The sequence below is a fragment of the Thioclava sp. DLFJ5-1 genome (assembly GCF_002020115.1).
GTDB lineage: Bacteria > Pseudomonadota > Alphaproteobacteria > Rhodobacterales > Rhodobacteraceae > Thioclava > Thioclava sediminum.
Window position 1 is genome coordinate 337,046 of the sequence record NZ_MPZU01000002.1, and the last position, 56,421, is coordinate 393,466.

Here is a 56,421-nt window from a genome sequence, read left to right on the forward strand (position 1 = left end):
GACCGGACCGGGCCGAAGCGCTCCACCGTGTGATTGCGCACGAAGCGGTCGAGCTTGCGCAGCTCCTCGTCGGTGAAGCCGGAATAGGCTTTGCCCACGGGCACGAGCCGCTCGCCGTCCCAGACGCCGAAGGTGAAATCGGAATAGAAACCCGAGCGTTTGCCATGCCCGCGTTGGGCGTAAAGGATCACCGCGTCGATGATGCGCGGGTCGCGTTTCCACTTGAACCACGGCCCCTTGGGGCGGCCCGCGAGGTAAGCGGTGTCGCGGCGTTTGAGCATCACGCCTTCGATCACCACTTCGGGCGGCTCTTCGCGAAGGGCGGCAAGGTCGTCCCACGTCTCGAAGGGCAGCAGCTCCGAGACGTCGAAGCGCTCCGGGTTCAACTCTGAGACGAAGGTCTCCAGCCGCGTGCGGCGGGTGTTGAAGGGCAGGGCGCGCAGGTCTTCCTCGCCCTCGATCAGGATATCGTAGAGCCGCAGCGCTGCCGGATGCGAGGCCAGCATCGCCTTGCCCGGAGACTTCCGCCCCAGCCGCTTTTGCAGATCGCCAAAGGGTGCGACCTGATCGCCGCGCCGCACGATCAACTCGCCATCCAGCGCGCCCTCGAAGCCCATATGCGCGACGACATCGGGGAAGGCGCCGGAGATATCCTCGCCGGTGCGCGAATAGAGCCGCCGCTCGCCGCCCTCCGCCACGGCCTGCACCCGGATGCCGTCCCATTTCCATTCGGCGGCGAAGTCACCCGGGGGCAGATCGGTGAGCGCGTCGAGATCGGTCGGCGTCGAGAGCATCACCGGCCGGAACGGCGCGAAGCCCGCGCGCTCTGGCTTCTCGCCGCCTTCGATCCAATCGAAAAGCGGCTGATAGGGCGGCGAAAGCCCGTGCCAGATTTCCTCGATCTCCTCCAGCTCGGGCGAGCCGACCGAGGCCAACGCCACCCGCGCGAGCCGCGCCGAGACGCCCACGCGCAGCCCCCCGGTCGCGAGCTTCAAGAGTGCATAGCGTTCCGAGGGTTCCAGCCGGTCCAGCCAACCCGCGATCAGCGGCCCCACGCGGGTTTTCGGCGTGTCCTGCAGGGTCTCGACGATTTCCACCAGATCGACGTCCTGGGCCGTGTTCTGCTGCGGCCAGATCAGCGCGATCGTCTCGGCCAGATCGCCGACATAATCGTAGCTGAGAGCGAACAGCTCGGGATCGACCCGCTCGCCCACCATGGCGCGCAACACGGCAGGCTGCGCGCGGCCCAGTTCCAGCTCTCCGGTCAGCGCCGCCAGCGCATAGCCGCGCTCGGGGTCGGGCGCGTGGCGCAGGTAGTCGGCCAGAACGTCGAGCTTGGCATTGCGCCCCGGCGTGAAGGCGAGCCGTTCGAGAAGGACCGCGAAAGCCTTCATTCCGGCTCCTCCTCGTAGCCCACGAGATGGAGCGGACGGGCCACGCGCCCCTCCAGTTCGGCCCAGCGCATCAGCGCCTCCTCGCGGCCATGTGTGATCCATAGCTCGGACGGATCGACCTCGCGCACGGTGCGCGTCAGGTCGACCCAGTCGATATGGTCCGAGATCACCAGTGGCAACTCGACGCCGCGCTGGCGGGCACGAGCGCGGATCTGCATCCAACCGGAGGCGAAGGAGATCACCGGATCGGCAAAGCGCTGCACCCAAGGCGAGGAAAAGGCCGAGGGCGGCGCGATCACCAGCGCCTCGCGCAAGTCCCGCGCCTCGGCCTTGTCCATCGTGGCGGGGCGCAGATCGCCCAAGGGGATGCCCTGCTCGATGTGATAGTCGCAAAGCTTTTGCAGCGCGCCGTGGATGTAGATCGGCGCGTCATAGCCCGCCTCGCGCGCGAGCATGATCACCCGCTGTGCCTTGCCCAGCGCATAGGCGCCCACCAGATGCGGCCGCTCCGGCGCGACCCGCATCGAGGCCATCAGCTTGGCCATCTCGTCGGCCGGGTCGGGATGTTTGAACACTGGCAGCGCGAAGGTCGCCTCGGTAATGAACGTGTCGCAGGGCACCGGCTCGAAAGGAGCGCAGGAAGGGTTCGCGACGCGGGCGTAATCGCCCGAGGCCACGATCCGCTGGCCGCGATGCGTGATCGCGATCTGCGCTGAGCCGAGAACATGGCCAGCCGGGTGAAAGCTGACATCCACACCACCCACCGAAAGCGGTCCCTCATAGGCCTGTCGCTGCCCGGCGAAATCCTCGCCATAGCGGATCGCCATGATCTCCAGCGTCTGGCGCGTGGCCAGCACATGCCCGTGGCCTGCGCGCGCGTGATCGGCGTGGCCATGCGTGATCAGCGCGCGCGCCACGGGGCGACTCGGGTCGATGTAGAAATCGCCGCTAGGGCAGTAGAGCCCCTCGGGGCGCGGGATCAGAAGCGGCTCGGCCATCGGTCCTTCACTTACGCTAACGCTTGAAATGCATACGCGGGCGCGCGATCTCGGCCCAAATTTTCGGCATTTGCCCTGAGCCAAGCTTTTCGCGCTGCGATTGTTCCAAATCAAACGCTCTGCGCCGCACCCATGCTACGCTCTCGCCATCCAGTCACAAGGGAGGCTGACATGGCACAGAAGAAATCCGCACCCGGTATGAACATGGCTGGCTGTATGCCAGTGCCGGATATGGGGTCGGTAAGCTCGGTGATGGCACCGCAGCTCAAGATGATGGAATCGATGATTGCGCAGAATATCGAGTTGCTCGAGTTTCTGAAGACCCGCTTCGAGCGCGATCAGGAGATGGTCACCCAGTTGGCGGAAACGCCCGATCCGATGCGCGCGATGAGCCTCTGGGGCGAATTCTGGCAGCGCACGGCCAGCGATTACACCGCCGAGATGACGAAGCTCGCGACCTCGATGACGGGGATTGCGGAGCGCGCGGTGCGCTCGGCCACCGAAGAGGGCGAAGCGCTCGCCAAGGCGGTCGGAAAAAAGTGACGACTCGGGTCGGCAAGCACGGGGTGAGCCTCGGAGACGTGCCGGTCTGAGTGATCCGAAGATGCGATTGGCGCGGCAAGCTTTAGTAGCTCGCCGCGCGCAGTGCTGTTTGCGGGCCTGTTCGGCGCTTACTTCTTGTAGATCCAGCCACCGCCGAAGATGCGGCTGTCTTCGGGCGCGTAGAATACGCAGGCCTGTCCGGGGCTGACGCCTTCCTCCGGCACGACCAGTTCGACTTCCGCCTCGGTCTCCGAGATGGGGCGGATGATCGCTTCGCGCGGCGGGCGGGTCGAGCGGACCTTGACCTTCAGATGCCATTCCCTGCGCGAGGTGAAGGGCTCGTCGCCCAGCCAGTTGATCTCGCGCACCGGGATGGTGCGGGTGGAGAGCGCCTCTTTCGGGCCGACGACCACGTGGCGCGTGTCCGGATCGAGTTTTACCACATAGAGCGGGTCTTCGAGGCCGCCGATGCCAAGCCCGCGCCGCTGACCGATCGTGTAATGGATCACCCCGCGATGCTGGCCGAGGACATTGCCCTCCATATCCACGATATCGCCGGGATCGGCCGCGCCGGGGCGCAGCTTCTCGATGACGCTCGCGTAATTCCCGTTCGGCACGAAGCAGATATCCTGACTGTCGGGCTTGTCGGCCACCGCCAGCCCGTATTTCGCTGCCAGCTCCCGCGTCGCATCCTTCGAGGGCAGGTGGCCCAGCGGGAAACGCAGGTAATCGAGCTGCTCGGGCGTGGTCGAGAACAGAAAGTAGCTCTGATCGCGGTTCGCATCGGCTGCGCAATGCAATTCGGGCCCGGTCGCACCGTCCTTGCGCTGGATGTAATGGCCCGTCGCCATGCAATCGGCGTCGAGGTCCTTCGCCGTCTCCAGCAGGTCTTTGAACTTCACGCGCTCGTTGCAGCGGATGCAGGGCACCGGCGTCGCGCCGCCAAGATAGGCGTCGGCGAATTCGTCGATCACCGCCTCGCGGAAGGTGTTCTCGTAATCGAGCACGTAATGCGGAAAGCCCATTTCCTCGGCCACGCGGCGCGCATCGTGGATGTCCTGCCCGGCGCAGCACGCGCCTTTCTTGGCCAGCGCCGCGCCATGGTCGTAAAGCTGCAGCGTCACGCCCACCACGTCATAGCCTTCCTCGGCCAGCTTGGCGGCCACGACCGAGCTATCGACGCCGCCCGACATGGCGACGACGACGCGGGTGTCCGCGGGCGGTTTGGCGAAACCGAGCGAATTGAGCGGCAGATCCTTGGGCATGATGAAGCGTCCTTTAACGAGACGTGCAGCAATATAGGAAAATGCGACCCACTCTCAACCCCGCGTTTCACGCAGTGTTAAGGGCCCGCGCGCCAGTGTGGCCGGCGTGAAGAGCTTGAAGGGGTGAGCCCATGTATCTCAAGAAAGTCGATGGTCCGCGCGCGGTGACCCTCGCCGACGGCACGATCCTGACGCGCGCGGATCTGCCCTCTCCGAAAACCCGACGATGGGTGGCGAGCCGGAAAGCGGTGATCGTGCAGGCGGTCGCGCACGGGTTGATCGCCCGCGACGAAGTTCTGGAGCGTTACGCGCTCTCTGACGAGGAATTGGATCTCTGGATCGAGGGTGTCGAAAGGCACGGGATTCAAGGCCTTAAAGTCACCGCAATCCAGAAGTTGAAGCAACTTTAGATTGCGGTGTAACGGAATCGTGACAAGGTAACCCGGTGTTAACCATTTGGTGTAAGTCTCGACCCCGATCGAGGGATTAATGCGGAGAACCCAGGATGCGGATTTTATTGGTGGAAGACGACCCGACGACGTCGCGCAGTATCGAATTGATGCTGACGCACGCGAATCTCAACGTCTACTGCACCGATCTGGGGGAGGAGGGAATCGATCTCGCGAAGCTCTACGATTACGATCTGATCCTGCTCGACCTCAATCTTCCCGACATGAACGGGCACGAGGTGCTACGGCAATTGCGTCTGGCCAGGATCGACACGCCGATCCTGATTCTCACCGGCGCGGACGACACCGAGAACAAGATCAAGGGATTCGGCTTCGGCGCCGATGACTACATGACGAAGCCGTTTCATCGCGAGGAGCTGGTGGCGCGCATTCACGCGATCATCCGCCGGTCCAAAGGTCATGCCCAATCGATCATCCGCACCGGCAAGATTTCGGTCAATCTCGATGCGAAGACGGTCGAGGTCGACGGCAAGCCGGTGCATCTGACCGGCAAGGAATACCAAATGCTCGAACTGCTCAGCCTCCGGAAGGGTACGACCCTGACGAAGGAGATGTTTCTCAACCACCTCTATGGCGGCATGGATGAACCCGAATTGAAGATCATCGACGTCTTCATCTGCAAACTGCGCAAGAAGCTCGCCGATGCCACCGAGGGCGAAAATTACATCGAAACCGTCTGGGGCCGCGGCTATGTGCTGCGCGATCCCGACCCGTCCGAGTTGGAACGTCGCATCGCTATGGGTGCCTGAGTTCCCTCAAGCCGATGATCTCCGTCGTCACGGCTCTTTACGCCCCCTCGGCGCTTGCCTAAACCAAGGTCAGCACGAGGGGGTCTTTTTATGTCCGAGCCAAGCCGCACCGAGATCGACGCGCTGAGCGAGGCCGAGGCCCGCGCCGAGCTGCCCGAGCTGATCGCGAAGATCGCGGCGGCCAATACTGCCTATCACACCCATGACGCGCCCGAGATTTCGGATGCGGAGTATGACGCGCTCAAGCAGCGGCTCGCGGCGATCGAGGCGAAATTCCCCGCGCTGAAATCGGAGCAATCGCCCAGCGAACAGGTGGGCGGGCAGTTGGCCGAAGGCTTCGGCAAGATCACGCATGCGATCCGCATGATGAGCCTCGCCAACGCGTTCTCCGATGAGGACGTGACCGAATTCGACGAAAGCATCCGCAGCTTCCTCGGCCTGAAATCCGACGCGCCGCTGAACTACACAGCCGAGCCGAAGATCGACGGTCTCTCGCTGTCGATCCGCTACGAACACGGCAAGCTGATCCATGCCGCGACGCGCGGCGACGGCGCGGTTGGCGAAAACGTCACCGAAAATGCCCGCACCATCGACGATATTCCCACGTCGATCGCGGACGCGCCCGACGTGCTGGAAGTCCGCGGCGAGGTCTATATGAGCCATGCCGATTTCGAGGCGCTCAACACCCGCAACGAGGCCGCGGGCGAAAAGCGTTTCGCCAATCCGCGCAACGCCGCCGCCGGCTCGCTGCGCCAGCTCGACCCGAAAGTCACCGCGTCGCGCCCGCTGAAATTCTTCGCCTATGCCTGGGGCGAGCTGTCCGCGCCGCTGGCCGACACCCAGATAGACGCCATCGCGCGGCTGCAATCGCTCGGCTTCCAGACCAATCCGCTGACGGAACTCTGTGATGGTCCGGCCGATATGCTTAGCCAATACCGCGAGATCGAGGCCAAGCGCGCCACGCTCGGCTACGATATCGACGGCGTCGTCTACAAGGTGAACGACCTCGCGCTGCAGCGGCGTCTGGGCTTCCGCTCGACCACGCCGCGTTGGGCGATCGCGCATAAATTCCCTGCCGAGCTTGCCTGGACGCAGCTCGAAGGGATCGACATTCAGGTCGGTCGCACCGGGGCGCTCTCGCCGGTCGCGCGGCTGACGCCGGTGACGGTGGGCGGCGTCGTCGTCTCGAACGCGACGCTGCATAACGAGGATTACATCGCCGGGCGCGATTCCAAGGGCGCCGAGATCCGCGGCGGCAAGGATATCCGCGTCGGCGACTGGGTGCAGGTCTATCGCGCGGGGGACGTGATCCCGAAGATCGCCGATGTGGACCTTGCGCGCCGTCCCGACGATGCGGTGCCCTACGACTTTCCGACCCATTGCCCGCGCTGCGGATCCGAGGCGATCCGCGAAGAAGGCGACGCGGTGCGCCGCTGCACGGGCGGTCTGATCTGCCCCGCGCAAGCTGTGGAAAAACTGAAACATTTCGTCTCCCGCGCGGCTTTCGACATCGAAGGTCTGGGTGCGAAACAGGTCGAGCAATTCTACGAGGACGGCTGGATCAAGGAGCCCGCCGACATCTTCACGCTGGAAGAGCGCTACGGTCAGGGCCTCCAGCAGCTCAAGAACCGCGAGGGCTGGGGAGAGAAATCTGCACGCAATCTCTTTGCCGCCATCGCCGAGAAACGCAGGATTCCGCTGCAACGCCTGATCTTCGCGCTCGGCATTCGCCATGTCGGCGAGACCAGCGCGGGGATGCTCGCCACGCATTACGGAACCTGGGAGGCGTTCGAGGCCGCGATGACGCAGGCAGACTGCGGGCAGGGCCCGGAATGGGACGATCTGATCTCGATCGACGGGGTGGGCGAGACGCTCGCGACCTCGGTCGTGACGACCTTCCAGCAGGAGGCCGAGCGCGCCTCGATCGACCGTCTCACCGCGCATCTGAGTGTCGAGGAGGCCGAAAAGCCGAAATCCGACAGCCCCGTCTCCGGCCTCACCGTCGTTTTCACCGGCACGCTGGAGAAGATGACCCGGGCCGAGGCGAAGGCGCGGGCCGAGGCGCTTGGCGCCAAGGTCTCGGGCTCGGTCAGCGCGAAGACCGACCTGCTCGTGGCAGGCCCCGGCGCGGGCTCGAAAGCAAAGAAAGCGGCCGAATTGAACATCCGCGTCATCGACGAGGATGAATGGATCGCGCTCGCGGGGGGCGCATGAGCACGCGGCCCGCAGAGCTTTTCGAGCTTTTTGCCGAGCTCGACAGCCTTGCGGGCGTCGGCCCGAAAACGGCCAAACATTTCGAAGGGTTGGGGATCACCCGCCCGCGCGATGTGCTGTTCACCTTGCCCTATTCGGTGGTCGACCGCCGCCCCGTCGCGACCGTGCAAGGCGTGCCCGCGGGGACAACCGTCACCGTCGAGGTGACCATCGGCGCCCATAGTCCCGCGCGCAAACAAGGCGCGCCGGATCGGGTTTTGTGCCATGACGCGCAGGGCGATATCACGCTGGTCTTCTTCCGGGCGCGCGGCGATTGGCTCGCGAAACAGATGCCCAACGGGGCGCGGCGGATCATTTCGGGCAAGCTCGAGATTTATGACGGGCAGGCGCAGATCGTGCATCCCGATTACATCCTGCCGTCCGAAAACGCGGACGAGATGCCCCGGTTCGAGCCGGTCTATCCGCTCACCGCGGGCGTCACGCAAAAGCTGATGGCGAAGGCGGCGGAGGGGGCCCTGGCGCGCGCGCCCGATCTGCCGGAATGGATCGACGATGCGCTCAAGCGGCGCGAGGGCTGGCCCGACTGGCAGGATGCGGTGAAAACGGCGCATCACCCTGAAAAGATTGACGATCTTTCGGCCACCGCGCCGGCGCGCGCGCGTCTCGCCTATGACGAGCTTTTCGCCCACCAGATGACGCTCGCGCTCGCGCGGCGCCAGTCGCGGCGCAAGAAGGGCCGGGTGACGCGTGGCACAGGCAAGCTTTCGGCGCAGGTGCTGGCCAGCCTGCCTTACAAGCCGACCGGGGCACAGACCCGCGCGATTGCAGAGATCGCGGGCGATCTGGGCTCCGAGCGGCGGATGAACCGGCTGCTGCAGGGCGATGTCGGCGCGGGCAAGACGCTGGTCGCCTTCATGGCGCTGTTGACGGCGGTTGAGGCTGGCGGGCAGGGCGTGATGATGGCGCCCACGGAGATCCTCGCGCGCCAGCATCTCGAAGGTCTGGCGCCGCTGGCCGAGGCGGCGGGCGTCCGGCTGGAGATTCTGACCGGGCGCGACAAAGGGGCGGAACGGGCGCGCAAGCTCGCCGATCTGGCCTCGGGCGCGATCGGCATCCTCGTCGGCACCCATGCGGTTTTTCAGAAAGACGTGGAATTTCAGGATTTGCGGCTTTCCGTGATCGACGAACAGCATCGCTTCGGCGTCGCGCAGCGGATGGAGCTGGGCGCCAAGGGGCAGGCGGTCGACGTGCTGGTGATGACCGCGACGCCGATCCCGCGCTCGCTCGCGCTGGCGCAATATGGCGACATGGATGTGAGCCTTCTCGACGAGAAGCCGCCGGGCCGGACGCCGGTGAAGACCGCGCTCGTCGCGATGGAGCGGATGGGCGAGGTGGTCGAACATCTGCGCAAGGCGGTGGCCGAGGGGCGGCAGGCCTATTGGGTCTGCCCGCTGGTCGAAGAGAGCGAGCGCGTCGATCTGAGCTCTGCGACCGACCGTTTTCTGGCGTTGCGCGCGGCGCTTGGCGACGATATCGTGGGGCTGGTTCACGGCCAGATGCCGTCGGCCGAAAAAGACGCCGCGATGGCGGCCTTCGTGAAGGGGCAGACCCGCGTTCTGGTCGCGACGACGGTGATCGAGGTGGGCGTGAACGTGCCCAACGCGTCGATCATGGTGATCGAGCGGGCCGAGAGCTTCGGTCTTGCGCAGCTCCATCAGCTGCGCGGGCGGGTCGGGCGCGGGGCTGCGGCCTCGACCTGCCTGATGATCTACCAGACGCCCTTGAGCGAGACGGCCGAACGCCGCCTGTCGATCCTGCGCGAAAGCGAGGACGGGTTCCGCATCGCCGAAGAAGACCTCGCCATGCGCGGGGCGGGCGATGTGATCGGCACGGCGCAATCGGGCCTGCCGCGCTTTCGCGTGGCTGACCTCGAACGGCAGGCCGGACTGATGGCGGTGGCGCAGTCGGATGCGCGCAAGCTCCTGTCCGACGATCCCGAGTTAAGTGGCCCGCGCGGACAGGCGGCGCGGGTGCTGCTGTGGCTGATGGAACAGGACCGCGCGATCCGTCTGATCGGCATCGGCTGAGCCCCGTTCGACCCACGTTCTCCCCCAGTGTTCTCAAATGTTCCTAAAAAGTTCTTTACACGCGACGTCAATTGTGAGAACAAAGAGGCAACATAGGGAATGGAGGTGCCAGATGGCCAAGGAAATCAAGGAACTTCTCGACCGCAATCACAGCACACTGCTGGCCGACACCGTGGGGGGCATCGCGCTTTGCGCAAGCTTCATCATGGCGCTTTGGCTGCCGGGGCTCCTCTAAGCCCGACCTGTCTCATCGTTACTGCCTCGCGCTTTTTGGCTGCCGCACCTGTCCCAAACCTGCGGCTTCGCCTGTCCCCCAGGCCCGCCTGTCCGTAAAGCGCAACTTCAGCCGCCGCTCTTTCGAGTGGCGGCTTTTTTTATCGCGAGGGAGAGAGGTTAGCGGCTCAGCACTGCTCGAGCGCTTCGAGCGTCGCCTCGGGGGCGAGCAGGATCGAGCCATGCCGGTTGGGATAGTCGCGCGCGGCTTGCAGCACCTCGTACTCGCCGAAAGGCGCATCGGGGACGGGGCCACCCTTGAGCATCTCGGCGAGCTGATCGCGCAGCTTTGCGACCTCGTCACGCGTGCGGCCCACGGCCTGCGCCCCGAAGATCGCAGCCGAAGCCTGACCCAGCGCGCAGGCATGCACGTTCTGGCTATAGCCGGTCACGCGGCCGTCCGCGCAGGTCAGCGAGACCTCGACCGTGGAGCCGCACAGCGGCGCGCGCTTGCGCACGGTCACATCAGGCGCGGGGAGCGGATCGGTGCCCGGCATATCGGCGGCGAGCGCCAGAATACGCTGCGAATAGAGCTTGATCAGATCGGTGTCGCTCATCTCTTTCCCCTTCGGCCCGTCCGGCGTAGATAGGACCTGAGCCACAGGAAGGAAAGAGCCGATGCCATTCGATCCCGCCAGCTTGACCTATGACGCCAACGGTTTGATCCCCGCCATCGCGCAGGATGCGCTCTCGGGCGATATCCTGATGATGGCATGGATGAACGCGGAAAGCGTCGCGAAGACACTTGAAACAGGACGCGTAACCTATTGGTCGCGCTCGCGGAAATCGTTCTGGGTGAAGGGCGAGACCTCGGGCCATGTGCAGCGCCTGCGCGAGATGCGGGTCGATTGCGACCGCGACGCACTTTTGGTGCTGGTCGAGCAGGAAGGCCCGGCCTGCCACACCAATCGGCGCTCGTGCTTCTATACCGCGATCCGCGATGGCGAAGAGGTCGAGATCCTCACGCCGATGGAAGATTGAGAGCGGCCCTTCGGGGAGGATATTTCCGTCAAGAGGAAGCGGGCAGCCCGACCATGCGGCGAATGTCGTCCGGGGTGGCCCCGTCCTCGCGGTACTTCGCGATGGCGCGGGCGTCGTCGCGCTTGGCGAGGCGTTTACCATTCTCGTCGCGAATTAGGTCGTGATGGCAATAGGTTGGCTTCGGAAGTTCAAGTAGGGCTTGAAGCAGCACATGGATCTGCGTGGCGTCGAACAGGTCCGCGCCGCGCGTGACATGGGTGATGCCTTCCGCAGCATCGTCGAGCACCACGGCGAGGTGGTAGGAGGTGCCCATCTCGCGCCGCGCGAGCACGACATCGCCCACCTTGTCGATCAAATCGGCGCGGGAGACCTCATGCGTACCTTTGTGCAGCGCGCAGATTTCCTCGAAACGGATATCGCGGGCGGCGCGGGTCATGTTCAGGCGTAGCGCGCTGTCCGGCAGCGGAGCCCCGGGGCGGCGCGCGCCGCGTTCGCGGCAGGTGCCGGGATAGATCAGCCCGTCGGGCCCGTATTGCACGCCTTCCTGCGGTGCGGAGGCCGCCGCCTCGATATCGCGCCGCGTGCAGGTGCAGGCAAAGAGAAGGTCGCTTTCCCAAAGCGTTTCAAGGGTTTCGCGGTAGATGTTCAAGCGGTCAGACTGGCGCAGAATCGGCCCGTCCCAGGTCAGCCCAAGCCAGCGCAGATCGTCATAGATTTGCTCTTCCCAGTGCGGTCGCGCGCGGCTTTGGTCGATGTCTTCGATCCGCAGCAGGAACTGGCCGCCGGCCTTGCGCGCCATGTCATGCGCGAAGATCGCACTATAGGCGTGGCCCAGATGCAGCGGGCCCGTCGGCGAGGGGGCGAAGCGTGTGATCATCGACGCGCGCACCCCGCCAAATCAGCCGCCCGCGCGGCGATCCGCATGCGCCTGATAGATCAGGATCCAGGCGAGTGCGATGAACATCGGATGCGTCAGCCCGCCCGAGAAGATGATCGCCGGAATCCAGATCACGAAGACGAGGATCGCAAGGAAGATGCGTCCGATCAGCACGATAGAAAGCGGCGGCAGAAACAGGGCCAGTACGTAATTCATACAGTCTCTCCTTGCTGCGCCAGCCAGTCGCCGAAGACCGTCTTGGCGCGATCGGTATAGGCCTTGTAGCGGTCTTTGCGGCCACGCCGCCCGCCCTTGGCGTCGATCGGCGGGAAGAGCCCGAAATTGACGTTCATCGGTTGGAACGTCTTCGCCTCGGCCCCGCCGGTGATGTGGGTGATCAACGCCCCCATCGCGGTTTCGGGTCCCGGCGGCGGCAGTTCGCGGCCTTGAAGTTCGGCAGCAGCCATACGACCGGCCAGAAGCCCCATCGCGGCGCTCTCTACATAGCCTTCGACGCCGGTGATCTGACCGGCGAAGCGCAGGTTCGGGTGCGATTTCAGACGCATCTGCGCATCGAGCAGCGTCGGCGAGTTGATGAAGGTGTTGCGGTGGATGCCCCCCAGCCGCGCGAACTTGGCATCCTGAAGCCCCGGAATCATCCGGAAAACAGCGGCTTGCGCGCCATACTTCATCTTCGTTTGGAAGCCCACGATATTGTAGAGCGTGCCGAGCGCATTGTCGCGGCGCAGCTGCACCACCGCCCAGGCCTTGGTTTGCGGATCGTGTTCATTGGTCAGACCGACCGGCTTCATCGGCCCGTGGCGCAGGGTCTCGCGGCCGCGTTCGGCCATCACCTCGATCGGCAGGCAGCCGTCGAAATAGCCCGCGGTTTCGCCCTCGTGGAACTCGGTCTTGTCGGCCTCGAGCAACGCGTCGATGAAGGCTTCGTATTCGTCCTTCGTCATCGGGCAGTTGATATAGGCCGTGCGCTCTTCCTCGGTCTCGCCCTTGTCGTAGCGCGACTGACGCCACGCGACGGACATGTCGATCGTGTCGGCATAGACGATGGGTGCAATGGCGTCGAAGAAGGCCAGACGCTCTTTGCCGGTGGCTTGCAGGATCGCTTTACCCAAGGATTCCGAGGTCAGCGGGCCGGTCGCGAAGATCCATTTGCCACTTGAAGGAAGCTCGGTAACCTCTTCCTCGGTAAAGGAAATATTTTCATGGGCGCGCAGCGCCTCGGTCACGGATTGCGAAAACGCCTCGCGGTCCACGGCCAGCGCACCGCCTGCGGGCAGACGATGCTTGCGCGCCGTGTCCATGATCAACCCGTTCGCAGCGCCCATTTCCCAATGGAGCTGGCCCACGGCATTGCGCTCGTGATCGTCCGAGCGGAACGAATTCGAGCAGACCATCTCGGCATAGTTGCCGGTCTGGTGCGCAAAGGTTTCGACCTTGGGCCGCATTTCGTGCAGCACCACGCGGATGCCGGCATTCGCCGCTTGCCAGGCCGCTTCCGAGCCCGCCATGCCACCGCCGACGATATGGAGTTCTTCTGTCATGGCCGCTCATGTAGTGGTCAAAGCGGCAAAAGGGAAGGCCGATCGCAGATGCTCAGTCCAGGGCGAAGGTGCCGCGCGCGAAGAGGCCGTCGAGCGGGCGGATCGGCGCGAAGCTCTTGTTGCGCACGCCGTGGCCGCGCGAGCCGAAGCGCAATGTGAGGCCGAGGGCGAGACGGGTCTCGTCGCGGCTGTCGGGGCGGCCGGTGAAATGGGCGCGCTCGATCCGGGTGAAGAGCGTCGCGGGGCCGTCGCCCAGCCGGTGGCCTATGCCGAGTGCGGCGGTGGTCTCGCGGGAGCTGAAGGCCAATTCGGAGATGTCCACGACGGAAAGGTCTGCGGTCAGCGTCGTGCGCGGGCTGACGTCCCACAGGCCGGCGAGGCCTGCGAAGACGTAATCGTTGCTGCCGGGTTTGATGGTGCCGAGCCCGCCGCGCGCCGAGACGCTGCCTCTTGCGCCGACAGCCCACATCGCTTCCGCGCCCGCCGCATAGGCCGTCTGGCTGGCGTGGCTGGTATCGGAGACGGCGGCGAAGAGCCCGTATTTCGCGCGCTCCGTGGGCGCCATGTAGAGATGCGCCGCCAGATCGCCGCGCCAGCGCGGCCCGGCATCGTTTGCGCCGAGGTCGAGTTGCAGCCCATGCGCTGGGGTCAGGGCGAAATCGGCGCTCAGATCGGCGCGGGCGGCTCCGAAGTCGCCGCTGGTGTCCTCGATCGTCAGCTCGGCCCCGGTGAAACCGAGCGCGCTTTGGGCGAGCGCGGGGCCAGCGCTGACGGCTGCGGCGAGACAGAAAACGACGCCCCGCAGGGCAAAGACAGAAGCGTGGCGCATGATCGGACCTCGTGACGCGGTAACTGAACAAGGCCGAACTTCGCCGGCTGCGCTTCGGACCCATGCTCCGCTGCGGCTTTGATCTCTTGTGGCAGGCGGGCGGGTCTTAAGGAAGGGTTAAACTTTCTAATGGGTTAACGGCCCGGAGCGTTTCCACTCCGGGCCGTTCGATAGGGTCCGACCTTGGGATCGCGCGATTAGAAATCGTCCAGCTTGGGCCGCTTGCCGATCGAGACGTGGTCGATATCCTCCAGCGCGAAGCCCTTTATGATCGAGGGGATCATCATCGACACGAGGATGAAGATCGGCAGGCCTACGACCGTGATGACCTGTTGCAGCGCGGTCAGCCCCGCATCGCCCGCCAGTACGATCAGCATCGCCGCGACCAGCCCCTCGGCCGCGCCCCAGAAGACGCGCTGATGGACTGGGCCGGGGGTTGGCGTGCCGGTGCAGAGCATGTCGACCACCAGGGACGCCGAGTCCGACGAGGTTGCGAAGAAGATCGCCACCACGATCACCGCGATGCCCTGGACGATATGGACGAAGGGGAAATGCTCGAAGAAGGCGAACATCGCGAGCGGCACGCTATCCGAGACGGCTTGCGACAATTGCCCCGCCTGATCGCCCATCGCATCGCGTGCGGCTTGGCCGATGCCGTCGAACTCCATCGCCTGCCAGCCGAAGATCGCGAACCAGATCAGCGTGAAGAGCGAGGGTGCCAGCAGCACGCCAAAGACGAATTCGCGCACCGTGCGACCGCGCGAGATGCGGGCCACGAACAGGCCGATGAAGGGTGACCAAGTCACCGTCCAGGCCCAGTAAAATACCGTCCACGAGCCCTGCCAGCCCCAGCCGGGCGTGTCGGGGTTCTCGTTGGCCAGCATGTCGTTCCAGAAGGCCAGATGCGGCAGGTTGGTGAGATAGAGGCCGACGGTCTGCACGATCCCGCGCAGCAGGAACAGGGTCGAGCCGAAGATCAGCACGAAGACCATCAAGCCCACGGCCATGCCGATATTGATGTTCGACAGCAGCTTCACGCCCTTGTCGAGCCCCGCCACGATCGAGGTGATCGCAACGGCGGTCAGCACCGTCAGGATCGCGATCTTGACGAACGTGCCGTCACCCGTGCCCAGAAGCGCATCCAGACCGGCGGCGATCTGGCTAGAGCCGAGACCGAGCGAGACGGCGACGCCGAACAGCGTGCCGAGGATCGAGGCGATGTCGATCGCCTTGCCGATCGGCCCGTTGATGCCCTCTTTCAGCAGCGGATAGAACACCGACGACACCCGCACCGGCAGGTCGTAGCGGTTGATGAAATAGGCGAACCCCAGACCGGGCAGCGTGAAGATCGTCCAGGTATGCAGGCCGAGGTGATAGACCGCGATGGAGATCGCGTCTTTCGCGGCCTCGTCGGAATAGGGCGCGACGCCCGGCAGCGGCGGCTTGGAGAAATGGCTGATCGGCTCGGCCACGCCCCAGAACATCAGCACCGTGCCGATGCCGCCCGCGAACAGCATCGTGAACCATGACAGATTGCCGTATTCCGGGCGGCTGTCCTTGGGCCCGAGCCGGATATGGCCGTGGCGCGAGATCGCGGCCCAGATCAGGAAGCCCAGCCAGACATTGACGCCGAGAATGAAGAACCAGCCGAGATTGGCGACGATCCAAGAACGGCCCGTGGCGAACGCATCGCCAATCGGGCCGGGAAAGATGACAAGTGCGAGCACGAAGAGGATCGTGAAGCCTGCCGATACGAAGAAAATGGTCGGGTCGGTTCTCAGACCGAGCCTGTCTGCAAAGGCTTTCATGAAACTCTCCCTGTTTCTAATAGTGCAACCGCAACGGGTGGCTTCAGGGGTGGTTCCGCGCAGAAGGGGCATTGGAGGAAAGAAAAAATGGAAACCGCCCGGCGCGTGGCCGGGCCGCAACATCGGATCCCGTCTGTAATCAGAAGCTGGGTCGGTAGCGGAACAGCTTCTTGTTCCAGCCTTTGTAGGGCGCCACGCGCCCGCCGAAGTTCCAGACGTCGAACCCGTGCTGTAACAAGAAAAAGCCCCCGTCCTTGCGGAGCGGGGGCTCGATTTCATTGCTTTTTGCGAAGCCGTTCCGAATTGGGAACAGCCTCGGCGGTTCAGCTTTCGCTATCCGGCGTGCCGCCGTCACCCGACGTGTCGGGCGCGTCGGGCGCATCGGTCGACCCTTCGGCCTCCGGATCCAGATCGTCGTCATCGCCCTGATCGGCGATCCGCGCGACCGAGACCACGACTTCGCCCTTGGCGGTGTTGAACACACGCACGCCACCGGCGGAGCGTGAGCGGAAGGAGATGTCTTCCACCGGGCAGCGGATCGACTGACCCGTCGAGGTGGCCAGCATGATCTGATCGCTCATCTCGACCGGGAAGGAGGCCACAAGCGGGCCGCCCCGCATCGCCTTGTCGATCGCGGTCACGCCCTGACCGCCGCGACCGCGGGTCGGGTAGTCATGGCTCGACGAGATCTTGCCCGAGCCTTTCGACGTGATCGTCAGGATCAGATCCTCGGCGGCGGACATTTCGGCATAGCGCTCGGTGCTCAGCTGACCCTCGGCCACGGCTTCCTCGTCCTCGTCGGGCTCGACCTCGTCCTCGGTCACGCCCGCCATCAGGCGACGTTGCTTGAGATAGGCCGCGCGCTCTTCCGAACTGGCCTCGAAGTGGCGGATGATCGACATCGAGACGACCTCGTCATCGCCCTTGAGCTTGATGCCGCGCACACCCACCGAGTTGCGCGAGTTGAACACGCGCACTTCCGGCACGGGGAAGCGGATCGCGCGCCCGCTGGCGGTGACCAGCATCACGTCATCGTCCTCGGAGCAGATGCGCGCGTTGATCAGGCGCATCCCTTCGTTCTCGTCCTCGAATTTCATCGCGATCTTGCCGTTGCGCATGACGTTGGTGAAATCCGACAGGCGGTTGCGGCGCACGGTGCCCTTGGAGGTCGCGAAGACCATCTGCAGGTCGTCCCATTCCGCCTCGTCGCGATCGACCGGCGTGATCGCCGCGATCGAGACGCCGGTGGGGATCGGCAGGATGTTGACGATCGCCTTGCCCTTGGACTGGCGCGAGCCGAGCGGCAGCTGCCAGCACTTCATCTTGTAGACCATACCGCCGGTCGTGAAGAACAGAAGCTGCGTATGGGTGTTGGCGACGAACAGCGTGGTGACTGTGTCGTCATCCTTCAGCGCGCCGCCGGAAAGGCCCTTGCCGCCGCGCTTCTGCGAGCGGAAATCGGCGAGCGGCGTGCGCTTGATGTAGCCGCCCTGCGTGACGGTCACGACCATGTCTTCGCGCTCGATCAGGTCTTCGTCGGCCATGTCGCCGGCCCAGTCGATGATCTCGGTGCGGCGCGGCACGGCAAACAGCTCGCGCACTTCGCGCAGCTCGTCGGCGATGATCGCCATGATCCGCTCGCGCGAGGCGAGGATGGCGAGGTATTCGCGGATCTTCTCGGCCAGTTGGGCGAGTTCGTCCGTGACTTCCTTCACCCCGATCTGGGTCAGACGCTGCAGGCGCAGATCGAGGATCGCGCGTGCCTGCGTCTCGGACAGGTTGTAGGTGCCGTCGTCGTTGACCGGATGCAGCGGATCGTCGATCAGCTTGAGATATTCGACGATGTCATGCGCGGGCCAGCGGCGCTCCATCAGGCGGGCGCGGGCCTCTGCCGCATCGGCCGAGGAGCGGATGGTGGCCACGACCTCGTCCACGTTGGACACTGCCACGGCCAGACCGCACAGAACGTGGCTCCGCTCGCGTGCCTTACGCAGTTCGAACGCGGTGCGGCGCGCGACAACTTCCTCGCGGAAGCTAATGAAATAGCTGAGGAATTGGCGCAGCGTGAGCTGCTCGGGGCGGCCGCCGTTCAGCGCCAGCATGTTGCAGCCGAAGGAGGTCTGCATCTGCGTGAAGCGGAAAAGCTGGTTGAGCACCACATCCGGGGTCGCGTCGCGCTTCAGCTCGATCACGACGCGCACGCCGACGCGGTCGGATTCGTCGGCGATGTTCGAGATGCCTTCGAGCTTCTTCTCGCGCACCAGATCGGCGATCTTCTCGATCATCGCCGCCTTGTTCACCTGATAGGGAATCTCGTCCAGCACGATCGCGAAGCGGTCTTTGCGGATCTCTTCCACGCGGGTCTTCGCCCGGATGATGACCGAGCCGCGCCCTTCGAGGTAGGCCTTGCGTGCGCCACCACGGCCCATGATCAGGCCGCCGGTGGGGAAGTCGGGGGCGGGGACGATCTCCATGATCGCCTCGTCCGACATGTCGGGGTTGTCGATCAGCGCCAGCGTCGCGTCGCAGACCTCGCCGAGGTTATGCGGCGGGATGTTGGTCGCCATGCCGACCGCGATGCCGCCCGCGCCGTTGACCAGCATGTTCGGGAAGCGTGCGGGCAGAACCGTCGGTTCTTCCTGCTTGCCGTCGTAGTTGTCCTGGAAATCGACCGTGTCTTTCTCGATATCGGCGAGAATGTAATTGGCCGGTTTCGCCATGCGCACTTCGGTGTAGCGCATCGCTGCGGCGTTATCGCCATCCATCGAGCCGAAGTTGCCCTGACCGTCGAGCAGCGGCAGCGACATCGAGAAGGGCTGCGCCATCCGCACCAACGCGTCGTAGATCGCGGCGTCGCCATGCGGGTGATACTGACCCATCACGTCGCCGACCGGACGTGCCGATTTGCGATAGGGCTTGTCGAACGTGTTCCCGGTCTCGTGCATCGCGAAGAGAATGCGCCGGTGAACGGGCTTCAGACCATCGCGCAGATCGGGGATCGCGCGGCTCACGATCACGCTCATCGCGTAATCGAGATAGGCGGTTTTCATCTCGTCCGCGATGGACACAGTGGGGCCGAGATAAGCGGGCCGCCCGGGGCCTTCTTCTTCGGTTTCCGGCGGTTCAGGAGTGTCGGTCACGCGCGCCTCGATATTCTAGATATTGTTGTGGAACCTTATAAAGGCCGCAAGCGGCGGGTGCAATCATGGAGAAGGCCCCGGCGGGTGCGCGGGGCCTTCTTCGTGACGTCAGCTTGCGGTGTTCCGGTGCGGCGCGGGCCGCAACCGATCACGCTTCGCGCGCGGCGCGCTTACGCTCGTGCGGATCGAGGTGCAGTTTGCGCAGGCGGATCGATTTCGGCGTGACCTCGACGAGTTCGTCATCGTTGATATAGGCGATGGCTTCCTCGAGCGACATCCGCGTCGGCGGGGTCAGGCGAACCGCTTCATCCGTGCCCGAGGCGCGGACGTTGGTCAGCTTCTTGCCTTTGAGCGGGTTCACTTCGAGATCGTTCTCGCGCGAATGCTCGCCGATGATCATGCCGGTGTAGACCTGCTCCTGCGCGCCGATGAACAGCTTGCCGCGTTCTTCGAGGTTCCACAGCGCGTAGGCGACCGATACGCCATTCTCCATCGAGATCAGCACGCCCTGACGGCGGCCGTCGATCGGGCCCTTGTAAGGTGTCCAGCCGTGGAACAGGCGGTTGAGCACGCCCGAGCCGCGCGTGTCGGTCAGGAACTCGCCCTGATAGCCGATCATGCCGCGCGAGGGGACATGGGCCACGATGCGGGTCTTGCCACCCTCAGCGGGGCGCATCTCGGCCAGCTCGCCCTTGCGGTAGCCGGTCAGCTTCTCGATCACGACGCCGGAATATTCCTCATCCACGTCGATGATGACTTCCTCGATCGGCTCCATGCGCTGGCCGTCTTCCTCGCGGAAGATCACCTTGGGACGCGAGATCGACAGTTCGAACCCTTCGCGGCGCATGTTCTCGATCAGAACGCCCATCTGAAGTTCGCCACGGCCCGAGACCACGAAGGCGTCGCCGCCGGGGGTGTCCTCGACGCGGATCGCGACGTTGGTTTCGGCCTCTTTCATCAGGCGGTCGCGAATGATGCGCGACTGGACCTTCGAGCCATCCTTACCGGCGAGCGGCGAGTCGTTGATGCCGAAGGTCACCGAGATCGTCGGCGGGTCGATCGGCTGCGCGTCGATCGGGGTGTCGACTTCGGGCGCACAGAGCGTGTCGGCCACGGTCGCCTTGGTCATGCCCGCGACGGTGACGATGTCGCCTGCGACGGCTTCGTCGATCGGCTGCTGCGACAGGCCACGGAACGCGAGGATCTTGGTGCAGCGGAAGGCTTCGATGCGGTCGCCCTTGCGCGACAGCGCCTTGAGCTGATCGCCGACTTTCAGCGTGCCCGCCTCGATGCGGCCCGTAAGGATGCGCCCGATGAACGGGTCGGCCGAGAGCGTGGTGGCCAGCATCTGGAAGGGCTCGTCGGCGCGGAATTCCTGCTTCGGCGGCTCGACATGCTTCAGGATCAGATCGAACAGCGCGTCGAGGTTCTCGCGCGGGCCGTCCAGCTCTTCGTCGCACCAGCCGCCGATGCCGGAAGCGTAGAGATGCGGGAAGTCAAGCTGCTCTTCATCGGCGTCGAGGTTCGCGAAGAGGTCGAACACCTCGTCGAGCGCGCGATCGGGCTCGGCGGCGGGCTTGTCGACCTTGTTGAGCACGACGATCGGCTTGAGGCCGAGCGCGAGCGCCTTCGAGGTCACGAATTTGGTCTGCGGCATCGGGCCTTCGGCCGCGTCCACCAGCAGCACAACACCATCCACCATTGACAGGATACGCTCCACCTCGCCGCCGAAATCGGCGTGGCCGGGGGTGTCGACGATGTTGATGCGGGTGCCTTTCCACTCGACCGAGGTGGCCTTGGCGAGAATGGTGATGCCGCGTTCGCGTTCGATGTCGTTGCTGTCCATCGCGCGTTCGGCGACGGCTTGGTTTTCACGGAAAGCGCCCGATTGGCGCAGAAGCTGGTCCACGAGCGTCGTCTTGCCGTGGTCCACGTGAGCGATGATCGCAATGTTGCGAAGGTCCATGGGAGGTCGTCCTGTTCTTGAGTTGCCCCGCCCATAAAGGAAAGATCGCCTCTCGGCTAGCCCCCAGCGCGGCAATCGCGCCGCGATGCGGCATCACGTCAGTGGAAATGCGATTTCGAGAACAGGTTGATCACGATGATCCCCGTCAGAATCAGCGCGATCCCGATCAGGGCGGGCAAATCCAGCCGCTGATTGAACATCAGCCAGCCCACGCCCGCGATCAGCACCATGCCGATCCCGGACCACAGCGCATAGGTGATCCCGAGCGGCAGCACTTTCAGCACCAGCGTGAAGAAATAGAGCCCGCCGATGAAGCCCACCGCGACGCCCACCGTCGGCCAAACCTTGGTGAATTGCTGGCTCGCCTGCAGACAGGCCGAGCCGAAGGTCTCGAAGGCGACCGCGATGAGCAGGAAGAGGTAGGTGTTGAACATGCCCGGCAGTTTGCCGGATCACTCGGCGATATACCAGTCGCGACGATGGTTAATCGCGACGATGAAGTTCAGCACCAGCGCGCCCAGAAGCGAGTAGAGCACCAGCGGCGGCGCGAGGATGAAGCTCGCGATGACAAACAGGCACAGGTCATGGATCAGCTGCGTCCAGCCGGCGCGGAAGCCGAACTTGTCCTGCAAGATCACGGCGACGATGGAGACGCCGCCGAGCGAGCCCTTGTGGCGGAAGAGGCCGAGCAGGCCGACGCCCGCCGAGATGCCGAACAGCACGGCGGCCACGGCGGGGTGAATTTCCGCGACATGCAGCACGGGTTTGAGCGCCTCGGCCATCAGCGACACGAGTGTCACGGTCACGAGGCTTTTCAGCGCAAAGCCTGCACCGCGCGCGTAATAGGCGAAGGCGTAGAAGGGGATGTTGATCACGAAGAACACGACCCCGAAGCTGAACCCGGTGATATAGGACAGGATCAGCGCGGCGCCCGCGGTGCCCCCGGTCACGAGGCCCGCGGCGCGCAGCAGGTGGATTCCCAGCGCGGCTTGGGCCGCGGCCACGACGAGGCCCTGCAGATCCTCGAGCTTCGAGTAATGCGGACGGGTTGCCTCTTTGGCTGCGATCTGGTCGGCGGTGATATGTGCGTCAGTGGTCATGACCTAATAATAGGGCATAATAGCTGACCTACCAAATCGCTGGGCGCAGGTCGGCTTTGCATCGCGCGAAAGGGTCGGGGCAGGGTGCGTGGACCCGTTGCCCGCAGATCACGCCCGGATCAGGTGGCGATATAGCGGTCGCGGCGGTGGTTGATCAGGATGATCACGTTGAGAACCATCGCGCCCAGCAGCGACCACAGCACCTTGTCGAGCGGCAGCACGAAGAGCGCGAAGAGGAACACGCCGCAATCGAACAGGATCTGCGTGCGGCCCGCTTTGAAGCCAGTCTTGTCCTGCAGGTAAAGCGCCACGATCCCCACGCCGCCAAGGCTCGCCCCGTGGCGGAACAGGGCCAGAAGGCCCGCGCCTGCGGTCACGCCCGCCAGCACGGCGGCCGCGCCGGGGTGGAGGATGGCGAAGCTCAGAAGATGCGGAAAAACTTCGGTAAATCCGGACAGAAGCGCAACCGAAAGCACCGTCTTCACCGTGAACCGCGCGCCCATCCGGCGGAAAGCCAGCCAGTAGAAGGGCAGGTTGAGCGTGAAGAAGATCGCGCCGAAGCTCCATCCGGTGACGTAAGACAGCACCAGCGACAGGCCCGCGATCTGACCGGTGAACAGCCCCGCGCCATGCAGCAGCGACACCGACAGCGCCACCAGCAAGGTGCCGGTGAGAAGCCCTTGGGTGTCCTCGGGCAGAGTGTGGCGGTGCGGGTCTTGCATACGGGTGTCGCTCATGGCGCTCAGATGCCACGCGGCAACGACAAGCGCAAGAACTGAGGCGCATCGGCAACAGAGGTGCTCCAATACCTGCGGATCACAGTCGCGTGAGTTGCCGCCGCTTTCGGGATCGGGCCAATTAGCGCCATTCGCAATGCCCAAGACAAGAGGAGGGCCGCCATGATGTCATATCGCCAAGCCCTCGCATCGCAGTGCGAAACCCGTATCGGTTTTTCGGGCACCACTCGCGTCGCACGACGCCAGGACTGACCTTCCCGATACGCCCCGGGGCCTAGGCCCTACTCCCGCAAACTGACCCGATTTCCGCGTCCCGATCCTGTTGTGACGCATCCTGGCCGCGTTCTCGCGGTCCCCGTCGGGTCTTCTTTCACATCAGTAGACGAAAGGCCGGTTGCGGGGATGGTCCCGCGCCGGGACATGACATGATCCAGACTCTCGAGCGTCCGAGCGACGCATTCACCATCGAAGCCGCCATCGCCAAGTTCGGCGCAGGCAAAGTTCTCCGCGCGGCGCTGTTTGCGCTGATCGCGCGTGGTGGCAAACCGCGCCCGCTCGATGCGGGGCAGCTCAGCGACCATTTGCGTAGAGATATCGGGCTCGGGCCCGCCGAGCCTCCGCCAGAGCCGTGGAGCATGATGCGGTAAGCGAAAGGGCCGGGCGTGTGATGCGCCCGGCCCGACAAGGACATGAGGGACGCGCCCGACCTCGGGTGGGCGCTGTGCCTCGTTCGTGGTTTGTCGCTTTATTGTGCAAACCCGAATGACATGCCTGCTTGCGGAGACATCGCCAATGCGCCCTCCCGGGGGGAGGTCGGGCGCGGCCCGGGGCTGGTCGCCCCGCGCCAGAAACGAAAAAGGCGGGGATACCCCCGCCTTCCTCAACCCGTTTCGCGCGCTTTACAGCGACAGCGACTTGTTCAGGTATTCGTCGATCTTCTCGAGGAAGCCCATCGTGGTCAGCCATTTCTGATCGGGGCCGACGAGCAGCGCGAGGTCCTTGGTCATGTGACCGTCCTCGACCGCCTGCACGCAGACCTTCTCGAGCGTCTCCGCGAAAGTCTGAAGCTGCGCGTTGTCGTCAAGCTTGGCGCGGTGCTTCAGGCCACCGGTCCAGGCGAAGATCGAGGCGATGGAGTTCGTCGAGGTCTCCTTGCCCTGCTGGTGCTGGCGATAGTGACGCGTCACCGTGCCGTGGGCGGCCTCAGCTTCCACCGTCTTGCCATCGGGCGTCATCAGGATCGAGGTCATCAGGCCCAGCGAGCCGAAGCCCTGCGCGACCGTATCGGACTGCACGTCGCCATCGTAGTTCTTGCAGGCCCAGACATAGCCGCCCGACCATTTCAGCGACGACGCCACCATGTCGTCAATCAGGCGGTGCTCGTACCAGATGCCCGCTTCCTTGAACTTCTCGGCGAATTCTTCCTCGAAGACCTGCTGGAACAGATCCTTGAAGCGGCCGTCATAGGCCTTGAGGATCGTGTTCTTGGTCGAGAGATACACCGGCCAGCCCTTCAGGAGACCGTAGTTCAGCGAGGCCCGCGCGAAGTCGATGATCGACTTGTCGAGGTTGTACATGCCCATCACGACGCCCGCGTCAGGCGCCTGGAACACTTCCTTCTCGATGACTTCGCCATCGTCGCCCACGAATTTCAGCGTGATCGTGCCCTTACCGGGGAAGCGGAAATCGGTGGCCTTGTACTGGTCGCCATAGGCGTGACGGCCGACGACGATCGGCTTGGTCCAGCCCGGAACGAGGCGCGGGACGTTCTTGCAGATGATCGGCTCGCGGAAGATGACGCCGCCGAGGATGTTGCGGATCGTGCCGTTGGGCGAGCGATACATGCGCTTGAGGTTGAATTCCTCCATCCGCGCCTCGTCGGGGGTGATCGTCGCGCATTTGACGCCGACGCCGTATTGCTTGATCGCCTCGGCCGCATCGACGGTGATCTGGTCGTCGGTCGCGTCGCGGCTCTCGATGCCGAGGTCGTAATATTTCAGGTCGATATCGAGATAGGGCAGGATCAGCTTCTGCTTGATGAAGTCCCAGATGATGCGGGTCATCTCGTCGCCGTCGAGTTCGACGACGGGGTTGTCTACCTTGATCTTGGTCATGCGCGTTCCTTCCAAAATTCACGGGTTTGTGTTCCGGGGAGGCCGGGAATCGAAAGGGGCGGCCCGCGCCGCCCCTTCAGTCTCAGTGCTCTCAGCCGATGATGGCGTTGAGCGTTTCGCTCGGGCGCATCACCGCCGAGAGCTTTTTCGGATCGGCGTGGTAGTAGCCGCCGATATCGGCGGGCTTGCCCTGAACCTCTGCCAGTTCGGCCACGATCTTCGCTTCGCCGTCGGCCAGCGCCTTGGCGATCGGGGCGAATTCGGCGGCCAGCTCGGCATCGCTCGATTGCGCCGCCAGCGCGTCGGCCCAGTAACGGGCGAACCAGTAGTGGCTGGCGCGGTTGTCGGGCTCGCCGACCTTGCGCGAGGGCGAGCGATCGTTGTCGAGGATGCCCTGCGTCGCGGTCTCCACGGTTTCGCCCAGCACGCGCGCCTTGGCGTTGTCGGTCTGGTCGGCGAAGAACTTGAAGCTCTCGCCCAATGCGCAGAATTCGCCCAGCGAGTCCCAACGCAGGTGGTTTTCTTCCACCAGCTGCTGGACGTGTTTCGGCGCCGAGCCGCCCGCGCCAGTCTCGAACAGACCGCCGCCCTGCATCAGCTTCACGATCGAGAGCATCTTGGCCGAGGTGGCCAGCTCGAGGATCGGGAACAGGTCGGTCAGGTAGTCGCGCAGCACGTTGCCGGTGATCGCGATCGTGTTCTCGCCCTTGGTGATGGTCTCGAGCGAGGCAATCGTCGCCTCACGCGGGGCCATGATCTCGAACTTGTCGGCCACGCCTTTGGCCTCAAGGATCGGCTTCACGAAGGAGATCAGTTCCGCATCGTGGGCGCGGGTCTCGTCGAGCCAGAAGATCGCGCGGTAGCCGGTTGCTTTCTGACGGTCGATGGCGAGGTTCACCCAGTCTTCGATCGGCGCCTTGCGGGCCGAAGCCGAACGCCAGATGTCGCCCTTCTTCACGTCATGCGAATGCAGAACCGTGCCGTCGTCCAGAACCATCTTTACGGTGCCGTCGGCCGGGATCTCGAAGGTGGTCGGGTGCGAGCCGTATTCTTCGGCTTTCTGCGCCATCAGGCCGATGTTCTGAACGGTGCCCGCGGTGGCGGGGTTCAGTTTGCCGTTGGCTTTGAAATACTCGATCGTCGCATCATAGACCGGCGCATAGGAGCTGTCCGGGATCACGCAGACGCAGTCGTGTTCCTTGTTGTCCGGGCCCCAGCCTTTGCCGCCGGCGCGGATCAGCGCGGGCATCGAGGCGTCGATGATGACGTCGGAGGGCACGTGCAGGTTGGTGATGCCCTTGTCCGAGTTCACCATATACATCGGCGGACGCTGGTCGCGGACTTCCTCGATCGCGGCGAGGATCTCCGGCTCGCCTTTCACGCGCTCCAGCAGGTCGCCCATGCCCGAGGCCGGATCGACGCCGAGCGATTTCATCTTGTCACCGTATTTCTCGAAGACCGGCTTGAGCCATTCCTTCACCGCATGACCGAAGATGATCGGGTCGGAGACCTTCATCATCGTCGCTTTCATATGCAGCGAGAACAGGACGCCTTCGTCCTTGGTCTTCTTGATTTCCTCGGCGAGGAACGCGTCGAGCTTGTCAGCGGACATGTAGGTCGCGTCGACCACGGTGCCTTCGGGATAGCTCACGCCGTCCTTCAGAACGGTCTCGCCATCGGCACCTTCCAGAACGATCTTCGCGGTGGATGCCTTCGGCAGGGTCGCCGAGAGTTCGTTCGAGAAGAAATCGCCCTCCGACATGGTGGCCACGCGGGTCTTGCTGTCGGCGGTCCACTCGCCCATGCGGTGCGGGTTGTTCTGCGCGAATTTCTTCACGGCGGCGGCGGCGCGGCGGTCGGAGTTGCCCTCGCGCAGCACCGGGTTCACGGCGGAGCCCTTGATCGAGTCGTATTTCGCGCGGACGGCTTTTTCCGCGTCCGTCTTCGGCTCTTCCGGGTAGTCGGGCAGGGCGTAACCCTGACCCTGCAGCTCGCGCACGGCGGCGACCAGCTGCGGCACCGAGGCCGAGATGTTCGGCAGCTTGATGACGTTGGCCTGCGGCGTCTTTACGTAATCGCCGAGCCATGCCAGATCGTCCGACTGGCGCTGCTCTTCGGTGAGCGCTTCGGGGAAGGTGGCGAGGATACGGCCCGCGAGCGAGATATCCTTGGTGCCCACCGAAATCCCGGCCGCTTGCGCGAATTTGCGCACGATCGGAAGCAGCGATGCGCTCGCCAGTTCCGGGGCCTCGTCGACCTTGGTGTAAATGATGTCAGGAGTGTTCTTGTCGCTCATGGCACAGCCCTCTTCGGTTGAAGCCTCGGTTTGCTGCCTCTTACCCGATTCAGATGCGCTTGGCTAGACGGTATGCGATTGTATACGGAGGTTCCGCGAAATCCCGAAGGAACGCGGTGGAATAGGGGGTGAGGGCCGGGCGCGGTCTTCAGCTGCGCGCCGCGAACCAGCCTTCGACCTTGGCGCGCACCCAGTCCCACACCGCAGGCGCGCCACGGGCGATCTTGGTGCCGATGCGCTCTTCGAGTTGCGGGAAGCTCACGTCATACTCGATCCAGGACCCGCCGCCCGACTGGTGGTTGAGCAGCACCGGCTGCACCCGGTCGAGCGATTTGGCGAAGATCGCGTCGGGGGTCTCGTTGGCCTCGAATTCGAGCCAGAGCGCCAGCATCCCTGCCGCCTGATCCTCGGGCAACAGCCCGAAGATACGCTCCGCGGCGGCGGCTTCGGCTTTCTGGATGTCTTCCGCGCCATGTGCCGTGCCGCCTTGGCTGTGGATCGGCACATCGCCCACGTCGATCTCGACCAGATCGTGCAGCAAAAGCATGCGGATCACCCGGTCGATCGAGACGCCTTCGGGCGCCTGTTCGGCCAGCGTCAGCGCATAGAGCGCGAGCGACCAGCTATGCTCGCCCGAGTTTTCGGGGCGCGAGGCGTCATGGATCGGCGTCGCGCGGGTTACCGATTTCAGTTTCTCGGCCTCGGCGAGGAAGGCGAATTGCTGGTCGAGCCGGGTCATGTGCGTCTCCAGAGCCGGGGCAGTAGCAGAAGTAGCGCCACGAAGGCGAAGAGACCGCCGGCGCGCCAGCTCAACGCGCGGTCGGTATAGCCGGAACAGTCGAGGTTCGGTGCCGCGAAGGCGTAGAACAGGACCGTGGCGAGGATCGAGAAGACGACGATGCCCATCCCCAGAACCGGCGGGATCGCGCGGTTCGCGGCCGCGAGCAAAAGCCCGGTCCAGCCCAGCCAGAGCGGGACGACCACGATGATCATATGCATCGGGTTCGCGAGCAGTTCGCCCAAGCCCCGGATCAGCGCTTCGCCGCGCGAGGACGCGCCGCTCCACTCTCCGTCGCAAATCATGTGGCTTGCATGAAAGGCTGTCGCGATGATCAGCGACAGGGCGAGGGAGAGGGCTGCTGCGAAAACGACGCGCGCGGCCCCCGGGCTCATGACCCGGTCCCGGATTCCGGTGTCTTCGCCGCTGCCTGCGCCCGCTTTTCCAGTTCCACCAGCTTGCGCTCGAAGAATTCGCGGCCACGTTGCTCGGCCATATGCAGGCGACAGGCCGTGATATAGGCCTCCTGCAGCGAGGGCGACGACGTGCCGATATAGTTGCTCACCTCCATGAAGAGGCGTTCGTCGTCATATTTGCGCATCGCCTCCATCGTGTCGGTGGCGAGTTTTTCAGCAAGTTCGTCGATCAGCGCCATTAGCGCGTGCCCTCCGTCAGGCGGCGGCGGACATAGGTCTGAACCGTGTCGATCATCGGCTGCATATGGGCTTCTTCGTTCTTGAAGAAGTGATCCGCGCCTTCGATGACCTCATGGGTGATCGTGATGCCCTTCTGCTCCTGCAGCTTGGAGACCAGTTGCTCGGTTTCCTTGGGCTGCGCGATCCGGTCGTTCGTGCCGTTGATGATCAGGCCCGAGGACGGGCAGGGCGCGAGGAAGGAATAGTCGTAATTGCCGGGGCCGGGCGACGAGGGGCCGGGCGGGGCAACCGAGATGAAGCCGGTAATCTCGGGACGGCGCATCAGAAGTTGCATGCCGATCCACGCACCGAAGGAATGGCCCGCGACCCAGCAATGTTTCGAGTTGGGGTTCATCGTCTGCAGGTAGTCCAGCGCCGAGGCGGCATCGGACAATTCGCCCACGCCTTGATCGTATTCGCCTTGGCTGCGGCCCACGCCCCGGAAGTTGAAGCGCAGAACGGTGAAGCCCATTTTGAAGAAGGCGTAATGCAGGTTGTAGACGACGCGGTTGTTCATCGTGCCGCCGAATTGCGGGTCGGGGTGCAGAATGATCGCGATCGGCGCGTCGGGTGCGGGCTGCGGGTGGTAGCGCCCCTCGAGGCGACCTTCGGGACCGGGAAAAATGACTTCGGGCATCGTCTCTCGTTTTTATTGCGCCAGCTCTGGGTTCCTTGGGCGCCTGCGCTCCTGCCTTTCTTGACGGGTCGGCGCGGCTGGCCTAGGAGAAAGCCTCCCCCGGCGCCATGCCGGGAGATCGGGCATTGGTGGAGGTAATCGGCCCTCGCGCTTGCGTCAATGCTTTAGCAATGATTCACTCCTGCGCGGGCGGTGTTTTCGGGCCGATTTTCGGCTAAATACGGGTTCGGATGGGTCTCGGGCCGAGGAGGGTGCATGAAACTGTCGACGAAAGGCCGTTACGCGATGGTCGCGCTGGTCGATCTGGCGCTGGCGGGCGAAGGCAGCCGGACCTCTCTGGCGGCGCTGTCGGAGCGTCAGGATATCTCGCTGCCCTATCTGGAGCAGCTTTTCGTGCGGCTGCGTCGGGCGGGGCTGGTGAATTCGGTGCGCGGCCCGGGCGGCGGCTACCGGCTGGCGCGCTGCCCGTCGGAGATCCGCATCTCGGAGATTTTCGAGGCCGTGGACGAGACCGTCTCGGCGATGCATGTCGGCGCTGGCGCGTCAGGGGCGATCTCGGGCTCGCGGGCGCAGTCGATGGCGAACCGGTTGTGGGAGAGCCTGTCGGCGCAGGTCTTCGTCTTCCTGCACCAGACGACGCTGGATGATGTGGTGAAGAACCGCATGAAACCCTGTCCGGCCGTGCCGAGCCTGTTTTCGGTCGTCGACGAGTAACTCCGACCGCCGGGGCGTGATGGCTTCTCGCGGACGCTCCGCGGGGGATATTTTTGCCAAGTCGAAGGCACGCCCTTTCTTCTGGGGCGCGGCTGCCCTATCCCCGCCGCAGCTATCCGACACCCAACTAAGCGGAGCGTATCATGGCGCGCAGCTATCTCGATTGGAACGCGACAACGCCGCTGAGGGCAGAGGCCCGTCAGGCGATGATCGAAGCGATGGATGTGGTGGGCAACCCGTCATCGGTGCATTCCGAGGGCCGCGCGGCGAAAGCGCTGATGGAGCGCGCGCGCTCTCAGGTTGCCGCGGCTTTGGGGGCCGAGGGGCAGGATGTGATCTTCACCTCCGGCGCGACCGAGGCGGCGGCGCTGGCGCTGGCGGGGCGCGAGGTGCATTGCGCGGGCGTCGAGCATGATGCGATCCGCAGCTGGTGCGTCGAGGATCTTCCCGTCGATCGGGCAGGGCGGATCACCGTCATCGATCCGGCAAATTCGGCCCTGCAGCTGGCCAATTCCGAGACCGGCGTGGTGCAGGATCTGCCCGAGGGGCTGTATCTGAGCGATCTCACCCAAGGCTTCGGCAAGATCCCCTTCGCGTTCAACTGGCTCGGCACCACCTGCGGCATCGTCTCGGCGCATAAGCTGGGCGGGCCGAAAGGCGTCGGCGCGCTGATCGTGAAGCGCGGCACGGATATCGCGGCGCAGCTCAAAGGCGGCGGTCAGGAGATGGGTCGGCGGGCCGGCACGGAGAACCTGATCGGCATCGCGGGCTTCGGTGCGGCCGCCGAAGCGGCCTCGCGTGATCTTGAGGGCGGAATCTGGCGCGAGATCGAAAAACTTAGAAACATTCTAGAAAACGCCATTGCGGATCGGGCAAGCGAGACTATTTTTGTCGGGAATGAATCGCACAGGCTTCCGAACACCTCCTGCTTCATCACGCCCGGCTGGAAGGGCGAGACGCAGGTGATGCAGATGGACCTGGGCGGGTTCGCGGTTTCCGCAGGCTCCGCCTGTTCGAGCGGGAAGGTCAAAAGCTCTGCTGCGCTGGTCGCGATGGGCTTTTCGGAAACCGAGGCGGGATCGGCTCTGCGGGTCTCGCTGGGGCCGCAGAGCCGCGAAGAAGATGTCATGCGTTTCGCCGAACACTGGCTGAAATGCGAAGCGAAACACCGCGCACGGCGCGGGTAAGAGATGGGAGAGCCGGATATGGCGGGCGTTGATCAGGTGGAAGTACGTGAAGGCGTCGATCGCGAGACGGTCGAAACCGTCCAGAATATGGGCACCTACAAATACGGCTGGAACACCGATATCGAGATGGAATACGCGCCCAAAGGCGTGAACACGGATATCGTCCGCCTCATCTCGGACAAGAACAAAGAGCCCGAGTGGATGACCGAATGGCGTCTGCAGGCGTTCTCGCGCTGGGAAGATATGCCCAAGCCGAACTGGGCGCTGCTGAAGGTTCCGGTGATCGATTTTCAGGACCAGTATTACTACGCGCGTCCGAAAAGCATGGTCGAGAAGCCCAAGTCGCTCGACGAGGTCGATCCCAAGCTGCTCGCCACCTATGAGAAGCTCGGCATTCCGCTGAAGGAACAGATGATCCTCGCGGGCGTCGAAGGCGCGGAAGACATCAACCTCGAAGATCGCCAGATCGCGGTCGACGCAGTGTTCGACTCCGTCTCCGTCGGCACCACCTTCAAGGACAAGCTGGCCGAGGCGGGCGTGATCTTCTGCTCGATCTCGGAAGCGATCCAGGAACACCCGGAGCTGGTGAAGAAATATCTCGGCTCGGTCGTGCCGCAGGCGGATAACTTCTACGCAGCGCTGAACTCGGCCGTGTTCTCGGACGGCTCCTTCGTCTATGTGCCGCCGGGCGTGCGCTGCCCGATGGAACTGTCGACCTATTTCCGCATCAACGCGGAGAATACCGGCCAGTTCGAACGCACCCTGATCATCGCCGACAAGGGCTCTTACGTGTCCTATCTCGAAGGCTGCACCGCGCCCAAGCGCGACACCGCGCAGCTGCACGCGGCCGTGGTCGAGATCATCGTCGAGGAAGATGCCGAGGTGAAATATTCCACGGTGCAGAACTGGTTCCCGGGCGATGAAGACGGCAAGGGCGGCATCTACAACTTCGTCACCAAGCGTGCCGATTGCCGCGGCGACCGCGCCAAGGTGATGTGGACGCAGGTCGAGACCGGCTCCGCGATCACGTGGAAATACCCGTCCTGCATCCTGCGCGGCAACGAGAGCCAGGGCGAGTTCTACTCGATCGCCATCGCGAATAACTGGCAGCAGGCCGATACCGGCACCAAGATGATCCATCTGGGCAAGGACACCCGCTCGCGGATCGTGTCCAAGGGCATTTCGGCCGGTCAGGCGCAGAACACCTATCGCGGTCTCGTCTCGATGCACCCGAAAGCGACCGACTCGCGCAACTACACGCAATGTGACTCGCTGCTGATCGGCGACAAATGCGGCGCGCACACGGTTCCCTATATCGAGGTGAAGAACAACTCGAGCCGGGTCGAGCACGAGGCCACCACCTCGAAGGTGGATGACGATCAGCTGTTCTACTGCCGCGCCCGCGGGATGGACGAGGAAGAGGCCGTGGCGCTTGTCGTCAACGGGTTCTGCCGCGAAGTCCTTCAGGCGCTGCCGATGGAATTCGCGATGGAAGCTCAAAGCCTTGTGGCGATCTCGCTGGAGGGGAGCGTCGGGTGATCTTCACGCGCGCAAATATCGAAATTGCCGAGGATCTGCCCCATTTCGGGCATAATCCTTATGCATGTCTTAACCTGTCCAAAGGGATAGGTGAGGGCCATGACGGTATCGAGCGCCAGCTTCAACGATCGCCTCGCGCGGATCGAGAAAACGCGGAAATCGGCGAAGGGCCGGATTCAGCTGCATATAGGGGATCAGGAAGCCTGGGTGGCCAACGATTCCGCGATGCTGCGTCAGGTCATCGCCAAGCCGCGTCACTCGCGGCTGGCCGTGTTCAAGGTCCTGCCCGCGCTGATGGTCGGTGCGATCGGGATGATGGTCGTCACCGCGCTCAAGATGCGCTTTCTGACGCCGGAACTGGCCGAAAAAGTGGGCTCCAACCCGGATCTGGTCCTCGTGGTTGCGGCAGTGCTGACCGCCTTCGGGCTGGGTATGATGCTGCGGCTGGCGTCGGTGAAACTGATGGCGGTGCAGCTGCTGGGCGTCGCGCTGGCCTTCGTGGGGCTGCACAATATCGCCTTCTGGCAACCGGACATGGCGGCGCTCGCCTTCACGCCCGACTGGGTGGAGCAGCAGACCGCGCAATTCGAGCCGCGCACCCTGCGCTACGCCGAGACCACTATCCGCTTCTGACCCTTCGCGCGCCCGCGCCCGCCGCGGCCCGCATGGGTCGCCAAACGGGAGGGCGCGCATGATCGTCACCACCACCCCCAGTATCGAGGGTCGCCCGATCGCGACCTATCATGGCATCGTCGTGGGCGAAGCCATCATGGGCGCCAATGTCGTCCGCGATATCTTCGCGCAAGTCACCGACATCATCGGTGGCCGCTCCGGCGCGTACGAATCCAAATTGCAAGACGCGCGCGCCACGGCGCTCGGCGAGCTTGAAGACCGCGCCCGCGAGCTGGGCGCGAATGCCGTTGTCGGCGTCGATCTCGACTACGAGGTCGTCGGCCAATCCATGCTTATGGTGTCGGCCTCCGGCACCGCTGTAACCGTATCCTGAGGAAGAACCATGCTTGATATCAAGAACCTGCACGTCAAACTGGAAGAAGAGGACAAGCAGATCCTCAAGGGCGTCAACCTGAGCGTCGAGTCCGGGAAGGTCCATGCGATCATGGGGCCGAACGGCTCGGGTAAGTCCACGCTGTCCTATGTGCTCTCGGGCCGCGATGGCTACGAGGTCACCGAAGGCGAAGCGCATCTCAACGACACCGACCTGCTGGAGGCCGAACCCGAAGAGCGCGCGGCGGCAGGCCTGTTCCTCGCGTTCCAATACCCGGTGGAAATCCCCGGCGTCGGCAACATGACCTTCCTGCGCACCGCGCTCAACGCACAGCGCAAGGCGCGCGGCGAGGAGGAAATCTCCGCTGGCGACTTCCTGAAACTGGTGCGCGGCAAGGCGAAATCGCTCAAGATCGACGCGGACATGCTGAAGCGTCCGGTCAATGTCGGCTTCTCGGGCGGTGAGAAAAAGCGTAACGAAATCCTGCAGATGGCGATCCTCGAGCCGAAGATGTGCATCCTCGACGAGACCGATTCCGGCCTCGACGTCGACGCGATGCGTCTGGTGGCCGAAGGTGTGAACGCGCTGCGCGACGAGGGCCGCTCCTTCCTCGTGATCACCCACTACCAGCGCCTGCTCGACCACATCAAACCCGATGTCGTCCACATCATGGCGGATGGCCGCATCATCGAGACCGGCGGGCCGGAACTGGCCCTTGAAGTCGAGAAGAACGGCTATGCCGACCTGCTCGCGAAACACGGGATTTCGGAGGTGATGGCGTAATGTCGGCAGTCGAGAAAATGACCCCCGCCGAGACGCGGCTGGCGCGCGTTTCTCTGCCCGACGGGTTCGGGCCCCAACGCCGCGCCGCGCTGGACCGTCTGAACGCGATGGGCCTGCCGGGCCGTCGTGACGAATACTGGCGCTGGACCAACCCGACCGATTTCATCGCGCCCGATCCGGTGCCCGCGGCGCCGTTCGGCGACGACGAGCCGGAGATTTTCGGCGAGATCGACCGGCTCAAGATTGTGTTCCGCGACGGCGTGTTCGATCCCGAGGCTTCCGACGATCTGGCGATGTCCGGCGTCGAGATCCTGCGTCTGGCCGATGCGCCCGACGTGAACTGGGCCAGCAGCCTTTACGGCACGCTGGAGGCCAACGGTCAGGATCCGGTGAAACGTCCCTTCGCAGCGCTCAACACGGCGTCGGCGACCGATGGCGTTCTGATCCGCGTGACCGGCGCCGCCGAGAAACCCGTGAGCCTGATTTACACCCATGAATCAGAGACTTCCGACCCGATCCTGCATCACCTCGTGAAGCTCGAAGAGGGCGCGGAAATCACGGTCCTGGAGAACGGCCCGGCGGGCGCGCGCTTCAACAAGCTGATGGAAGTGGACGTCGCCAAGGGCGCGCGTTTCCACCACATCCGCGTGCAGGGCCGCGATCACGAGCGCCGTGCCGTGACCTCGATCTTCACCCGCGTCGCGGAAGAAGGTCTGTTCAAGAGCTTCACGCTGACCTCGAACGGGGTGCTGACGCGCAATGAATGCGTGATCGACATCGTGGGCGACGACGCGAATGCCCACGTTGCGGGTGCGGCTCTTGGCGATGGCAAAACCGGCAAGTTCCACCACGACGACACCGTCTTCATCACCCACGGGGCCGAGCGCGGCGAGAGCCGTCAGGTCTTCAAGAAAGTGCTGAAGAACGGCGCCGAGGGCATCTTCCAGGGCAAGATTCTCGTGAAGCCGGGCGCGCAGAAGACCGATGGCTACCAGATCAGCCAGTCGCTGTTGCTCGACGAGAACAGCCAGTTCCTCGCCAAGCCGGAGCTCGAGATCTACGCCGATGACGTGCAGTGCTCGCATGGCTCGACCACCGGCGCGATCGATGAGACCGCGCTCTTCTACCTGCGTTCGCGCGGCGTGCCGGAAGAGGAAGCCACTGCGCTGCTGGTTCTGAGCTTCGTCGCCGATGCCATTGAAGAGATTGAGGAAGAGCGGTTCCGCGATGCGATCCTGACCCGGTTGGAAGGGTGGCTTGCACGCCATCGCGGCTGAGGCGCTGCGATGTCCGCGACAGACGATATCCGGCGCAGCTATCGGCGTCCGCGCGTGGTGATGCGCGAGCATCTCGCGCGCCCGGCCTCCGAGCCGCGCGCGCTGGTCTTCCTGCTTGCGGCGCTGACCGTGATCTTCATCGCGCAGTGGCCCCGGCTGTCGCGGATTGCCCATGAGATGCCCGACCAGCCGATGGTCGGGCTGATGATGGGCACGGTGCTGGCGCTGCTCGCGACCGTGCCCGTCTTCTACGCGATTGCGGCACTGAGCCACCTTGTGCTCAGGCTCCTCGGCGGGCAGGGAAGCTGGTATGGTGCGCGCGTCGCGCTGTTCTGGTCGCTTCTGGCGGTCTCGCCGCTGATGCTGCTGCAAGGGCTCGTGGCGGGGTTCATCGGGCGCGGGGCGGAACTTTCGCTGGTCTCCGCGCTTGTGACGGTAGCCTTCGTCTTGCTATGGGGCGCAGCGTTGCGCGTGGTAGAATTCGAAGGAAAAACAAACTGATGCAGCCTGATCTTAAAGAATGGCTTATCCGTAGCTTCACCGATCCGAAATCGGTTGCGCGCGATTTGATCGGGCTGAATCTGAACGCCAATGCGCGGTTCATGGCGATGGTGCTGGTGGTCGTGATGACCGCGATCCTCGGCACGCTCGCGCAGCTGGTGTTCTCCTTCATCACCAAGGTGGATATCGGCACGGTGACGCCGCCGCTCACCGTGGCGGGGCTGCAGGGCGCGCTTCTGGTCTATGGCGCTTTCGCCATGTCTTTCGTCGGCCAACGCTTTGGCGGGCATGGGAAATTCCCGGATGCGCTGCTGCTTCTGACCTGGATCGAATTCGTTCTGATGATCGGTCAGATGATCCAGGTCGTGCTGATGGTCTTCTTCCCGATCTCGGCCACGCTGATGTCGGTGCTGCTGGTGGCGCTGATGTTCTACTTGCTGGTGCAGTTCACGATGGTTCTGCACGGGTTCGAAAACCCCGTGGCGACCGGCTTCGGGGTTATCCTGACCTTTCTGGGCTCGGCGATGATCGCGGGGATCGTGCTGGTGTCGACCGGCCTCGTGCAAATGCCCGCAGACCCCGCGTCACTCTGAGGTGCTCCATGTATGATATCGAAAAAATCCGCGCGGATTTCCCGATCCTGACGCGAGAAGTGAACGGCAAGCCCTTGGTTTACCTCGATAACGGGGCCTCGGCGCAGAAGCCGCGCGTTGTGATCGATGCGATGACCCGGATGTATGAGCACGACTATTCCAACGTGCATCGCGGGCTCCATACGCTGTCCAATATCGCGACCGAGAAATACGAGAGCGTGCGCGGGATCGTCGCGCGCTTCCTGCATGTCGCCGACGAAGAGCAGATCGTGTTCACCACCGGCTCGACCGAGGGGATCAACCTCGTCAGTTACGCCTGGGGTGCGCCGAACCTCGAGCCGGGCGACGAGATCATCCTGTCGGTGATGGAGCACCACGCCAATATCGTGCCGTGGCATTTCCTGCGCGAACGGCAGGGCGTGAAGCTGGTCTGGGTGGAGCCCGAGGCCGACGGCTCGCTGCCGCCCGAGAAGGTGCTGGAGGCGATCACGCCGCGCACTAAGCTGATCGCGATCACCCATATGTCGAACGTGCTGGGCACGCGGGTCGATGTGAAACCGATCGCGCAGGCTGCACGGACGCGCGGGATCGCGACACTGGTTGACGGCTCGCAGGCGGCGGTGCATGGCCCCGTCGATGTCGACGATCTGGGCTGCGATTTCTACGTCATCACCGGACATAAGCTATATGGGCCAAGCGGTTCCGGGGCACTCTTCATCCGTCGCGACCGGATGCTGGAGATGCGTCCCTTCCTTGGCGGGGGCGACATGATCGACACCGTCACCCGCAACACGGTGATCTACAACACGCCGCCGATGAAGTTCGAGGCGGGTACGCCCGGCATCGTGCAGCAGATCGGCATGGGTGTCGCGCTCGATTACCTGATGGGGATCGGGATGGAGAATATCGCCGAGCATGAGCGCGATCTGCGCGACTACACCGCCGAGAAACTGAGCGGGCTGAACTGGCTCAATCAGCAGGGCACTGCGGGGGATAAGGGCGCGATCTTCTCGCTCACGCTGAATGGTCCCGCCCATCCGCATGACATCTCGACCATCCTCGACAAGCGGGGTGTCGCGGTGCGCGCGGGGCAGCATTGCACCGGTCCGCTGATGGAATGGCTTGGGGTCACGGCGACGGCGCGCGCGTCTTTCGGGATGTACAACACCCGCGAAGAGGCCGATGCGCTGATTTCCGCGCTCGAATTGTGCCACGATCTGCTAGGCTAAGGGCGCCGCTCGGCGAGGGGACTTGCTTTTGCTGCGATGCAGCATAGCTCTGCGGCAGGGAGGCAGGCAGCGAAAGGGCCGAGCCGATGAACCGCAAGAGCATTAACCTCGCATTGCAAGGTGGCGGCGCGCATGGCGCGTTCACCTGGGGCGTTCTCGACCGTTTTCTGGATGAAGACTGGCTGGACTACGCGGCGATCTCGGGCACCTCGGCGGGGGCGCTGAACGGGGCCGCGTTCAAGGCGGGCTATGCGCGGGGCGGTCGTCAAGGGGCGCGTGCGTCTCTGGATGAGCTTTGGAGCCAAGTCGCCGAAAGCGTCGATCTGCGGCTCGAGCGGCTGATGCCTGCGCAACTGCCCGGCACCGAGGCGTTGACGCGCTGGTTCGACGCCTTCACGCCGGCGGCCTTCATCGACGGCATGTCGCGGGTCTTCTCGCCCTATGACGCGGGGCCGTTCTACGTCAATCCGCTGGCCTCGGTGGTGGAGCGGTTTCGCTATCGCGATGTCTGCGCGGAGGAGGGGCCGCGGCTGCATGTCTCGGCCACCAATGTGCGCACCGGCAAGATCCGGGTCTTCACCGGCGACGAGATCACGGCGGATGCGATCCTCGCTTCGGCCTGCCTGCCTGAGATTTTCCAGGCGGTCGAGATCGAGGACCCGAAAACTGGCCGCACCGAGGCCTATTGGGATGGCGGCTATACCGGCAATCCGCCGCTGTTTCCGCTGTTCGAACCGGCCTATCCGCGCGACGTGGTGGTGATTTCGATCAACCCGCTCTGGCGCGACGAGATTCCGAAAACGCCCGCGCAGATAGACGAGCGGGTCAACGAGATCAGCTTCAACTCCTCGCTGCTGCGCGAATTGCGAGCGATCAATTTCGTGCATCGTCTGATCCGCGAGGACCGGCTCCCTGAAGGGGCGATGAAGGATGTGCTGATCCATATGATCGCCGATGACGACGTCATGGGCGAGCTGAGCGCGAAATCGAAGATCCTGCCCGAGTGGGGGATGCTCGCGAAGCTGAAACTGGCGGGCCGGGCGGCGGCGGATCGCTGGCTCGACGCCCATGCCGACAAGATCGGCAAAGAGGCGTCGACCGATCTTCAGGCCTTGTTCGACTGAAGTTTCACCTTGGTTTTCTTCGCGGGTTTCGCTTCTTTCGGCTGCGGGTAAACCAGACCGGCGGAGATGATCAGCTTCGCCGCATCCTCGACCGACATGTCGAGATAGGTCACCTGCGATTGCGGGACAAACAGCAGGAAGCCCGAGGTCGGGTTCGGCGTCGTCGGCAGGAAGACCGAGATCAGCGGGTCGTCGTCTTCGGCCTTGGCCGCGATTTCGCCCTTCGCGGTGGAGGAGACGAAGGCGACCGCCTTCAGGCCCTCGCGCGGGTATTCGATCATGCAGGCGCGGTCGAACTTGCCTTCGGACTGGCTCAGCACCGTTTCCGCGATCTGCTTGAGTCCGCTATAGACCGTGCGCACGAAGGGCAGGCGGTCGACGATGCTCTCGCCGAAGCGCAGCATCGTGCGCCCGAAGAAGCCCTTGGCGAGCCAGCCGACGATGACCGTGAAGACAAGGAAGATGATGACGCCGAGCCCGCGCACATTGATGCCGATATAGCGTTCGGGGCGTAGCTCTGGCGGGACAAGCGGCAGCACCCAGCCATCGACCCAGCCGGCCATCGTCCACATGAGCCAGATCGTCAGACCGATCGGCGCGACGACGATCAACCCGGTGAAGAAAGAGGCGCGCAGCGCGGCAAAGCGCGAGCGGCGGCGCGGATGGGGGTCGTCTTTGGTCATGATCTGGATGCGCCCTCTCGTGGCGATGCGTTGCCTGCTATCTAGGCAGCGCCGCCACGATGGGCAATGGGCCGCGTATCAGGCGGCCCGCGCTGTGATGATTTCGCCTGCGATTGCGGCAGCCAGACGGGCGTTGTTCAGAACGAGGGCGATATTGGCCTCGAGCGAGCGGCCTTCGGTCAGCTCGAAAATGCGCGACAGCAGGAAGGGCGTGACCGCCTTGGCGGCGATGCCCTGCGCCTCGGCCTCTTGCAGCGCCTGTTCGATGACCGGCACGATTTCCTCACGTGCGATCTCGGCCGCTTCGGGGATCGGGTTCGCGATCAGCTGACCGCCCGGCAGACCGAGGGCTGTGCGTGCGAGCTGTGACTTCGCGATCTCGGCTGCGCTGTCTGCGCGCAGCGGCGCGGGCAGGCCGGAATTGCGCGACCAGAAGGCGGGGAAGGCGTCCTGTCCATAAGCGATGACCGGCACACCATGGGTCTCCAGCACTTCGAGCGTCTTCGGCAGGTCGAGGATCGCCTTGGCGCCCGCCGCGACCACGCTGACCGGGGTCTGCGCCAGTTCCAGAAGGTCGGTGGAGATGTCGAAGCTGTCTTCCGCGCCGCGATGCACGCCGCCGATCCCGCCGGTGGCGAAGACGTCGATGCCCGCGAGGTGCGCGCAGATCATGGTGGCTGCAACGGTGGTGGCCCCGGTTGCGCCTTTCGCGAGGCAGACGGCCAGATCGGCGCGACTGACCTTCATCGCGACTTTGGTTTGAGCCAGCGTTTCCAGTTCTTCCGGCTCCAGCCCGATATGGATCTTGCCGCCCATCACCGCGATCGTGGCCGGCACCGCGCCCGCCTTGCGGATCTCGGCCTCGACCGCCTGCGCGGTCTCGAGGTTCTGCGGATAGGGCATCCCGTGGGTGATGATCGTCGATTCCAGCGCGACGATGGGACGGTTTTCGGCTTTTGCGTCAGCGACTTCGGCGGCGAAGGTGAGGGGAGCGGTCATGTGGCGAGTTCTCCGGAAACATAGCGCGCGGCGGCGGTCAGGGCGCTCTCGAGCGCCTCCATGCGATCCGCGCCGCGCTGTTCGGCCACGAGATGCGCGGCCATGAAAGTATCGCCCGCGCCGGTCACGCGGGTCACGAGGACAGGGGGCGGGGCCGAAGCGATGACATTGCCTGCCGCAGCGCTGCCGTCGGCGGCCGCCTTGCCGCCGTCGGTCACCAGCACGCGCTGCGCCCCGCGTTCCAGCAGGGTCTCGGCGGCATGTTCAGCGCTGTCGAAACTGCCCTGACACAGGATGCCCGCCTCTTCGAGATTGACGTAAAGCGTCGCCGCCGGATGGGTCAGCAGCGGCGTCAGCCGTTCCGCCTTGCCGGGGCTGGCGGGGGCCACGCGCAGATCGGCCTTGGCGAAAAGCGGCGAATGCGCGATCTGGCTCAGAAGCGCCTCGGTGAGATTGCCGTCGAGCGCGATGGCGCCGATCCACGGCTCGTTTTCCGTTCCGAGCCGCCCATCGGCGAGCGGCGCGAGGATCTTCTCGCCCGCAGCTTCCAGCGAATGCGCATCCGCGATGGCCGCAATCAGCCCGTTCGCGCCCTCGATCGCCATATAGCGGTCGGTCGGCAGATCGTCGGAGCGGTAGAGATAGCTGCAATCGACGCCCAGCACCTCGGCGGATTGGATCAGGTCGTTGCCCTGACTGTCGCGCCCCAGCGCGGTCAGTACCGCAGGCTTCAGCCCATAGCGGCGCAACGTCATCGCGATATTCATCGCGACCCCACCGGGCAGCCGTTCGATCCGCCCCGGCACATCGGAGCCTTCATGCATGTGCACGGAGGCGCGGCCGATGATGTCCCACAGGACCGAACCGATGCACAGAATATCAGGTCTGGATTCGCTCATGCGCGGTTCTTGGCGCGGTTTCCCGGGCGGAGCAAGGGGCTTTGCCCCCGCTCAGGCGCGGCGCGATTTCAGGAAAGCCCAGAGCCAGATGCCTGCCAGCACGAGCGAGCCGACCGCGTTGAGGTTCGCCATGGTGATGCCGAAGATGTCCCACGGAATCTCGTCGCAGCGCACCAGCGGGGCGTCGTTGATTTGCTTGAGCAGATCGGCGGCGGAGACGGTCGTGTCCACGGCGCTCGAGGTGCAATCGGTGGGCCCTTCGAAAATCTTCCGCTCCACGCCCGAGTGATAGAAGCCGATGACCGAGGTGGTCAGCGCGGCCAGCATCCCGAGAAGGGCAGTCCAGCCGGGCAGGCGGAAGGTGAGGATCACGATCCCGATGATCGCGGCGGCCAGATGCGGCCAGCGTTGCAGCAGGCACAGATGGCAGGGCGCGTAGCCGAACGCCTGAAAGACGAAGGCCCCGGCCAGTACGAAGGCGGAACCCGCGGCGGCAAGGCCTACGAGGCTGCGGAAGGAGGTCAGGTTTTGCATGCGATCTTGCATCGGGGGCCTCAGAGATATTTCAGAAGATAGAACCCGCCGATCAGCAGGATGACGAAGATGGTGAAGAGCGGGCCGAGCCAGCGCTCGATGAAGGTCTTGATCGGTTCGCCGAATTTCCACAAGAGCCCCGCCACAACGAAGAAGCGCAGCGCCCGGGCGACAAAGGAGACGCCGAGGAAGAGCACCGGGCTCAGGTTCGTGGCGCCGGCGAAGATCGTGATCACCTTATAGGGGAAGGGCGTGACGCCCGCGATCAGCACGGCCCATCCGCCGATCTCGTTGAACCGGGCCGCGAGCGAGTTGAAATCGTCGGCCTTGCCGTAGAAATCCAGCACCGGCTTGCCGATCGCATCCATGAAACCGTAGCCGATCAGATAGCCCAGACAGCCGCCCGCGACCGACGACAGGGTCGCCACCAGTGCGATGCGCCATGCCGCCCAGGGCCGCGCGAGGATCATCGGGATCATCAGCACGTCGGGCGGGATCGGGAAGACCGAGGCTTCGATGAAGGCGACAGCGGCGAGATACCACATCGCATGCGGGTGGCTCGCGCGGGCCATCGTCCAGTCGTAGATGCGGCGGATCATGGCGGCATCCTTTTCCTTGCTGCTCGGTTCGCTTCATCTCCTGCGCGGGCCGCGAGGTCAAGTCACGCGCGTTGCACCTTTGCTTTTCCCGGCCTCACGCTAGACTTCACGTAAAAGCGAGGGAGGCATTCGCGAATGCAATGGCGAGGGCGGCGCGGCAGCCGCAATATCGAAGACCGGCGCGGCCAGCGCAGGGCAGGGGGCGGCGCGATCCGTCTGGGTGGCGGTGGCCTGGGCGTCGTCGCGATCGTCGTGGTGGCCTATTTCCTCGGGATCGATCTGACGCCGCTGCTTGACGGCGGGTCGGGCGGCTCGGGGCAGGTGGTCACGCAATCGGGTGAGCTGAGCGATCGCGAGAAGGCGATGGGCGATTTCGTTTCGGTGACGCTGGCCGATACCGAAGAGGTCTGGCAGGACGTGTTCCAATCCGAGCTGGGGCGGCAATACGATCCGGCGGTGCTGGTACTCTATAGTGGCATCACGCAATCGCCCTGCGGCAATGCGAGCGGTGCGACGGGGCCGTTCTACTGTCCGGGCGATCAGAAGGTCTATCTCGACACGGCGTTTTTCGACACGCTGAGCCAGCAGCTCGGTGCGCGGGGCGATTTCGCCGCCGCTTATGTGGTCGCGCATGAGGTGGCCCATCATGTGCAGGATGAGCTGGGGATTCTCAGTAAGGTTAATGAAGTGCGCGCGCAAAGCTCCGAGGCTCAGTCCAACGCGCTCTCGGTTCGGATCGAGTTGCAGGCCGATTGCTTCTCGGGGATCTGGGCGCGCCGCGCCGAGGATCAGATTGGCGCGATCGAGCCGGGCGACATCTCGGAGGCGATGAACGCCGCCGCGCAGATCGGCGACGATACGCTGCAGCGCGAGGCGGGCAGGGTGCCGATGCCCGACAGCTTCACCCATGGCAGTTCCGCCCAGCGGCAGCGCTGGTTCGAGCGGGGCTATCAGAGCGGAGATCTCAAGCAATGCGACACGTTTTCAACGCGTAACCTCTAAGCGTACTTGCCTCGGGCGCGGCTGCGCGCTAGAGGACTCGAACTGGGCCCGAGTGGCGGAATGGTAGACGCAGCGGATTCAAAATCCGCCGCAGCAATGCGTGTCGGTTCGAATCCGACCTCGGGCACCAGACCTTCCGAAAATGACAGATCCATGCGCCGACGGTGATCCGACCGGCGCGTTTTGCGCATGTCCTGCGCGGGTGTTTTCCGTGCCCGGGGGGCTCTGTCCAAATCGGGCGAAATTGGGGCAGAACCCGGCATCGTGAAACGTGGTTATCAAAAGATGATTCGGAGAAATCTCGTTTCGTTCTCAGAACAAACGGGCATCGGATGCCGGATTGCCGCGCAAATGAGGACAATTGGGACATATTCGCGGCAGAAATATGGTCGCGATTTAGGCCGCTCCGGGAAACAAATCGATCAAGGTATTGTCGCTAAATTGAAGACAGTTTTTCGCCTTTTAAGACAGGCCATACAATCGCCACACAACCCTTAGTTTAAATGTGGCAAAACTTTGGCAAGTTTTCCGACAAAAAGATAGGTCGATCTTTTGCAAAATAGAAACGTCGTTTGAAAACAGGTACTTCGCGATTCGGATTATTGGTGCTCGTTTTTCAAGCAATCCCCCGAAATGAGGCAAGAAAGCGGCAAATTCCCCTTTTCTTTGTGGCGATCAGAAGGGCAAATTGAGGCCAAGCCCTGCTGGGGGGCTTTTGGCCATGGGGGTGGCCGAAGAGAAGAGTTGTCGAAAGAGAGCTCGCCCGGCGCTGCCAAGGGGACCGATCCATAACGGCCTCGACCTTTAGGGCAAAGGAGACGCGGAGCGATCTGCGGCGACTTTGCTGGCAGCGCCCGCGCGCGCTGACGCTGGCCAATTCTTCTCGACATTCACGTTCGGACTTCGGGTCCGGCCACGTCATGGCGCTGCCGCTTTGCGCCAAAGGGAAGACACGGCGCGGGGCCACGGAGCCAAGCGGACGGTAAAGGAGAGTTGGGGATGACTTATTATTACTATCATCACGACGACGATGATTGCGACAAGAACTCCGATCCGAACGCTGTCAACGACAGCGCGAACGTGAAGTACAACACCGCGCAGACGATTGCCGTGCTCTCGAATGACAGCGATCCCGACAGCGATCCGCTCAAGGTGACCTGGGCGAGCGATCCGGCGCATGGCTCGGTCACGGTGAATGCCGATGGCACGATCACCTACACGCCCGATCCCAACTATTCCGGCACCGACAGCTTCACCTACCAGATTTATGACGGGCAGGGCGGCTACGATACCGCGACCGTCACGATCGACGTGAGCGCGCCCGACGGCATCGTCGAAGGCACCTCCGGCGGCGATCTGATCGATGACGAATATACCGGCGATCCCGAAGGCGACATGGTCGACAATAACGACGCGATCCTGCCGGGGGCCGCGCCGAATGACGACTACATCATCGCGGGCGACGGCAATGACACGGTCTATGCCGGTCAGGGCGACGACTCCGTCGAGGGCGGCAATGGCAACGACCTGATCTTTGGCGAGGGCGGAAACGACACGCTCGAAGGCGATGCTGGCAACGACACGATCTATGGCGACAACGATCCCGCGGGTGGTCCGGCCTGCGATCCGGTCTCGGAGACCGTGGACTGGAGCCATTTCCAGACCGATTGCGGCGAGGTGAAGGACCAGACCGTCGATCTGGGCGAGACCAAAGTCCATTTCGACTTCCAGTCGCAGGATTACGGTGCGAAGGCGACTCTGACCACCGCCGCGCAATATACCGAAGCGGGCGAGAACTTCGACAGCTGCTCGGCGCTGCAACTCTATGGTGCGGGCGGCGATTGCGGGGATGGCGTCTCGCCGACTTCGACGACCGTTCTGACCTTCTCGTCGGACAACAGCGATTACACCGGCGAAGTTCAGGGGCTGAGCTTCCGGATCAACGATCTCGACCGCTCCGACAGCTATGACGATCACGTTGATATCGTGACGCTTTCCGCGGTCGACGCCGATGGCAACCCGGTCGACATCACGATCGATCCCGAGGGCAACCAGACCGTCACCGACAATGGGGACGGCACTTACACGATCACCGGCGGCGATCAGGACACCGGCCATCTCGATCAAGACGACAAGATCGGCTCGGTCAAGGTCACGATCAACGATCCGACCGCGAAGCTTACCATCGCCTACTCGAACGGTGGCGATACGGATCAGGCGATCTCGATCACCGACATGACCTACGACACCTGCCCGGTGGAAGACGACCCGGGCGAGCCCGGCGATGACAGCATCATGGGCGGTCTGGGCGATGACGTGCTCTACGGTCAGCAGGGCGAGGATACGCTGGAAGGTGGCGCGGGGGCCGACCATCTCGACGGTGGCGAAGGCAACGATACGCTCGATGGCGGCGCGGATGCCGACACTGTCTATGGCGGCGACGATCGCGACCTGTTCATCGTCGGCTCGTCCGAGGACGGCATCGGCGACACGCTCGACGGTGGCGAGGGCGGCGACGATTACGACACGCTCGACCTGCAGGGCGCGGGCCCGCTGCGTGTCCACTCGACGGTCACCGATTACGACCCGGTCTCGGGTGTCAGCACCTATGCCGGGACGGTCGACTTCCTCGATGGCAGCGGCAATGTCACCGGCACGCTCGAATTCTCCAACATGGAGGATGTCATTCCCTGCTTCACGCCGGGCACGCTGATCGCGACGCCGCGTGGCGAAGTTCCGGCCGAGACGCTGCGCGAAGGCGACAAGGTTCTGACCCGCGATAACGGCATTCAGGTCGTTCGCTGGGCGGGCCGCGCCGAGATGAGCCGCGAGCGCCTGCAGCACGCGCCGCATCTCAAGCCAGTGCTGATCCGCAAGGGCTCGCTGGGCAACGATCTGCCCGAGCGCGACATGATGGTCTCGCCGAACCACCGGATGCTCGTCGCCAATGACAAGACCGCGCTCTATTTCGAAGAGCATGAGGTTCTCGTCGCGGCCAAGCATCTCGTCGCCAATCAGGGCGTCGACACGGTGGAGACGCTGGGCACCAGCTACCTGCACTTCATGTTCGACCGCCACGAAGTGCTGCTCGCCAACGGTTCCTGGACCGAAAGCTTCCAGCCCGGCGATCAGACTCTGGGCGGCATGGGCAATTCGCAGCGGCAGGAAATCTTCGAGATCTTCCCCGACCTGCAGACCGCGAAGGGCCGCGATGCCTATCATGCGGCGCGCAAGACGCTGAAGAAGCACGAAGCGAGCGTGCTGCTGATGAGCTAGGTCGCGCGCCTCGCCGGGGCTTCGCCAGAGCGAAAATAGCGACCGCGTCTGGGGGTTCCCCGGGCGCGGCGTTTTTTGTGTTGTTTCCGCGACTTGAACACTTCGTTTCCGCTACTCCACACGTAGAAGTGGTAAAACACGTTTTCGCCTTAGAGTTTTGTCGCTATCGTGGCATTCTGGATCTCGACTGTTGGGAGGCAGGAGGATCGGATGACGCGGAGCATGCGCGCAACGGATATCGCGGAGATTTTGGCGCAATCGCCGGCTCAGGGCCTGCGCTGCACCGCGATGGCGCGCACCGAGGCGCTGCGTCTCGAATTCGACAGCCATGACGAGACCGACGGCCATATCAGCGGCTATGACGCGGCGGGCGAGGCGGTGTTTTCCGGCTCGATCGCGGCGTTTCGTGCGGCCATTCCCTGCGTGACGCCCGAGACGCGCGTGGCGACCGAGGCTGGCGCCGTCGCGGCGGGCGATTTGCGCCCCGGCGCCCGGCTCGTGACCCGGGAGTCCGGCGTTCAGCAGCTGCGCTGGATCGGATCGCGCGTCTTCACCGAGACCGATCTCGCGCTCAATCCGCTGCTGCGCCCGGTGTGCATCCGTGCGGGCGCGCTTGGCGAGGGGCATCCGGCGCAGGATCTGCGCGTCTCGCCCAATCACCGGTTGCTTGCGCCGCTGCGCGGAAATGTCATGACGGCACAAGAGCTTGTCGGGTTGGACGGGGTCGCGGTCGATCACGCGGAGGGCGGCGTGCGCTATCTGCAACTGCTGCTCGACGCGCCGGAGATGCTGCTTTGTGAAGGGGTGTGGGTCGAGAGTTTCCGACCCGAGACCGCCATGCTGGCAGGCTTCGATGCGGCGCAGCGGGCGGAGCTCCTGTCGCTGCGCCCCGACCTGTCACGGCGCGATGCGGGAGCCGCACCGGCCGAGATGCAGTCCAGCGAGTGAGCTTCCACTAAACGGCAAAAAAAAGAGCCGGGCGCTGAGGCCCGGCCAAAAGACGATTCCGGTCAGGGGAATGCCCGGATCGTTCGCGTCACAGGAAGCGGCGCTCTTCTTGCCGGGCAATCTCCCGGCTGATTCCGATATCTTCGAGCAGATGGTCATCGAGTTTCCCCAGCGCCACCCGCGAACGGCGCGCTTCGAGGACGCGCGCAACGCGCGCGATCAGGCTCAGACGGCCATGACGGGCGGGAACGGGACGGGTCCGCGACAGGGTAAACATTGCGATGCCTTTCTGTATTGATACAATGTGGTATTTGTTGCTATAGAAGGGATACAATGACTCCTTTTAGGCAACCAGAGAAATATTGTGACTGATACAAGCTGGTCTCCCGAACTCGCCCATATCTCCGGCCCGAAATATCTCGCGCTGGTCCGCGCGCTGCGCGAAGGCATCCGCCGTGGCGATCTCAAGCCGGGCACAAAACTGCCTACAGTCAGAGACTTGGCATGGTCTTTGGGGGTCACGCCCGGCACCGTCGCGCGGGGGTATCAGATCGCCACGCAGGAGGGGTTGCTGGAGGCCAAGGTGGGGCGTGGCACCTTTGTATCGACACAAACGCAGCGACTCGGTCCTCGAGAGCCGCTCTATCGCCACACCGGAGAGGATATCGACGCCACCCCGGACGATCTGGTCAATCTCAGATCGCCACAATTGCCCGATGTCGGCCAGACAAAAGCGTTACAATGGGCGATGACCGAAGCCGCCCGCGACATCGGCAAGACCTATCTGCAATATCCCGGCCTTCGCCGCGACGCCTATTGCCGCGAGGCGGTGATGGATTGGTTCCCGAAGGATTGCTCGCTCGCGTCGGAGCTCAATGCCGACGATCTCGTGCTGACCCATGGCGGGCAGAACGGGATCAACCTCGTGATGCAGACCTGCCTGCGCGGCGACCGTCCCGGCGTCTATATCGAGGAGCTGGCCTATCCCGGCTTCCGGCACGCGGCGCGGCTCAACCGCGCCGAGGTGCATCCGGTCGCGATCGACGCGCAGGGGATGATCCCCGATGCGCTCGACGCGGCCTGTCGCAAACATGGCGGCCAGATCGTCTGCATCACGCCCGATGCGCAGAACCCCACGGCGGGGCGGATGGACGCGGCGCGCCGCGAAGCGCTGGCCGAGGTCGCGCGCCGCCACGATCTGCAGATCATCGAGGACGATTGCTACACCGCGCCGGTCACGGGTCTGCCGAGCTTCCGCGTCATCGCACCGGAGCGCAGCTGGCATGTCACCTCGCTGTCGAAGACGATCTCGGCGGGCATGCGTTTCGGCATTGTGGCCGCGCCCGGGGGCATGGGCGAGGTGGGACGGCTAGCCGCCCAGCACAGCTTCTTCGGTCTCGCGCGTCCGATCACCGACATGGTCGCGCTGCTGTTCGAGAGTGGAGAGGCCATGCGCCTGCGTTACGCCGCGCAGGAGGAGATGGGGCGGCGGTTGCAGATGACGGTGCAATCGCTGGCGGGCCAGGATTTCAACTGGCTGCCGGGGCTGAGCTTCCTCTGGCTGAAACTCCCGATGGGCTGGCGCGGCTCCACCTTCGCGCGCATGGCCGAGATGGAAGGCGTGCTGCTGCGCTCGGCCGACGAATATGTCGTGCAGGATGGGCAGGCGCCCAACGCGGTGCGCATCGCGATGGCGGGCTCGGTGCCGGAGGAGCGCTTCCGCACGGCTTTGCGCACGCTGACGGGGCTGCTGGAGCGGATGCCCGACGATCTGCCGGTCTGAGGGCCGAAGCCTGACGCAGCGCCGCCGCGGCACGCTGCACAAATTTACGGCACCTGCCTTGCCCTTACGCGAGTAGGGGCGGTTGCCCTCTTTTCACGCCCGCGCCCTTGTGCTTTCGTGACATCCAACGACGCCCGAGACGGGTGCAAATCGGGAGAGTTGGATGGCGGGTAAAGGGGAGAGCTGGCTGCGCAGCGAGTCCGCGCAGGGCTATGCGTTGATCTCGCCGCCCTTCCTCTATGCCGTTCTTTTGCTGGCTGCGCCTCTGATCACGATCCTTGCCTATTCCTTCTTCCAGGACGGCTATCTGACGGTGGTGCATGAATTCACCCTGCAGAATTACATCGCCACATGGACCGATCCGATCTTTCGCGTGATTCTGGTCCGTTCGCTTTTCGTGGCGGGGCTGGTGACACTGATCACGGTCGCGCTGGCCTTCCCGATTGCCTATTATCTGAGCTTCGGTCTCGCACCGAACCAGAAGGCGCGGTGGATCTTCCTGATCACGATTCCCTTCTGGACCTCCTATCTGATCCGCGTGTTCCTGTGGAAGGTGATCCTTGGCTATAACGGCGTGATCAACTCGGCGCTGGAAAGTATCGGGATCATCGGGCCGAACGGGCTGATCGCGGACCCGCTGCAGATGCTCAATTCGGTGGGGGCGATCGCGTTGACGCTGGCCCATGCCTATGCGCCGTTTGCGATCCTGCCGATCTTCGTGAGCCTCGAGAAGATCGACCGCTCGCTGCTGGAGGCGGGGCAGGATCTGGGCGAGAGCCGCTGGCGCACCTTCCTGCGTGTGACGCTGCCCTTGGCGATGCCGGGCGTGGTGGCCGCGACCCTGATCGTCTTCATCCCGACGGTCGGCGATTACGTCACGCCCGAGCTGATCGGGGGCGGCAAGATGCCGATGGTCGCGAACCTCATTCAGGCGCAGATGCTGCCGCTGGACAACCGGCCCATGGGTTCGGCGATCGCGGTCAGCTCGCTTCTGGTGGTCGCCGCGCTGTCGCTGGTGTACCTGTGGCTCAACCGCCGCTTCCTCAAGGTTGGAAAGTGAGCCGCGCATGAAAATCCCGTCCCTCAAGATCTACGCGATCGCTTACCTGATCTTTCTCTATGCGCCGATTTTCCTGCTGCCGCTATTCGCCTTCAATGACGGCACGATCATCGCCTTTCCGCTGAAAGGCTTCACGACCGACTGGTTCGCGAAGATGGCCGAGAATGACACTCTACGCCACGCGCTGTCGAATTCGCTGATCATCGCACTGACTTCGTCCGCCGGCGCCACGATCCTTGCGATTTTCGCCGCCCGCGCCTCGACGCGCTACCGCTTCAAGGGCAAGGGCGGGATCATGGGGTTGATCCTGCTGCCGATGGTGCTGCCCGATATCCTGATGGGGATGTCGCTGCTCTTGGTGATGCTCGAAGTGCTGAAGGTGAACCTGTCGATCGCGACGGTGATTTTGGGCCATGTGATCATCTCGCTGCCCTATGCGATCGCGGTGCTGCAAACGGCTTTTGCGACGCTGGATCAGTCGCTCGAAGAGGCGGCGGTCGATCTGGGCGAGACGCGGATGTCGACCTTCCGGCTGATCGTTCTGCCGCTGGTGATGCCCGGCATCATCTCGGCCTTCCTGATCTCTTTCACGATCTCGCTCGACGAGTTCATCGTGGCCTTCTTCCTCGCGGGCAATCAGCCCACGCTGCCCACCTACATCTTTTCCCAGCTGCGTTTCCCCTCGGCGATCCCGGTCATCATGGCGCTTGGCACCTGCCTCGTCGCGGCCTCGATCCTGCTTCTGAGCGTGGCCGAATTCTTCCGCCGGCGCGGGGTCAAACGGACCGGCGCCAAGGATACCGGAGGTTTCCTGTGACCGATAAACCGATGATCGCCTTTCAGGACGTTCACAAATATTACGGCGATTATCACGCGCTGCGCGGCATCACCGCCGAGATCCGCGCGGGCGAGTTCTTCTCGCTGCTCGGTCCGTCGGGCTGTGGCAAGACTACGCTTCTGCGCACCATCGCGGGGTTCGAGGAGATTTCCTCAGGCGCGGTGCTGATCGACGGCAAGACGATGGTGGGCGTGCCGCCGAACAAGCGGCCCACGAACATGGTGTTCCAGTCCTACGCGATCTTCCCGCATCTGAGCGTGGCCGAGAATGTGGGTTTCGGCCTGCGCCGCGATCCGCGCTCGAAATCGGAGAAAGCCAAGCTGGTCGAGGAATCGCTCGAGATGGTCGGGCTTTCGGGCTACGGCGCCCGCGCGGCCCATGCGCTCTCGGGCGGGCAGCGGCAGCGTGTGGCGCTAGCCCGTGCGCTGATCCTTAAGCCTAAGGTTTTGTTGCTCGATGAGCCGCTCTCCGCGCTCGACCGCAAGATCCGCGAGCAGATGCAGGTCGAGCTGATCAAGCTGCAGCGTGAGGTCGGCATCACCTTCGTTCTCGTGACCCACGATCAGGAAGAGGCGCTGGTCATGTCGGACCGGATCGCGGTGATGTTCGAAGGCGAGATCGCCCAGCTCGCCGATCCGGAAGTGCTCTATGGCCGACCGAATTCGCGCCGCGTGGCCGATTTCATCGGGGTGATGAATTTCCTGCCCGCCTCCGTGACAGACGGGCCGGGCGATGGGGTGACGGCCGAGGTCGCAGGACTCGGTCGGCTCGAAGTCGCGCCGAGCCAGATTTCGAGCGCGCCCGCGGGCGATGGCGCGGCGGTGGGGTTCCGTCCGGAAACCCTAACCCTTCTTTACGAAGGTCAACAGGCCTCGGACCGCGAGGCGCCCGGTACGATCGACGAAGTCGTCTATTACGGCGACATGACCTATTACGACGTGCGTCTCGACGGGACCGAAAAGCCGGTCCGCATCTCGATGCGCAATGTCTTCGGGCGCCCCGTGCTGGAGGTCGGCACCCGCACCCGCGTCGCATGGTCGCCCGGGGCGCTGGTGCTGTTCCGGTGAAGCGGGCATGGGGCGGTGCCCCCGTTGCCGGAGGGCGACAATAAATAAAGAAAGAGGGGGCGCTGCCCCCGCTCCCTTCGGGAGCCCCCCGGGATATTTTACCCAAGAGGAAGGGGCTTAGGTTTTCGCCGCGACGTGCGCCTTGCACGTTTGCCATTTGACCACCCCCGGCAACGCGGCCTAGATAGGGGCCAAGTGAGGCGCGGAGGCATTTGCCATGAAGGTCATCATCTGCGGTGCGGGTCAGGTCGGTTGGCAGATCGCGCGCCATCTGGCGGGCGAACGCAACGACGTCACGGTGGTCGATTCCAATCCGGAACTGGTGCGGCGCGCGGCCGATACGCTCGACGTTCAGGGCGTGGTGGGCTTCGCCTCGCATCCGGATATTCTCGAGCAGGCCGGGGCGCGCGACTGCGATCTGATGATCGCCGCGACCCATTCGGACGAGGTCAATATGGTGACCTGTCAGGTCGCGATGTCGGTCTTCGGGATCACGCGCAAGATCGCCCGCATTCGGGCGCAAAGCTATCTGCAGCCGCAATATTCCGATCTCTACCGGCGCGATCACCTGCCGATCGACGTGATCATCTCGCCCGAGCGCGAGGTGGCCGAGGCCGCGCTGCGCCGCTTGGCGGCACCCTCGACCTTCGACACGGAGAGCTTCCTCGACGAGCAGCTGCAGCTGCTGGGGATCGAGCTGGATGCGGATTGTCCGGTGCTCGACACGCCGCTGCGCCAGCTCACCGATTTGTTTTCGACGCTGCGCGCGGTCGTGGTGGGCATTCGCCGCGAGGGGCGGCTGTTCGCGCCCGAGCCGGGCGATCAGCTGTTTGCGGGCGATCAGATCTATGTCTTCGCCCATGTAGAGGACGTGAACCGGACGCTCGATATCTTCGGCAAGTCGACCCAGAAGCAGGAACGCATCGTCATCATCGGCGGCGGGAATGTGGGTCTCAGCGTGGCCAAGGCGCTCGAAGCGCGGACCGAGCGGGTGCGCGCCAAGATCATCGAACGCTCGCGCGCGCAGGCCGAGAAGGCCGCCGATGCACTGGACCGGACCATCGTGCTCAATGGCGACGGGATGAGCTCGGAATTGCTGGAGGAGGCGAATATCGCCACCGCCGATGCGGTTCTGGCAATCACCGATGACGACAAGACCAACATCCTCGTCTCGGTGCGCGCCAAGCAGGCGGGTTGCCGGATGGCGATCTGTCTGATCAACGATCCCACGCTGGCGCCCTTGCTGAGTGCGCTCGATATCGACGCCTATATCAACCCGCGCGCGACGACCGTGTCCTCGATCCTGCGCCATATCCGGCATGGCCGGGTGCGCGCGATCTACTCGATCGGGGATGCCGAGGGCGAGGCGATCGAGGCGCAGGTGATGGGCACCTCGCCGATGTCGGGCAAGGCGGTGCGCGACGTCGATTTCCCCGAAGGCGTGCTGATCGGCGCGATCCGCAAGGGCGACAAGATCGTCAAACCCACCGGCAATACCCGCATCGAAGAAGGCGATATCGTGGTCCTTTTCGCGCTGACCTCCGATGTGCCCGAAGTGGAGCGCCTGTTGCAGGTCTCCATCGACTTCTTCTAAGGGCCGCTCCGCATGGAACGCATGATCAAGGCCTTGCCGCTGCCGATCCTCCTGATGGGAGTTTCGGCGCTGGCGATGTATGTGCCAGCGATCCATGCGCTTCTGACCCATCATCACCATACGGCGCGGTCGTTCTTCTATTCGGCCACGCTGTTTCTCTTCGCGACCGCGCTGATCGGCTTGGCCAACGGATCGAACCCGCGACCTGCGCGGGCAGGGCGGGCGAGCCTTTTGATCATGCTCGCCGCCTTCACCGTGCTGCCGCTGATGCTGGCGGTGCCGTTCTATGTCGCGGTGCGCGACACCTCGTTCTTCAACAGCTGGTGGGAGATGGTTTCGGCCTTCACGACCACCGGCGGCACGCTCTACGAGCCCACCCGGCTGGTCGGGTCGGTCCATCTGTGGCGCGGGCTGGTCGCTTGGATGGGTGGGTTCTTCATCCTCGTGATGGCGATCGCGGTTCTCGCGCCGATGCGGCTGGGCGGGTTCGAGGTGTTCTTCTCGGGCGGTCCCTCGGGCGCTCCGGCCGCCGCGGCCCCGGCGGCCGATGGCGGGGCGGAGATGTCCGAGCGCATTGCCCATTACGCGGTGTCGCTCGCGCCGATCTATACCGGGCTGACGGTCCTGTTGTGGGTCTGCCTGCTGATGGCGGGGGATCGGTCGCTGACGGCGCTGATCCATGCGATGTCGACGCTGTCGACCTCGGGGATCTCGCCGGTGGGCGGGATGGCCAATGCGCGCTCCGGCATGGCGGGCGAGATGGTGATCTTCGTGTTCTTTCTTCCGGCGCTGTCGCGCAGGCTCTGGCCGGGCGGGGGCGAGCTGCGCGCCTCGCCGAAGCTGATCGACGATCCCGAACTGCGTCTGGCTGCAGCGCTGGTGATCCTCGTGCCGCTGTTTCTCTTCATCCGTCACTGGATCGCGGCGCTGGAAGTGCGCACGCCGGGCGATTTCGGCGCGATCTTCAAATCGATCTGGGGCTCGCTGTTCACCTCGCTGTCCTTCCTGACCACGACCGGCTTCGAATCGTCGGCGTGGCATGACGCGCGCGACTGGTCGGGACTGGGCACGCCGGGCCTGATCCTCGCGGGGCTTGCGATCATCGGCGGCGGGGTCGCGACGACGGCGGGCGGGGTGCGGCTGCTGCGGGTTTATGCCCTGCTGCGCCACGGCGAGCGCGAACTCGACAAGCTGATCTACCCGAACTCCATCGCGGGCGGCGGCATGATGGCGCGCCGGTTGCGCCGGGAGGGCGCCTATATCAGCTGGATCGTGTTCATGCTGTTCGCGATCTCGATCGGCGGGGTGATGATGGCAGTCTCGCTGTTCGGCCTGTCTTTCGAACCGGCGACGATTCTGACGATCGCGGCGCTGTCGAATACCGGTCCGCTGGCGGGGATTGCGGCGGATGTGCCGCTGAGCTGGGCCCATCTGAGCGAGCCCATCAAGGCTATATTCGCCTTCGCCATGGTGCTTGGGCGGCTCGAGACGCTGGCCATCATCGCGCTCTTCAACCCCGAGTTCTGGCGCTCCTGAATCCCGGATTTGATACGCAAATTCTGGCTCAGGGCCTAACAAACTGTTTTTTGGGCTGGAATCTCCCGCTCTGCACTGCATACTTGAATCAAATGGGTGTCTTTGACGCAGGCGCCCGGACGCGAGACACGAACAAG

The 56,421-nt window shown here is 64.0% G+C and carries 54 protein-coding genes and 1 tRNA gene (1 of these 55 running past the window's edge); 29 read left to right on the top strand and 26 right to left on the bottom strand.

The features are described 5' to 3' along the window. Together BMI86_RS08945 and BMI86_RS08950 are read right to left on the bottom strand one after the other, a co-directional pair. Nucleotides 1–1,394: the 5' portion of a cisplatin damage response ATP-dependent DNA ligase gene (locus tag BMI86_RS08945; RefSeq protein ID WP_078540835.1), read on the bottom strand. The gene continues 181 nt to the left of window position 1, outside the view; 1,394 of the gene's 1,575 nt are visible here — the first part of the coding sequence; the start codon lies at nt 1,392–1,394; its stop codon lies off the left edge, out of view. After that, entirely contained in the window at nt 1,391–2,392 is a 1,002-nt protein-coding gene (locus tag BMI86_RS08950; protein WP_078540836.1) for a ligase-associated DNA damage response exonuclease, read from the bottom strand. The genes BMI86_RS08945 and BMI86_RS08950 overlap by 4 nt, the downstream gene beginning before the upstream one ends. A gap of 171 nt (nt 2,393–2,563) precedes the next feature. Here BMI86_RS08950 and BMI86_RS08955 point away from each other — a divergent pair, with 171 nt between their 5' ends. Continuing rightward, the gene (locus tag BMI86_RS08955; protein ID WP_165756948.1) at nt 2,564–2,935 is read left to right on the top strand and encodes a phasin family protein; all 372 of its coding nucleotides are present in this window, start codon (nt 2,564–2,566) and stop codon (nt 2,933–2,935) included. A 128-nt stretch (nt 2,936–3,063) separates the two neighbouring features. On the opposite strand, the gene mnmA is transcribed toward BMI86_RS08955, so the two are convergent. After that, complete coding sequence (gene mnmA / locus BMI86_RS08960; protein WP_078540838.1) at nt 3,064–4,200, bottom strand: tRNA 2-thiouridine(34) synthase MnmA; 1,137 nt, start codon at nt 4,198–4,200, stop codon at nt 3,064–3,066. A 131-nt stretch (nt 4,201–4,331) separates the two neighbouring features. On the opposite strand from mnmA, the gene BMI86_RS08965 reads away from it, so the two are divergent. The 5 genes from BMI86_RS08965 (at nt 4,332) to BMI86_RS21555 (ending at nt 9,955) form a co-directional block, all read left to right on the top strand. Next, nucleotides 4,332–4,610 carry a DUF1153 domain-containing protein gene (locus tag BMI86_RS08965; protein ID WP_078520740.1) on the top strand — a complete coding sequence of 93 codons (279 nt, stop codon included), beginning with the start codon at nt 4,332–4,334 and terminating at the stop codon, nt 4,608–4,610. 95 nt (nt 4,611–4,705) lie between these two features. Then, complete coding sequence (locus BMI86_RS08970) at nt 4,706–5,419, top strand: response regulator transcription factor CtrA (protein ID WP_078520739.1); 714 nt, start codon at nt 4,706–4,708, stop codon at nt 5,417–5,419. Between the two features lie 90 nt (nt 5,420–5,509). Next, entirely contained in the window at nt 5,510–7,633 is a 2,124-nt protein-coding gene (gene ligA, locus BMI86_RS08975; protein WP_078540839.1) for an NAD-dependent DNA ligase LigA, read from the top strand. Further along, nucleotides 7,630–9,720, top strand: coding sequence for an ATP-dependent DNA helicase RecG (gene recG, locus BMI86_RS08980; RefSeq protein ID WP_078541376.1), 2,091 nt, complete (start codon nt 7,630–7,632; stop codon nt 9,718–9,720). Before ligA ends, recG begins: the two co-directional genes overlap by 4 nt. A 112-nt stretch (nt 9,721–9,832) precedes the next feature. Then, entirely contained in the window at nt 9,833–9,955 is a 123-nt protein-coding gene (locus BMI86_RS21555) for a hypothetical protein (RefSeq protein ID WP_281480109.1), read from the top strand. Between the two features lie 166 nt (nt 9,956–10,121). Here the strand turns inward: BMI86_RS21555 and BMI86_RS08985 are convergent, their stop codons facing one another. Further along, nucleotides 10,122–10,550, bottom strand: a complete 429-nt coding sequence (locus BMI86_RS08985; RefSeq protein ID WP_078540840.1) for an iron-sulfur cluster assembly scaffold protein — start codon at nt 10,548–10,550, stop codon at nt 10,122–10,124. 61 nt (nt 10,551–10,611) lie between these two features. On the opposite strand from BMI86_RS08985, the gene hisI reads away from it, so the two are divergent. Next, complete coding sequence (hisI, locus tag BMI86_RS08990; RefSeq protein ID WP_078540842.1) at nt 10,612–10,974, top strand: phosphoribosyl-AMP cyclohydrolase; 363 nt, start codon at nt 10,612–10,614, stop codon at nt 10,972–10,974. A gap of 28 nt (nt 10,975–11,002) precedes the next feature. Here hisI and gluQRS read toward each other — a convergent pair whose 3' ends face one another. The 10 genes from gluQRS to BMI86_RS09040 form a co-directional block, all read right to left on the bottom strand. Further along, nucleotides 11,003–11,851, bottom strand: coding sequence for a tRNA glutamyl-Q(34) synthetase GluQRS (gene gluQRS, locus BMI86_RS08995; RefSeq protein ID WP_078540844.1), 849 nt, complete (start codon nt 11,849–11,851; stop codon nt 11,003–11,005). A 21-nt stretch (nt 11,852–11,872) separates the two neighbouring features. Next, nucleotides 11,873–12,067, bottom strand: coding sequence for a hypothetical protein (locus BMI86_RS09000; protein WP_078540846.1), 195 nt, complete (start codon nt 12,065–12,067; stop codon nt 11,873–11,875). Further along, the gene (gene trmFO, locus BMI86_RS09005; protein WP_078540848.1) at nt 12,064–13,413 is read right to left on the bottom strand and encodes a methylenetetrahydrofolate--tRNA-(uracil(54)-C(5))-methyltransferase (FADH(2)-oxidizing) TrmFO; all 1,350 of its coding nucleotides are present in this window, start codon (nt 13,411–13,413) and stop codon (nt 12,064–12,066) included. The genes BMI86_RS09000 and trmFO overlap by 4 nt, the downstream gene beginning before the upstream one ends. A gap of 52 nt (nt 13,414–13,465) precedes the next feature. Beyond that, nucleotides 13,466–14,242, bottom strand: a complete 777-nt coding sequence (locus tag BMI86_RS09010) for a hypothetical protein (RefSeq protein ID WP_078540850.1) — start codon at nt 14,240–14,242, stop codon at nt 13,466–13,468. 197 nt (nt 14,243–14,439) lie between these two features. Then, nucleotides 14,440–16,050, bottom strand: coding sequence for a BCCT family transporter (locus tag BMI86_RS09015; protein ID WP_078540853.1), 1,611 nt, complete (start codon nt 16,048–16,050; stop codon nt 14,440–14,442). 323 nt (nt 16,051–16,373) lie between these two features. Then, nucleotides 16,374–19,190, bottom strand: coding sequence for a DNA gyrase subunit A (gyrA, locus tag BMI86_RS09020; RefSeq protein WP_078540856.1), 2,817 nt, complete (start codon nt 19,188–19,190; stop codon nt 16,374–16,376). 148 nt (nt 19,191–19,338) lie between these two features. Continuing rightward, on the bottom strand, nt 19,339–21,156 hold the full coding sequence (gene typA / locus BMI86_RS09025) for a translational GTPase TypA (protein WP_078540857.1): 1,818 nt from the start codon (nt 21,154–21,156) through the stop codon (nt 19,339–19,341). A 98-nt stretch (nt 21,157–21,254) separates the two neighbouring features. Next, the gene (locus BMI86_RS09030; protein WP_078540858.1) at nt 21,255–21,590 is read right to left on the bottom strand and encodes an SMR family transporter; all 336 of its coding nucleotides are present in this window, start codon (nt 21,588–21,590) and stop codon (nt 21,255–21,257) included. Nucleotides 21,591–21,608: 18 nt separating this feature from the next. Then, on the bottom strand, nt 21,609–22,256 hold the full coding sequence (locus BMI86_RS09035; RefSeq protein ID WP_078540860.1) for a YitT family protein: 648 nt from the start codon (nt 22,254–22,256) through the stop codon (nt 21,609–21,611). A 119-nt stretch (nt 22,257–22,375) separates the two neighbouring features. Next, a complete protein-coding gene (locus BMI86_RS09040; RefSeq protein WP_078540862.1) occupies nt 22,376–22,978 on the bottom strand; it encodes a YitT family protein in 603 nt (200 codons plus the stop codon). A 440-nt stretch (nt 22,979–23,418) separates the two neighbouring features. Here BMI86_RS09040 and BMI86_RS09045 point away from each other — a divergent pair, with 440 nt between their 5' ends. After that, nucleotides 23,419–23,640 (top strand): hypothetical protein, encoded by a 222-nt coding sequence (locus BMI86_RS09045; protein WP_078540864.1) that lies wholly within the window; start codon nt 23,419–23,421, stop codon nt 23,638–23,640. A 252-nt stretch (nt 23,641–23,892) separates the two neighbouring features. On the opposite strand, the gene BMI86_RS09050 is transcribed toward BMI86_RS09045, so the two are convergent. From BMI86_RS09050 to BMI86_RS09075, 6 genes are all read right to left on the bottom strand, one after another. After that, nucleotides 23,893–25,107 carry an NADP-dependent isocitrate dehydrogenase gene (locus BMI86_RS09050; protein ID WP_078540866.1) on the bottom strand — a complete coding sequence of 405 codons (1,215 nt, stop codon included), beginning with the start codon at nt 25,105–25,107 and terminating at the stop codon, nt 23,893–23,895. Between the two features lie 91 nt (nt 25,108–25,198). Continuing rightward, nucleotides 25,199–27,403, bottom strand: coding sequence for an NADP-dependent isocitrate dehydrogenase (locus tag BMI86_RS09055; RefSeq protein WP_078540868.1), 2,205 nt, complete (start codon nt 27,401–27,403; stop codon nt 25,199–25,201). Nucleotides 27,404–27,551: 148 nt separating this feature from the next. Continuing rightward, complete coding sequence (locus tag BMI86_RS09060) at nt 27,552–28,142, bottom strand: HD domain-containing protein (RefSeq protein WP_078540869.1); 591 nt, start codon at nt 28,140–28,142, stop codon at nt 27,552–27,554. Next, nucleotides 28,139–28,576, bottom strand: coding sequence for a hypothetical protein (locus BMI86_RS09065; RefSeq protein ID WP_078540871.1), 438 nt, complete (start codon nt 28,574–28,576; stop codon nt 28,139–28,141). The genes BMI86_RS09060 and BMI86_RS09065 overlap by 4 nt, the downstream gene beginning before the upstream one ends. Beyond that, nucleotides 28,573–28,836: a hypothetical protein gene (locus BMI86_RS09070; RefSeq protein ID WP_210402714.1), complete on the bottom strand. Its 264-nt coding sequence runs from the start codon at nt 28,834–28,836 to the stop codon at nt 28,573–28,575. Before BMI86_RS09070 ends, BMI86_RS09065 begins: the two co-directional genes overlap by 4 nt. Further along, entirely contained in the window at nt 28,836–29,513 is a 678-nt protein-coding gene (locus tag BMI86_RS09075; RefSeq protein WP_078540872.1) for an alpha/beta hydrolase, read from the bottom strand. The genes BMI86_RS09070 and BMI86_RS09075 overlap by 1 nt, the downstream gene beginning before the upstream one ends. A 255-nt stretch (nt 29,514–29,768) precedes the next feature. Here BMI86_RS09075 and BMI86_RS09080 point away from each other — a divergent pair, with 255 nt between their 5' ends. The 11 genes from BMI86_RS09080 (at nt 29,769) to BMI86_RS09130 (ending at nt 39,466) form a co-directional block, all read left to right on the top strand. Then, the gene (locus BMI86_RS09080) at nt 29,769–30,227 is read left to right on the top strand and encodes an Rrf2 family transcriptional regulator (RefSeq protein WP_078520720.1); all 459 of its coding nucleotides are present in this window, start codon (nt 29,769–29,771) and stop codon (nt 30,225–30,227) included. Between the two features lie 143 nt (nt 30,228–30,370). Next, on the top strand, nt 30,371–31,414 hold the full coding sequence (locus BMI86_RS09085) for a cysteine desulfurase family protein (protein ID WP_078540874.1): 1,044 nt from the start codon (nt 30,371–30,373) through the stop codon (nt 31,412–31,414). A gap of 18 nt (nt 31,415–31,432) precedes the next feature. Next, a complete protein-coding gene (sufB, locus tag BMI86_RS09090) occupies nt 31,433–32,953 on the top strand; it encodes a Fe-S cluster assembly protein SufB (protein WP_078540876.1) in 1,521 nt (506 codons plus the stop codon). Between the two features lie 99 nt (nt 32,954–33,052). Continuing rightward, entirely contained in the window at nt 33,053–33,586 is a 534-nt protein-coding gene (locus BMI86_RS09095; protein ID WP_078540878.1) for a hypothetical protein, read from the top strand. Nucleotides 33,587–33,644: 58 nt separating this feature from the next. Next, the gene (locus BMI86_RS09100; RefSeq protein ID WP_078520716.1) at nt 33,645–33,959 is read left to right on the top strand and encodes a heavy metal-binding domain-containing protein; all 315 of its coding nucleotides are present in this window, start codon (nt 33,645–33,647) and stop codon (nt 33,957–33,959) included. A 9-nt stretch (nt 33,960–33,968) separates the two neighbouring features. Further along, nucleotides 33,969–34,742: a Fe-S cluster assembly ATPase SufC gene (gene sufC / locus BMI86_RS09105; protein ID WP_078540880.1), complete on the top strand. Its 774-nt coding sequence runs from the start codon at nt 33,969–33,971 to the stop codon at nt 34,740–34,742. Continuing rightward, a complete protein-coding gene (gene sufD / locus BMI86_RS09110) occupies nt 34,742–36,019 on the top strand; it encodes a Fe-S cluster assembly protein SufD (protein WP_078540882.1) in 1,278 nt (425 codons plus the stop codon). Before sufC ends, sufD begins: the two co-directional genes overlap by 1 nt. 9 nt (nt 36,020–36,028) lie before the next feature. Continuing rightward, the gene (locus BMI86_RS09115) at nt 36,029–36,520 is read left to right on the top strand and encodes a Yip1 family protein (RefSeq protein WP_078520714.1); all 492 of its coding nucleotides are present in this window, start codon (nt 36,029–36,031) and stop codon (nt 36,518–36,520) included. After that, nucleotides 36,520–37,113 carry a YIP1 family protein gene (locus BMI86_RS09120; RefSeq protein ID WP_168173822.1) on the top strand — a complete coding sequence of 198 codons (594 nt, stop codon included), beginning with the start codon at nt 36,520–36,522 and terminating at the stop codon, nt 37,111–37,113. Before BMI86_RS09115 ends, BMI86_RS09120 begins: the two co-directional genes overlap by 1 nt. 8 nt (nt 37,114–37,121) lie before the next feature. Beyond that, nucleotides 37,122–38,342, top strand: a complete 1,221-nt coding sequence (locus BMI86_RS09125) for a cysteine desulfurase (protein ID WP_078540886.1) — start codon at nt 37,122–37,124, stop codon at nt 38,340–38,342. A gap of 86 nt (nt 38,343–38,428) precedes the next feature. Next, nucleotides 38,429–39,466, top strand: a complete 1,038-nt coding sequence (locus BMI86_RS09130; RefSeq protein ID WP_078540887.1) for a patatin-like phospholipase family protein — start codon at nt 38,429–38,431, stop codon at nt 39,464–39,466. Here the strand turns inward: BMI86_RS09130 and BMI86_RS09135 are convergent. The 5 genes from BMI86_RS09135 to BMI86_RS09155 form a co-directional block, all read right to left on the bottom strand. Continuing rightward, nucleotides 39,448–40,149, bottom strand: a complete 702-nt coding sequence (locus tag BMI86_RS09135) for a DUF502 domain-containing protein (RefSeq protein WP_078540889.1) — start codon at nt 40,147–40,149, stop codon at nt 39,448–39,450. The two genes, BMI86_RS09130 and BMI86_RS09135, sit on opposite strands and share 19 nt — an antisense overlap. Before the next feature lie 78 nt (nt 40,150–40,227). Next, nucleotides 40,228–41,148: a pseudouridine-5'-phosphate glycosidase gene (locus BMI86_RS09140; protein ID WP_078540891.1), complete on the bottom strand. Its 921-nt coding sequence runs from the start codon at nt 41,146–41,148 to the stop codon at nt 40,228–40,230. Beyond that, a complete protein-coding gene (locus BMI86_RS09145; RefSeq protein ID WP_078540893.1) occupies nt 41,145–42,047 on the bottom strand; it encodes a PfkB family carbohydrate kinase in 903 nt (300 codons plus the stop codon). The genes BMI86_RS09140 and BMI86_RS09145 overlap by 4 nt, the downstream gene beginning before the upstream one ends. Nucleotides 42,048–42,098: 51 nt before the next feature. Further along, nucleotides 42,099–42,593: a disulfide bond formation protein B gene (locus BMI86_RS09150; protein ID WP_246831677.1), complete on the bottom strand. Its 495-nt coding sequence runs from the start codon at nt 42,591–42,593 to the stop codon at nt 42,099–42,101. 8 nt (nt 42,594–42,601) lie between these two features. Next, nucleotides 42,602–43,180, bottom strand: coding sequence for a YqaA family protein (locus BMI86_RS09155; RefSeq protein ID WP_078540895.1), 579 nt, complete (start codon nt 43,178–43,180; stop codon nt 42,602–42,604). A gap of 135 nt (nt 43,181–43,315) precedes the next feature. Here BMI86_RS09155 and BMI86_RS09160 point away from each other — a divergent pair, with 135 nt between their 5' ends. From BMI86_RS09160 to BMI86_RS09175, 4 genes are all read left to right on the top strand, one after another. Then, nucleotides 43,316–44,182, top strand: coding sequence for a neutral zinc metallopeptidase (locus BMI86_RS09160; protein ID WP_078540897.1), 867 nt, complete (start codon nt 43,316–43,318; stop codon nt 44,180–44,182). A 46-nt stretch (nt 44,183–44,228) separates the two neighbouring features. Then, nucleotides 44,229–44,312 (top strand) — tRNA-Leu (locus BMI86_RS09165). 869 nt (nt 44,313–45,181) lie between these two features. Next, entirely contained in the window at nt 45,182–47,458 is a 2,277-nt protein-coding gene (locus tag BMI86_RS09170; RefSeq protein ID WP_078540899.1) for a Hint domain-containing protein, read from the top strand. A gap of 210 nt (nt 47,459–47,668) precedes the next feature. Continuing rightward, nucleotides 47,669–48,406 (top strand): Hint domain-containing protein, encoded by a 738-nt coding sequence (locus BMI86_RS09175; protein WP_078540901.1) that lies wholly within the window; start codon nt 47,669–47,671, stop codon nt 48,404–48,406. Nucleotides 48,407–48,494: 88 nt separating this feature from the next. Here the strand turns inward: BMI86_RS09175 and BMI86_RS09180 are convergent, their stop codons facing one another. Next, entirely contained in the window at nt 48,495–48,740 is a 246-nt protein-coding gene (locus BMI86_RS09180) for a DUF1127 domain-containing protein (RefSeq protein WP_246831678.1), read from the bottom strand. A gap of 30 nt (nt 48,741–48,770) precedes the next feature. Between BMI86_RS09180 and BMI86_RS09185 the strand changes: the two genes are divergently transcribed. The 6 genes from BMI86_RS09185 to BMI86_RS09210 all read left to right on the top strand — a co-directional run bounded on the left by BMI86_RS09185 (nt 48,771) and on the right by BMI86_RS09210 (nt 56,284). Beyond that, on the top strand, nt 48,771–50,189 hold the full coding sequence (locus BMI86_RS09185) for a PLP-dependent aminotransferase family protein (RefSeq protein WP_078540905.1): 1,419 nt from the start codon (nt 48,771–48,773) through the stop codon (nt 50,187–50,189). A 163-nt stretch (nt 50,190–50,352) separates the two neighbouring features. After that, nucleotides 50,353–51,249 carry an ABC transporter permease gene (locus BMI86_RS09190; RefSeq protein WP_078540907.1) on the top strand — a complete coding sequence of 299 codons (897 nt, stop codon included), beginning with the start codon at nt 50,353–50,355 and terminating at the stop codon, nt 51,247–51,249. Between the two features lie 7 nt (nt 51,250–51,256). Beyond that, a complete protein-coding gene (locus BMI86_RS09195; protein ID WP_078540909.1) occupies nt 51,257–52,066 on the top strand; it encodes an ABC transporter permease in 810 nt (269 codons plus the stop codon). A gap of 11 nt (nt 52,067–52,077) precedes the next feature. Then, entirely contained in the window at nt 52,078–53,154 is a 1,077-nt protein-coding gene (locus tag BMI86_RS09200; protein WP_078541378.1) for an ABC transporter ATP-binding protein, read from the top strand. A 217-nt stretch (nt 53,155–53,371) separates the two neighbouring features. Next, entirely contained in the window at nt 53,372–54,748 is a 1,377-nt protein-coding gene (trkA, locus tag BMI86_RS09205; RefSeq protein ID WP_078520699.1) for a Trk system potassium transporter TrkA, read from the top strand. Between the two features lie 12 nt (nt 54,749–54,760). Continuing rightward, nucleotides 54,761–56,284, top strand: coding sequence for a potassium transporter TrkG (locus BMI86_RS09210; RefSeq protein ID WP_078520698.1), 1,524 nt, complete (start codon nt 54,761–54,763; stop codon nt 56,282–56,284). The last annotated feature ends 137 nt before the right edge of the window (nt 56,285–56,421 follow it).

Coding starts and splice junctions, on each gene's coding strand:
- BMI86_RS08955 (WP_165756948.1), top strand. CDS start 2,564: ATGGCACAGAAGAAATCCGCACCCGGTATGAACATGGCTGGCTGTATG.
- BMI86_RS09050 (WP_078540866.1), bottom strand. CDS start 25,107: ATGACCAAGATCAAGGTAGACAACCCCGTCGTCGAACTCGACGGCGAC.
- BMI86_RS09210 (WP_078520698.1), top strand. CDS start 54,761: ATGGAACGCATGATCAAGGCCTTGCCGCTGCCGATCCTCCTGATGGGA.
- BMI86_RS09195 (WP_078540909.1), top strand. CDS start 51,257: ATGAAAATCCCGTCCCTCAAGATCTACGCGATCGCTTACCTGATCTTT.
- BMI86_RS09120 (WP_168173822.1), top strand. CDS start 36,520: ATGCAGCCTGATCTTAAAGAATGGCTTATCCGTAGCTTCACCGATCCG.
- BMI86_RS09085 (WP_078540874.1), top strand. CDS start 30,371: ATGGCGCGCAGCTATCTCGATTGGAACGCGACAACGCCGCTGAGGGCA.
- BMI86_RS09145 (WP_078540893.1), bottom strand. CDS start 42,047: ATGAGCGAATCCAGACCTGATATTCTGTGCATCGGTTCGGTCCTGTGG.
- trkA (WP_078520699.1), top strand. CDS start 53,372: ATGAAGGTCATCATCTGCGGTGCGGGTCAGGTCGGTTGGCAGATCGCG.
- BMI86_RS09045 (WP_078540864.1), top strand. CDS start 23,419: ATGATCCAGACTCTCGAGCGTCCGAGCGACGCATTCACCATCGAAGCC.
- ligA (WP_078540839.1), top strand. CDS start 5,510: ATGTCCGAGCCAAGCCGCACCGAGATCGACGCGCTGAGCGAGGCCGAG.
- BMI86_RS09115 (WP_078520714.1), top strand. CDS start 36,029: ATGTCCGCGACAGACGATATCCGGCGCAGCTATCGGCGTCCGCGCGTG.
- BMI86_RS09075 (WP_078540872.1), bottom strand. CDS start 29,513: ATGCCCGAAGTCATTTTTCCCGGTCCCGAAGGTCGCCTCGAGGGGCGC.
- BMI86_RS09100 (WP_078520716.1), top strand. CDS start 33,645: ATGATCGTCACCACCACCCCCAGTATCGAGGGTCGCCCGATCGCGACC.
- BMI86_RS09080 (WP_078520720.1), top strand. CDS start 29,769: ATGAAACTGTCGACGAAAGGCCGTTACGCGATGGTCGCGCTGGTCGAT.
- gluQRS (WP_078540844.1), bottom strand. CDS start 11,851: ATGATCACACGCTTCGCCCCCTCGCCGACGGGCCCGCTGCATCTGGGC.
- BMI86_RS09000 (WP_078540846.1), bottom strand. CDS start 12,067: ATGAATTACGTACTGGCCCTGTTTCTGCCGCCGCTTTCTATCGTGCTG.
- BMI86_RS08965 (WP_078520740.1), top strand. CDS start 4,332: ATGTATCTCAAGAAAGTCGATGGTCCGCGCGCGGTGACCCTCGCCGAC.
- BMI86_RS09200 (WP_078541378.1), top strand. CDS start 52,078: ATGATCGCCTTTCAGGACGTTCACAAATATTACGGCGATTATCACGCG.
- BMI86_RS09160 (WP_078540897.1), top strand. CDS start 43,316: ATGCAATGGCGAGGGCGGCGCGGCAGCCGCAATATCGAAGACCGGCGC.
- BMI86_RS09030 (WP_078540858.1), bottom strand. CDS start 21,590: ATGTTCAACACCTACCTCTTCCTGCTCATCGCGGTCGCCTTCGAGACC.
- trmFO (WP_078540848.1), bottom strand. CDS start 13,413: ATGACAGAAGAACTCCATATCGTCGGCGGTGGCATGGCGGGCTCGGAA.
- BMI86_RS09190 (WP_078540907.1), top strand. CDS start 50,353: ATGGCGGGTAAAGGGGAGAGCTGGCTGCGCAGCGAGTCCGCGCAGGGC.
- BMI86_RS09140 (WP_078540891.1), bottom strand. CDS start 41,148: ATGACCGCTCCCCTCACCTTCGCCGCCGAAGTCGCTGACGCAAAAGCC.
- recG (WP_078541376.1), top strand. CDS start 7,630: ATGAGCACGCGGCCCGCAGAGCTTTTCGAGCTTTTTGCCGAGCTCGAC.
- BMI86_RS21555 (WP_281480109.1), top strand. CDS start 9,833: ATGGCCAAGGAAATCAAGGAACTTCTCGACCGCAATCACAGCACACTG.
- BMI86_RS09155 (WP_078540895.1), bottom strand. CDS start 43,180: ATGATCCGCCGCATCTACGACTGGACGATGGCCCGCGCGAGCCACCCG.
- mnmA (WP_078540838.1), bottom strand. CDS start 4,200: ATGCCCAAGGATCTGCCGCTCAATTCGCTCGGTTTCGCCAAACCGCCC.
- BMI86_RS09065 (WP_078540871.1), bottom strand. CDS start 28,576: ATGAGCCCGGGGGCCGCGCGCGTCGTTTTCGCAGCAGCCCTCTCCCTC.
- BMI86_RS09150 (WP_246831677.1), bottom strand. CDS start 42,593: ATGCAAGATCGCATGCAAAACCTGACCTCCTTCCGCAGCCTCGTAGGC.
- BMI86_RS09135 (WP_078540889.1), bottom strand. CDS start 40,149: ATGACCAAAGACGACCCCCATCCGCGCCGCCGCTCGCGCTTTGCCGCG.
- BMI86_RS08970 (WP_078520739.1), top strand. CDS start 4,706: ATGCGGATTTTATTGGTGGAAGACGACCCGACGACGTCGCGCAGTATC.
- BMI86_RS09055 (WP_078540868.1), bottom strand. CDS start 27,403: ATGAGCGACAAGAACACTCCTGACATCATTTACACCAAGGTCGACGAG.
- BMI86_RS09010 (WP_078540850.1), bottom strand. CDS start 14,242: ATGCGCCACGCTTCTGTCTTTGCCCTGCGGGGCGTCGTTTTCTGTCTC.
- BMI86_RS09095 (WP_078540878.1), top strand. CDS start 33,053: ATGACGGTATCGAGCGCCAGCTTCAACGATCGCCTCGCGCGGATCGAG.
- hisI (WP_078540842.1), top strand. CDS start 10,612: ATGCCATTCGATCCCGCCAGCTTGACCTATGACGCCAACGGTTTGATC.
- BMI86_RS08985 (WP_078540840.1), bottom strand. CDS start 10,550: ATGAGCGACACCGATCTGATCAAGCTCTATTCGCAGCGTATTCTGGCG.
- BMI86_RS09170 (WP_078540899.1), top strand. CDS start 45,182: ATGACTTATTATTACTATCATCACGACGACGATGATTGCGACAAGAAC.
- BMI86_RS09035 (WP_078540860.1), bottom strand. CDS start 22,256: ATGACCACTGACGCACATATCACCGCCGACCAGATCGCAGCCAAAGAG.
- BMI86_RS09125 (WP_078540886.1), top strand. CDS start 37,122: ATGTATGATATCGAAAAAATCCGCGCGGATTTCCCGATCCTGACGCGA.
- sufC (WP_078540880.1), top strand. CDS start 33,969: ATGCTTGATATCAAGAACCTGCACGTCAAACTGGAAGAAGAGGACAAG.
- BMI86_RS09175 (WP_078540901.1), top strand. CDS start 47,669: ATGACGCGGAGCATGCGCGCAACGGATATCGCGGAGATTTTGGCGCAA.
- BMI86_RS09070 (WP_210402714.1), bottom strand. CDS start 28,836: ATGGCGCTGATCGACGAACTTGCTGAAAAACTCGCCACCGACACGATG.
- sufB (WP_078540876.1), top strand. CDS start 31,433: ATGGCGGGCGTTGATCAGGTGGAAGTACGTGAAGGCGTCGATCGCGAG.
- BMI86_RS08950 (WP_078540836.1), bottom strand. CDS start 2,392: ATGGCCGAGCCGCTTCTGATCCCGCGCCCCGAGGGGCTCTACTGCCCT.
- BMI86_RS09130 (WP_078540887.1), top strand. CDS start 38,429: ATGAACCGCAAGAGCATTAACCTCGCATTGCAAGGTGGCGGCGCGCAT.
- BMI86_RS09060 (WP_078540869.1), bottom strand. CDS start 28,142: ATGACCCGGCTCGACCAGCAATTCGCCTTCCTCGCCGAGGCCGAGAAA.
- sufD (WP_078540882.1), top strand. CDS start 34,742: ATGTCGGCAGTCGAGAAAATGACCCCCGCCGAGACGCGGCTGGCGCGC.
- BMI86_RS09015 (WP_078540853.1), bottom strand. CDS start 16,050: ATGAAAGCCTTTGCAGACAGGCTCGGTCTGAGAACCGACCCGACCATT.
- BMI86_RS09040 (WP_078540862.1), bottom strand. CDS start 22,978: ATGCAAGACCCGCACCGCCACACTCTGCCCGAGGACACCCAAGGGCTT.
- typA (WP_078540857.1), bottom strand. CDS start 21,156: ATGGACCTTCGCAACATTGCGATCATCGCTCACGTGGACCACGGCAAG.